Source organism: Bacillus sp. TH17 (assembly GCF_016651125.1).
In the GTDB taxonomy this organism is placed as follows: Bacteria; Bacillota; Bacilli; order Bacillales; family Bacillaceae_G; genus Bacillus_A; species Bacillus_A mycoides.
Map to the genome: position 1 here is coordinate 461,371 of NZ_JAEKEN010000001.1, position 57,671 is coordinate 519,041.

Genomic DNA, 57,671 nt, shown 5'->3' on the forward strand with positions numbered 1-57,671 from the left:
AGAAATATAATTGCCCCTAGGAAGAAAATCCAAAAGTAATTTTGATTAAATAAAAGAAACCCACCTACAATAGGCCCTGTACCCATACCAAGATAGCGAATGAAGTTGTACATACCGATGGCAGTTGCGCGTTCTTGTACGAATTCTTCCGTTAATAAAGTAGTGTGAGTCGGCATAGAAAGTCCCATACTAAAACCGTATAAAGAGGTAACGATAATTACGGATGGGGTATTGATGCTATATGTGAAAGAGAATAAAGTGACACATATAATGTTGAAGAAACTAGTGATGAATAAAGCCTGCTTTGTTGTGAAATGTTTTTGCAAAAATTTGTAGCAATAGCTTCCTAACATAAGAGAAAGGGACATCGGTACAAACATAAGACCAATTTCGCTTGCGCTTAGATGAAATATATTTGTTAATATGCTAGGTAAAAAAACGAGGAAACAGAAATATATACAAAATTGAATAAAGCCAATAAGTGTAATGGAAAATCCAGTTTTATTTTTTAAGATAAGCCAGTAATTCTTTTTTGCTTTAGGTTTCTCAATTACATTTGGTTTTGTTTCTGGAAGTAGTGAAATGTTTATAATTAATAAGATGATGCCAATTGTAGATAAAAAAAGAAATACAGATAAGTGGCCATTTATACTGCCGAGATAGCCACCTATGAGAGGACCGATTGCAGGTGCGAGAGCAAGTAACATTTGATAAAGGCTCATCGCTTCTCCGCGTTCTTTTCCTTCAAATAAATCACCGATAATCGTTGCTGCAACTACAGGTATAGCCGCTATTCCTATAGCTTGAACAGCTCTAAAAAATAGAAATAAGTAAATGTTTGGTGAGAAAGCACAACCAATTGAGCCGATTGTACTAATGATTAAACTAGGGATAAGGACAGATTTTCTTCCCTTTGTATCAATTAAAGGTCCGTATATGAGCTGCATAACCGCAAGAACGAATGTGAAAAGTGAAACGGTTAAATTTACAAGATAAAGAGAAGTATGAAACGAATTTTGAATCATCGGCAAGATAGGTGTATAAATATTTTGAGCGAAGGAACCGAGTAAGGCACTCATACAGACAACATATAAAATGAAATTCAGTTTGGTTTTTTCCATAATGTTAACCTCCTTGTCATTTGGTTTCCTTGGAAACTAAATTAATTTTAACATGATTTTCTCACTTGTAAAGATGAAAAAATGATTTTAAAATGGTATATAGTTAAATTGTTTCTTTGGAAACTTAGGAGGCGAATGGATTGGAACGTACAGCGAAACAAATGGAAATACTTTCGGATATTCGTACACTTTTTCATAAAAAAGAAGAGCATTTGAAAGAAAATAATGAGAAGTTTCTTCGTGAGACAGGTGTAAGTGGTATGTCTTTATCTGAGTTACATGTTATCGAGTGTATCGGAAAAAATGGTCTGATGAATGTAACTGCTATTGCAACAGAAATGGGAATGACGAAAGGCGCAATCTCTAAAATTTGTACAAAGTTGTTTCAAAAGCAATTCGTTGAGAAAATGCAAATGTTAGATAATCAAAAAGAAATTTTCTTCCGCTTAACGGAAAGAGGAAATGAAATATATAAAGCTCATGAAAAATTGCATAAACAAGCTGAAGAAAAGTGGCTGTTACTTTTAGATGGATATACGAAAGAAGAGCAAGATTTTATTCAAAGGTTTATAAAGGATGTCTCTGGTCATTTGGAAATATAATTGGAAGAAAAACCCCTCCATTTCAAGCCTTTTCAATATAATTTCTGAAAGAACTCATATATAATAGAAAAAGATACTTAACATAGTGAATAATTAAAGAGTCAATATATATAAAGAGGAGAGAATAACATGCTTGAAAATACGGGGTTAGTATTAGAAGGCGGCGGTATGCGTGGTGTATATACGGGCGGGATATTAGAATATTTTATGGAACAAGATTTATATTTTCCATATGTAATTGGTGTATCAGCTGGTGCTTGTCATGCAGCGTCGTATCTTTCCAGACAAAGAAATAGAAATAAAACAGTAAATATTGATTATGCATCACATCCGCAGTATTTATCGTATAAAAACTTGTGGAAAAAACGTCAGCTATTTGATATGGAATTCATTTTTCATGAAATTCCAGAAAAGCATGTACCGTTTGATTTTGAAACATACTTTAATAGTCCAGAGCGTTTCCTTGTAGGAACAACTGATTGTGAAACAGGACAGTCTGTTTATTTTGAAAAAGAGGGAACGAATGATGATGCACTAAATTTATTGCAAGCATCTAGTTCATTACCTTTCATTGCACCGGCAGTAAACTACCGAGGTAAGCAATTGTTAGATGGCGGGATTTCAGATCCGATTCCAGTTCGTAAAGCACAGGAAGATGGATTTAAAAAATCAGTCGTTATTTTGACGAGAAATCATGGTTACGCGAAGAAAAAATCAAAATTTGGTTGGATTGCAGCAAAGGCTTATAAGAAGTATCCAAACCTTGTAAATACGATGCTGAATCGTTATGAAGTGTATAATGAAACACTTCACTACATTGAAAAAGAAGAGCAAGCTGGTAATTTATTTGTTATTCGCCCAGAAGTGCCGCTTCAAGTAGATCGTATGGAAAAGGATACGGCTAAATTACAAAGTTTATATGAGCAAGGCTATGAAGATGCAAAGAGACAATTTGCAGATTTACAGGCGTTTTTGCAAAAATAATAATTAGGCTGTGGAGAAGGAGTTCTCTGCAGCCTTTTTTATTTATGAAAAAATCCCTCTTTATGAGGGATTTTAATGTGGTAAGAAAACTAATTGATAAGCGAACAAGATCCCGAATAAATATACAAGTGGGTGAACAGCACGGAATTGTCCTTTTGCCACTTTCATAAGTGGGTATGAAATAAATCCAAGTGCAATACCTGTTGAGATACTTGATGTAAGTGGCATGCTTAAGATTACTAAAAATGCTGGGAATGCTTCATCGAATGTATCCCAATCGATGTGGCGAACTGAGCCCATCATAAGACTACCAACGATAATTAGTGATGGTGCTGTAATAGCTGAAACGCCAGAAACAGCGCTCACTAACGGTCCGAAGAATGCTGCTAATGCAAATAGAACAGCTACTGTAACAGTTGTTAAACCAGTACGACCACCAGCTGCAACACCAGCAGATGATTCAATGTAAGCTGTTGATGGTGTTGTTCCGAACATAGCTCCAATTGTTGCTGAGAATGAGTCAGATAGAAGAGCTCGTCCTGCTTTTGGAAGCTTTCCATCTTTCATAAATCCACCTTGTTGTGCAACGCCAAGTAGTGTTCCAGTTGTATCAAATAGTGTAACAAGGAAGAATGAGAACACAACGCCGTATAATCCGTAGTTAATTACATCAGATACAGCAGTAATTGGATTTGAAACGATAATTCCTTCTGGTAATCCAGGCATTGATGTAACGCCGCTTGAGAATGTTAATTGACCTGTGAAGTAAGCAATAATACCAGTTAATAACATTCCGATAAATAGTGCCCCGTTTATATTTAAAGACATAAGGATAATTGTAATTCCAAGGCCAGCTAATGCTAGTAGAACTGGAGCAGAGTGAAGGTCGCCAAGCCCAACTAAGTTTGCATCATTTTTTGTAACAATTCCCGTTAAGCGCAAACCGATAAAAGCAATAAAAAGACCGATACCAGCAGTAAGTGCATGTTTTAAGTTCTCAGGAATTACTTCCATTAATTTCGTACGGAAAGATGTGAATGATAACAAAATTAAAATCATACCTGCTACGAATACAGCAGAGAATGCAATTGCGAAAGTCATGCCTTCATGGGCTTTTACAACAGAATAAGAGAAGTAAGCATTTAATCCCATACCTGGTGCAATTGCGATTGGTAAATTAGTAAAGATCGCCATAAATAATGTTCCGACAACAGCAGCGATAATTGTAGCTGTAAATGCTTGTTCAAACGGAACACCTGCATCCCCAAGGATGACAGGGTTTACGACAATGATATATGCCATTGTTAAAAAGGTAATAATACCTGCCATAATTTCAGTTTTAATAGAAGTTTTATGTTTTGAAAGGTTAAACATATAAACATCCTTTCTTTTTACGAATAATTTTCACAACAGTTATATATAATATTCGTTTTTTAACTATTTTGCAATAGTTTTGCATAAAAACTTTAGAACAACTCATATTTTATGTCGTAAATTCGAATATTAATCGTAAAACTGTGTGTGCATTGCGGTTCTTTAATGTGTAAGTAGTTTTTTTTATTGTGCGCATTATAAGGGGAAAGGAGTTGAAGGAAGTTATGCCGCAGCAAAAAAACTTTTTAACAATGCCAGCACAACATCAAAATAAACAACCTGGTATTGAATCGTTAATGAATCCTCTTCCAAAGTTTGAAGATCCAAATTATAAAGGAAGTGAAAAGTTAAAAGGAAAGAATGTATTAATTACAGGAGGAGATAGCGGGATTGGAAGAGCTGTTTCTATCGCTTTTGCAAAAGAGGGAGCAAATATTGCGATTGCTTATTTAGATGAGGACGAAGATGCAACTGAGACGAAACAACTTGTGGAAAAAGAAGGCGTGAATTGTGTATTATTGCCGGGAGATTTGAGTAATGAACAACATTGTAAAGAGATTGTAGAAGAGACCGCCCAGCAGCTAGGGGGGCTAAATGTTCTTGTGAATAACGTCGCACAGCAATATCCGCAGCAAGGACTAGAGTATATTACAGCGGAACAGCTAGAAAAAACGTTCCGTATTAATATTTTTTCTTATTTTCATGTTACAAAAGCAGCCCTCTCTCATTTAAAGCAAGGGGATGTAATTATAAACACGGCATCTATCGTTGCGTATGAAGGAAATGAAACGTTGATTGATTATTCTGCAACGAAAGGAGCGATTGTCGCTTTTACAAGATCGCTATCTCAGTCGTTAGTACAAAAGGGAATTCGTGTAAATGGTGTTGCACCAGGCCCAATTTGGACACCGCTTATTCCATCCAGTTTTGATGAGAAAAAAGTATCACAGTTTGGGAGTAATGTTCCTATGCAAAGGCCTGGTCAGCCGTATGAATTAGCGCCTGCATATGTATATTTAGCGTCTAGTGATTCGGCATATGTAACGGGACAGATGATGCATGTAAATGGTGGAGTAATTGTGAATGGATAGTTTTCATTTATAAGAGCAAAGTAAAGTTAATTGTATTTATCCCGCATTAACGGGCAGTAAAATTCCACCTCAAAATTCAGGTGGGAGATTAACTGCCCGTAAATGCCCGATTGGTGAAGGCTAATAATCAGTGGGGGATGAACAAAACCCCACCCACTGATTAAAGTTTCACTTTATCCCGCTATTTGCGGGCAGTAAGACTCCTACCTAACAATTCGGTGAATACAAGGAAGTTAGGTGGGAGATAAATGTCCGTAAATGCTCGATTGGTGAAGGCTAATCCTCAGTGGGGATGGACAAAATCCCCCAACGAGTAAAGTTTCACTTTATTATGATGTTAGTGCTAGGGAGGATTTAGATGAAGAAAGTATGGTTTATCGTAATCCTATTTTTCTGCCTGCCAGCTAGCGTTTTTGCTAATACAGATCATTTAATATTAGTTAACCTTACGACGAATCAGCTGTCTTTTTTTGAAGATGGAAACTATACTAAGACATTTCCGATAACGACAGGAAAAGACAGGACCCCGACGCCTGAGGGTAATTTTTGTATTATAACTAAATATAAAAATAAAGAATACCATCGTAAAAAAATAGCTGGGGGTGCTCCGAATAACCCTCTCGGTACGAGGTGGTTAGGTCTAGATAAAAAGGAATATGCAATTCATGGAACAAATCGGGAATGGACGATTGGAAGCAGGGAGTCGAATGGTTGTATTCGCATGCACGATCGGGACATACAATGGTTATACGACCGGGTACAATTACAGACGAAAGTAATTATTTCTCGTTTTCATACGAGTCCCGAATATGAAGCGTATAAGCTTGGTTATCGGGTTGTGAGTTGGAATGGTCGTAAAGTAGAAGAAGAACAAATTGGAATGCTTACGTTAGTAGATCGTGTAAATATATATTGGCAAGAACCAAATGGACAATTGACGAAAGTAAAAACGGTATTGCCAAATGAAAAATATACAGTGTATTCCAAACGAAAAGATGGAACCTATTATATAGGAAACAATTTGTATATTGTAGATGTAACGGGAGAAAAAATTCGTTATGAGCAATTACCTTATTCGATTTTAAGTAACATATATAAAAGGAAATATAATGTTCCATAATAGCTACCGTGTATAGGCGGTAGCTTATTTGTGATGAAGTTTAGTTGGTTTTGATGATTTCATACCAATCGAGCGCCTGTAAATAGTGAGATAAAAAAATTGAAACAGCAACTATTATGTTTTGCTGAATATAATACAGTACAGACTGGGGGGCGGTCACATTATGAAAAGTGAATTTGCATTTAAAATTTTCTTAATCACGACTTGTTTATTTATCGTGTATTTATATGCGTTACTCGTCTTCTCCTTTTATGTTCCATATATTGATTTAATATTGTTCGTTGGATTTATTTGGGCATTTGTTAAAGCGAGGGAAGGGGAGAAGAGTGTATATCGGCGCATTACTTTATGCGGGACGGTCCTTCTCGTTATTTTGTACTTTTTTATGATGCATGATGTTTGGAGAGGAATGTAAAAAAGCATACGACTAATCGTATGCTTTTACGTTTAATATTTCGGTTTAAATGTATGACAACACGTTTCTACACTCGTTGTTACAGAACTTTCAAGCGTCTCGTTTGTTAAAGTAGCGTTTGTATATGAACTGTTTTCAATTTGACCTGCCTCTTGTGCATCAGGTTGAACAACGATTGCACTTGCTTGACAAAGGTTACCTTGTCCCCAAAATGAGCAATTGGAAACAGAGCATTTCACTTCTGGCATAAAACCCCCTCCTCATACATTAGTGTGGGATTTTACGCCCATTTCATGTATAGAAGGAGTTTCCTTTTCTTATTATTTTTTCGTTTGCTCAAGCCACTCTTTTAATTTGTCCTCCGGTTGTTCGCCGCTAATACGGCTCACTTCTTTACCATCTTTAAAATGAATGATTGTTGGAGTTCCTTTAATTTTATATTCATCCCAAGGAGCATCTAATTTTTCAATATCCATAACTTTCATATCAACATTCAAGTCTTTAGCCATTGGTACTACGATAGGAGATAATTTTTGGCAATGAACGCAAGATGTTTGATAAAAGTATACTGTTTCTTCTTTTTTCTCTTTTAAATTCTTTTGGAGATCTGAAAGAGAGATTTTATTTGTGTAGTAGTCAGAACCATCTGTTTGACTAGTAGCATTATCAATTTTTTGGCTTGTTGAAGCATTTTTTTCTTCCATTTGTGTTACAGCGAAAATTGCTGCAAACAAGGCGATAATAATACCACCAAATATAAGCATTTTTTTCATTCTTTCATCTCCTTATTTGTTTTTAATTACAATAAAGCTGCAAATAGCGATTGTGATAAAGCCGATAAGTGCTAAAAACGGGATTGTCACAAAGCCGAACCAGTTTATGTATTCTCCCGTACAAGGTACGCGGCCGCAAGCTGCCCCAGCAGCTGAAAATGCTGCGATTTTTTGAATTGCATAGTGATATAAAGAAATACAAGCACCAATACTTGCGATTGGTAAAGAATAACTTGCAATGCGATAGTCTTTCTTTACTACAGCGATACCGAGCCATAAAACAAATGGATACATAAAAATACGTTGATACCAACAAAGGACACAAGGCTCAAATTTCATAATTTCGGAAAAGTATAGACTTCCTAATGTAGCAATAAACGAAGCTCCCCATGCAGTAAGTAAAGCATATTCTTGCTTTTTTTCTCGTCCCATATTTTATACCTCACTTATAATAGTTACATACTAAATTATAGTATGAAGTGGTAGGGAAAAGAAAGAAAAAATATGTTTATCAATAAAAGTTTTATAAGGAGAAACTTTTATTGATATAAACATTTTAAAAAAGCGCTATTCTCATAAAGAGAATAGCGCTATATTTTACATTTGAATTTGCTCTACTTCTTCTACATGTGACTTTTGGGATGCGTGGTCAATATATTGAAATAGGAGCTGCAATTGTTTATCAACTTCTGGTAGTTCTTTACTGTATTGATAAGCGTGTAAAAAATGCTCAATACGCTTAGAAAATAATTGATCGTTCGTTTGAACCATGAGAACGAGTAATTTATCCCAATTACAGCAATACGTGTAATAGAGAGCTTTATCATAGTCGTTATATGTTTGCACTGTGTACCCTCCTTACCGAGGAGTTATATATAGTGTGTGACAAGTAAGGAGAAATACACTTGAAAGAATTTGTTAAGAAAAAAGGTGAATGAAAAGAGAAAAACGAGGGATTTCCTCGTTTTTATGCTTTTGGCATTGGCGTAGGTGTTGGCTTGCCATACCCTTCTTTGTATTTATTGTCGATATAGTTACGAATTTCGAGCGTTGATTTTCCTTTTTGTTTCATGGAAGCCGATTCAACCGCGATTTCTAGGCAGTTGACACAAGTTGTTGCGTGGGAATCCCAAACAACTTCACCATTCTTTTTAATTTCACGAATAAAGCAGTTTTTATTGTTTTTATGTCCTACACTCTCACCGCAACCGCAGTAACATGGAATCCAATCTAATAGCTCTGCATTTTGTCCAGCGACAGTGTAGATATCTTTCATTTGCGGATCAAGCTTGTCTAGGAAGGTAGGGAGTGTGTCGACTCCTTTTGTCTTTTCTTGAATATCAGCTTGCTGAGTGTGCGTGGCATGGTCATGCTCTTCTTTTGATTCAGAAGATTTTTTGTCATTTGTACTAGTACTCCCGCATCCAACAAGAATTAGGCTCAGTACTGCAAGTAAAGAAAATACATACTTTTTCATTCGCTTGTCCCCTTTACAAATGTATTAACCAAATTGTATCAAATATCATGGTGTGTCGGGTGAAGATTTTTTCGACTGATTTTTGAAGCGCCATCGTAGTGAATGGAATAGAAATAAAATTGGTACATAAGCGTAGACAATATACAGACCAGCTTGAGATAGTATTGTATTTAATGTATTGATACTCTCACGGTTTGTGAAAAATAAGGATGAAATAAATATAGCTGCAATAAAAAATGGAAGTGTAATTTTAAATGGTACGTGAAAAGACCTTTTACTAATGCAACAAGAAGACCAAATTGTTAAACAAAGATTAGGTAAAATAATAAGATACCACATGAAAATAATGATGTACTCAAACCTTTGGATAAAAGGAATCTTTATGATTTTTAGCATTGTTAATGTTGGCCAAATTGTATGATGTAGTTGTCCTTGGCTATAGTACATAAGGGAAATGATGGCTAGTATTACGTATAGAATTGTTGTAAAAGCAATACCACCGTGCGCCCATTTATTTAATGATTTGTCTTTTTTTATAAATGGATAAAAAACAAGAATTGCTTCAAATCCAAGAAATTCTAATGCAGATGATTTCGCTGCAGTTAGAATTTCTAAAGGTGAATGAGTTAGAATTGGGAGAATGTTACGGACATGCGCGTATTTCATTGGGAAAACTAAGAAAAATAGGACGAAAATCGGTATTACGACGCCCCAAAAACACATTCCTGTTACAGAGCGAAAACCACCTTTAATTACGTAGTAAGTCACAAGTAAAAATAATAAAGTTAATTTCCACGGTTTAATTGTAGGGAAGACCCAAACTTGAATGACTTCAATATATGTACGAAGGACAGTAAGGCAAAATAATAGAAGGTATGCAGCAAAGCATACGGACAAAAATGTTCCAAGCCACTTTCCGAAACATGTCGTATGAATATTCATTAAATCATTATCTTTTTCTAACATTTTAAGCATGCAAAATAGCACGATATGAGTTGCAATGCCCGCAACAATAAGAGAAATCCAAGAATCATAACCGGCATATTGCGCAATAATCCTTTGGTATCCTAACACACCTACTCCAATTTGAAGGGAGTGTAATAGAAGAAATGTGAAATAAGGGGAAACAGTATGTGTTTTATCTTGACCAGCCATTACAGCACCTCACTATTCTCCGATACCAGATTGTACGACATTAATTTTCACATTAACTGCAACGTCTACGCTAGGATACATTTCTTGAATTTGTTTCATGCTCCATTTTCTTGAGTGACTACGAATTTCTTCACGTATACCGATTGGATCGATTTCTTTTTCTTGGAATTGTTTTATTAATTCGTTTAAATGTTTTTCAAGTGTCTTTTCTACATGTTTTTTTACGTAAGTTACATTTTCGCTCTTTGATAAATCAAGCCAGTCAGGGGAATTTTTTATAAGTCCATTTAATTTCAGTCGAATGTGAACTTTCGGAATGTCACCGGCGTCGGAAAGGGAACAAACACTATTTCCAGATAAGTTTTGGGTTGCGATTAAGCCTTTATGTTTACCTTGACGTATCGGAACTTCGTAACGTCCATTGTTAGTTGGATTAATGAGTAATTTAAATAAAAAAGATCCTGTTTTATCTGTATACATAGCTACTTTATCCTTTTTTAAAAAAGCGAGTCCTTTAATGGAAGCAGACTTGTCTTCTGCAACTTGAATGTAAGGAAGAAATGGATCACAGCCAGATGAATAAAAATTATATAGAAAAATATTTAAAGCCATCCGAGGGATTGTCTCCGTTTCTATATTTTGCTCCAATAAATCAGATAGATATAGCGATCCATTTGTTTTGACATGTTTAAGTAATTCTTCTGTTGAACCGTCTACAAGCGCTAGCTGCACATCTCGGCCAATGTTAGGGTCACGTTGTAAGTTGTTAATAATGTCTCCGATTCCACGTTCACCGAATGATTTTCCAAATAGGACAACGCGCATTTGACCTACAGCAATCGTATGTGGTGATTTTGCGTTTAGAAGTGAAGAGATTGTTTCAATGGTACCAGCGGTAGTGGATTGAGTTTCTGGTTTTGATTGCACTCCTTTTGTGTAATCTGGATAGAGAATCGTCCCACGAAATTTCTTCTCTTTCGTTATATCGAATCCACCCACATGAATAATCCGCTGTGTATCTACTATGTTAGATTGTGTACAGCCGGATAGAAAAATTAAAATGATAATGGAAGAGCGTAATAAAATATCTTTCATTTTTCCTCACCGTCGCGTTTTTCTTTCGCTTGGTTTGGATCATAGCGCCATTTCTTCTTTGGTCTTAGAAAAGAAGCCCGTCCTGCAGTTTGACTAAATGGAAGACGAAGGAGCCCCTCAGCTGTACCTAACCCGCGAAATGGATATAAAGGTAATAAATAAGGTGATCCAAGTGATTTTAAGCGAATTAAATGAGCTAATATGAATACAAATCCGACGATTAGCCCTACACCTCCAAATGCTCCAGCTAAAATGATGAGAGGAAATCGTAATATCCGGATAGTGGAAGACATTTTTACTGTTGGTGTTGTAAAAGAAGCAAGTGCAGATAACGCAACCGCAATTAATAAAATAGTACTCGTTAAAGCAGCCTCAACAGATGCCTGGCCAATGACAATCCCTCCAACAATACCAATCGTTTGACCAACTTTAGTCGGTAAACGAGCTCCAGCCTCGCGCAGTAATTCGATTGTAATTTCTAAAAAAAGTGCCTCCAAAACAGGTGGAAATGGTACATTGGCTCGGGAATAAATAATTGGTCCAAGTAAATCTGCGGGAATCATTTGATAGTGATACGTTAATACAGCTGTATAAATAGCTGATGAAAATAGAGAGAATGCTGCTCCGAAAAAACGAACCAATCTAAGAAATGAGCCTGCTATCCATGGTAAATAATAATCTTCTGGAGATACGAAGAAATCGAGTAATGTCGCCGGTCCAGCTAATGCGTATGGTGAACCATCTGTTAAAATGACAACACCACCATTAATGAGTGCATAAACAGAACGATCTAAGCGCTCTGTAGGTAGTAAAACAGGGAAGGGCGAGTTACTATTATCGCTAATAAATTGTTCGATCATAGTCGCATCGAAAGGAACATCAAAGTCAATGCCTTGTAGGCGCTGCATCGCAGTATTAACGTGTTGCTCATTTGTAATGCCTTCGATGTAAGCAACTACGACCTTTGTTTTTGATATAGAACCAACTATAACTTCTTTGAAAACTAATTGTTCTGTTACGATATTTCGCCGAAGTAAGTGTATATTTGTATCGATATTCTCAACGAAGCCGACTTTTGGACCGATGACACTATATTCATTCTCTGTATCGTTATATAACCGTGTACCTAAAACCGAACTTTCAGCACGAATAAGTGCATATTCTGCTGAGTGAGAATCATTTTTTAGCTGAATAAGTACATACCCACTTAATAATTTTTCACGAATATCATCAATAGAAGGGTTGGTGATGATGTCCTCGAGTGTGACGATATTTGCTATATCACTTATATTTTCAATGTGATCTAATTCTCTTTTAATAGGTGTTAAAATGAATCGATTAATGAGGAGTGATTCAGCTGTAGATTTATAATAAAACAAACACAATGTTCCATCGTCTACTACGTTATAAGACACGAAATCACTGGATTCTTTCATAGTGTGGATAAACTCCGGAATAGAACAGAGTGCTTTTTTCTTCTTTTTAGATGATACACGGAACATTTCCTCACCCCTTACACACATCATTTACTTGTGTTAGTTTTTGGGAAAGACGGGAATTTATACTTGAAAATTGAAAGTTCATAAAGTGAAGGCTAATAATCTGGATTTTACGGGCAGCACGACTCCCACCTAACTTCTTTGCTCCAGCCGAATTTTGAGGTGGGAGTTTTACTACCCAGAAATAGCGGGATAAAGAAAAGGAAGAGTATTGAATATCTCTTCCTTTTTGACAGGCTAATTTGTTTTCTTTTCTTTAATAGACTTCACTAATTTAATCATTTCTGCCCGTATATCTTCTTTTTTAACATTTAATTTTTCCGCAATTTGTTTAATATCCATCCCATCTTTTTTCATTTTTAGTACATCGTCAAGAGGGGTATTACTTTTTTGAGAGATGATTGTTAACACGGTAAGTTGGCGTAAGCCGATATTATATTCTTTCATTTTTTGTTTCAGTCCATCTGGTGTGGACTTTTGCATATTTGCTAATTTTTGCAGTAGTGCTTTTTTCGTTTCTTTATTCATATGATGCTTTTTCAATTTACTTGGGTCTACACCGAAATGCTCGGCTGTTTTCTCCCAAGATTTATTTTGCTTATAGTAAGCTAAAACGTCCTTAATTTCTTTTTTACTTATTCTTGCAATGTGGGCAGCTTTCCAAATTTCATGTTTATTATAGCCGAGTTTTTCGAGCGACTGCATTTCTTCTTCTGAAATAGGCTTATGATGGTGCATTGTTACTTCTTTTGGCGTGGCAGCGGAAGCAGGAAAGACAGATATCCCGCACAATAATGCTGCCATAGTCATACTTACTGCGATTTTCTTGTACATATAAACTCCTCCTAGATGGGTAATGTGGAAAACTTACACATATCATTTCCATAAAATGTGAAAAACTTGTGAACAAGTTAAGTTTTTTTATTCACAGTATAAAAAGAAGTTTTTCATGGTTTTCCAACATAAAACATTGATTAATAGTGAAAAACTAGGTTATAATCGAAATTGAAAATCAATATCAATGACGGATTTATACATATAGATAAAAATAAGGGAGAGAAAAATATGACTACATATACTTCCATCGCAAACGTTATTAAAGAAAGACGTTCTGTTCGTACATTTACAAATAAAGCAGTAGAAAAAGAGCTATTAATTGAACTATTAAACGACGCAACATGGGCACCGAATCATAAACACCGTGAACCATGGAATTGTAAATTATACATTGGAGAAGGCCGTCAGAAATTAGTGGACGCAGTACTAAACTCTTTCACAGAAGAAGAAAGAGCAAAACGCGGCAAAATTTTATCTGATCGTTTCTTAAGCACACCTGCACAAATCGTTGTTTACATTAATGAAGATCCGCGTCAAATTCAACGTGACGAAGATTACGCTGCAACATGTGCATTTATGCAAAACTTCCAATTACTTGCTTGGGAACGCGGATTAGGCTGTGTTTGGAAATCAGGTGGATTAAACTACAATCCACTATTTATAGAAGGAATCGGTTTAACAAGAGGTCAACGCATCATTGGAATTCTTCATATCGGCTATTTCGATAAAGCACCAGAAGGAAAAGCGCGTACACCGATTACGGAGAAGATGGAGATCATAGAAGGTTAATTAGAAAGAGGCATTCTCGTTTTTTAAGAGGGTGTCTTTTTATTATGCAATCAATCCTCATGAAAGCTTGTTCCTTATCATACACTTTCTTAAGGGAAAGTGTAAGGAGGGAAAATAATGAGAGCAAGTGATGATAAAGCACTACAATATGCGATTGCTGAAATTACGGAAATTGCGACTGGATTTGGTCTTGATTTTTATCCGATGCGCTATGAAGTATGTCCAGCGGAAATTATCTATACATTTGGTGCATATGGGATGCCGACGAGGTTTTCGCATTGGAGTTTTGGAAAGCAATTTTTCAGAATGAAATTACAATACGATTTAGGACTTAGTAAAATTTATGAACTCGTTATTAACTCTAATCCATGTTACGCCTTTTTATTAGATACGAATTCTTTAATTCAAAATAAATTAATCGTGGCGCACGTTTTAGCACATTGTGATTTCTTCAAAAATAATATTCGTTTTTCTAATACGAAGCGCGATATGGTGGAGAGTATGGCAGCGACAGCAGATCGTGTGAAGGCGTATGAACATAAGTATGGAAGAGAAGAGGTAGAAACATTTTTAGATGCCGTACTTGCCATTCAAGAACATATTGATCCATCGCTTATGCGTCCGAAACTTGCATGGAGTATTGAAGATTTAGAAGAGGATGTAGAAAAGAAAAAGATATCACAGTACGATGATTTATGGAATTTAGATGATCGAAACAAAAAGAGAGAACGACCTAATATGCATAAAAAGAAGAAAATCCCACCGCAGCCAGAAAAAGATTTACTCCTCTTTATTGAAGAATATAGCCGTGAGCTAGAAGAGTGGCAGCGCGACATATTAACGATGATGCGTGAAGAAATGTTATACTTCTGGCCACAGCTTGAAACGAAGATTATGAATGAAGGTTGGGCTTCCTTCTGGCATCAACGCATACTTCGTGAAATGGACTTAACATCTGGTGAAGCAATTGAATTTGCGAAATTAAATGCAGGTGTCGTACAGCCATCAAAAACAAGTATTAATCCATACTACCTCGGTATTAAAATGTTCGAAGATATTGAAGAGCGCTATAACAACCCGACAGAAGAAATGAAACGACGCGGTGTGAAACCTGGTTCTGGTCGTGACAAAATCTTTGAAGTACGGGAAATTGAATGGGATGTATCGTTCCTAAGAAACTATTTAAATAAAAAACTTGTAATGAGAGAAGATATGTACTTATTCCAGCGCCAAGGAAAAGAATATAAAGTAATTGATAAAGAATGGGAGCATGTACGCGATCAACTCGTAAATATGCGCACAAATGGAGGTTTCCCGTACTTAGTAGTAGAAGATGGAGACTACTTAAAGAATGGGGAATTGTACATTAAACATAGCTATGAAGGAATTGAGTTAGATTTAAAATACTTAGAAAAAGTATTACCGTATCTTCATCAGCTATGGGGAAGAACAGTGCATATGGAGTCGATGGTGGAGAGTAAGGGTGTTGTATTTTCTTATGATGGGAAGATGGTGCATCGGAAGTATGTGTGATGAAAAGAACGGACATAGAATTTCTTGTCCGTTCTTTTTATTTTGAAAATGGTAAATATGCTATTCTTGAAGAAAGGGAGTTACATATAGAAATGGAGCGATTCAAGTGAGCAAAGTAGGGGTATGTCAGGTGGATATTACGCCGCCTTTAGGTATTGATTTTATTGGATACCATAGAGATACAGGAATTAATAATATTGAAGAGCACATTTACGGGACAATCTTTGTATTTGAAAAAGATGAAGTGAAGACTGTATTTATAAGTATTGATAACATTGGAATGTTAGTAGAAGATACGAATATTATTCGTGAACGAGTAGCGAGTAGGCTTCATGTACCATTTGAGCAAATAACTGTCGTTTATACACATACTCATTCTGGTCCGGAAACAGTCGGTGATCATCCTTTAATAAAGTCGTATAAAACGATTTTACTAAATAATGTAGTGCAGGGTGTTATTACTGCGAATAATAATATGCGGTCATGTGAAGTTGGGTGGGATGTTACGACAGGTGATATTGGAGTAAACCGAAGAGAGAGGACACCTGATGGAAAAGCAAAGATGGGCATAAATATAGAGGGTATTGTAGATAAAAGAATTGGTGTTTTAGCAATGAGAAATGCTGAGTCAAAGGAGTTAGCTGGGGTCATTGTATTTTGTACTGCTCATCCGAATGTTTTAAAAGGGGATAGCGATGTATTATCAGCAGATTATCCTGGAATGACGCGAGAGATTCTGGAGAAAATAGTAAACTGTCCTGTTATTATCGTTCAAGGTGCCACTGGAAATGTGAATGCGAAGTATCGTGGTTCACAGGAAGCATTAAAACAAATGGCTTACGTACTTAGTGGACATGTGTTAACGATATTACCAACAGTTACATATAGACCAATTGTAAAGCTAAGAACTATTTCGAGTACGATGCAAATGAGATTGAAGGATCTGCCCGAAATTGATGAGATACGAAGAATGGCTCGCTCAGCTGAGAGGCAGTGGGGTGTGAATACGGATGAATGGCTTACTATCGTTTTAGAGAAATATAAGCAAGGTATTCGGCAGTTAAGTATCGATTTAGAAATTCACATGTTTCAAATTAATGAGGGGATGTTTTCTGGTATACCGATGGAACCTTTTTCAGAAACTGCTGTGGAAATGAAAGAGAGTCTTCAAAATGAACTAGCTTTCTTTGGTGGCTATACGAATGGATATATTGGTTACTTACCGACAAAAGAGGAGTATGCATATGGTGGGTATGAAGTGGAATTAAATCCTGTTGTGTATGGGCCGGTTACAAATTTGTTGATGCCGCCAGCGGAGAATACGGCAGAGTTGATCGTGCAGAGAGTTACGGAATTATATAATGTATAAAATATGGGTATCCCATATATTTAAAACAAAATTTAAAGGAATCAATGATTTTAATAAAGCTGTAAAAAACGAATCCATTTTGAAAAAGAATAATCAAAATGGATTCGTTTTTTATATGGAGTTTTTGTTTACCAAACAGGTCGTATGCTCGATGATAATTTTCCTGTATTTTCTTTAGTAACGAATGTTGTTAAATCCTCTTTAAGCATTTGCATTCGTTCTGCACCTATGTTTGCAATCCATCGTTGTTCTATTTCAGCTACTATTTCTTCTTTTGCTTTCATTACTGCTAAACCACGCTCGGTTAAAACAATAATTTTACCTCTTTTATCAGTAGGATGCGTTTGGCGCGTGACATAACCACTGTTCTCAAGAGAATCTACCATTTTACTTATGGCTTGTTTTGAAACCCCTAAATATTCAGCTAGTTCTATACCGGTTGCTCCATTAGGAAGGATACGTTTGAACATAAAACCGTGTGCGGGCCTAATATCTTCAAATCCCAATTCACTTAATTTGTCGTGTAGTTCAGTAATTAATGTACTGAAGGATAGTGATAAAAGTGAAGTAAGATCTAGTTCGTTAAGTGTTTGATGAGTCATGTATATAACCTCCTTACTTATAGTCAATTGAATTGACTATAAGTAGAATCTATTGTACTATACAGGATATAGTCAATCAAATTGACTATATAATAGTAATAGAACAAATAATGATTTATCTAAATAAAATCAATGAATTATGGAGGTTTCACATGGTTAATATCGTTAAAATTAGAGGGAGTGTATTTGCACCGTATGCTTTGCTGAAACCTATTCAGGATCCTGCGACGGGAAGAGTGTTTGAATATGCCGGAGATGCACGTGAATTTACACCATACGCTGTGAACACAAAGCGTTCAAGATTAGAACAAGAAGTGGTTGTTGATTTTTATAAAAGAGAAATTTTCACATATGCAGATGCTTGTATCGTTACTGTGAAAATTACAAATCCAGATGGCTCAATTGAGTATCAAAAAGGAGAAACAAGTACAGAAAACATTGCATGTACAAATATTGTATGGAGTGAAGATGAAGTTTCATTTGAAATGAGAGCAAGTGCAAGTAATCCGTTAAACGCGGCAGCACCTGCAGCTGATTATTTTTTGACTATACGAGTTAATGAAAGTGGTACTGTGCATGTTGAAGGTTTACATGATGGTTTTCCTTGCTATGAATTTTATAAACAAATCGACTTTGGTTCATTTGAATTAATATATACACATGATTTCAGGAAAACGGATGATACCCCAGCAGCACTAGCTGGAGAAATGGAATATAGCTTTAAAACGAAAATCTAGATATAAATATAGCGCTATTTTTTAGAAGGAAGTAGCAAACGTAAAAGAGAAAGCTATTGGTTCTAGGATTGAAATTGTGGTCTATTTTATTCAATAGCATGCAGTATATAAAATTAGAATTATAGGGGTGTTTCTTATGACGAATATCGTTAAAATAAGAGCCAGTGTATTTATTCCAATGTCTTGGACAGAACCGCGGAAGGATGCACAAACAGGGAAAGTAATCCAGTTTGAAGGTGATTCACGTGAATTTACACCACATGCGGTAAATACTATGCGCTCTAGAGTTGAGCAAGAGGTAGTAGTGGACTTTTATAAAGAAGAAGTGTTTTCATATGCAAACACGGGTATTACGACAGAGAAGGTCACAAATCCAGATGGTTCTGTGAATAAAAGAACAGGAAAAGCGAGTACTGAAAATATTGTTTGTACGGATATTTCATGGAATTCTGATGGTGTGCAATTCAAAATGAGTGCAAGCGCTAGTAATCCGTTAAATGTGTATGCCCCTCCTGTGGACTATTTATTAACTGTATGTGTGAACAAGGATGGTAGTATCGATATTCAAGGGGAACATGATGGATTCCCTTGTTTCGAATTTTATAAGCAAGTAGATTTCGGTTCATTTGAACAAATTTATACACATGATTTTAGAGAAACTGGTGATACACCTGAAGCGTTAGGTGGAGAAATGGATTATAGTTTTACAAAGAGGTTATAGGAAGTATGACAATGGAACGATAGATTCCTTCATTCGTAAATGAAATGAATTAGTTGGACTACAATGCAGTGTAGTTAAGAAATGCAAAAGCCAATAAAATCAGTGGCTTTTGCATTTTTACTATACTCTAGGAGATTTCAAAAAAATAAACCACTTTACAATATACCCTTAAGGGTATATGATATTATACAAAGTTACAAAGTAATGTATAATATAGTTATAATTACGGAGGTGATCTACAGTGGAATATAATCAAGATATGAAAAATAGATTGAAACGTATTGAAGGTCAAGTTCGTGGTGTGCTTCGCATGATGGAAGAGGGAAAAGATTGCCGAGATGTTATTACACAGTTAACTGCATCCCGTTCTGCACTTGATCGTACAATTGGACTCGTTGTTGGAACAAATTTAGAGCAATGTTTGCGCGAGCAGTTTGAAACAGGTAATGGTTCAAATGAAGAGTTAATTAAAGAAGCCGTTCAATTACTTGTAAAAAGCCGATAATCTGTCAAACGTATGTGTTGACAGATTTTCAAAAACATTTTATTATACCCCTACAGGTATATGTATGCTGATTAGGGAGGAAATGATTATGAGTATAAAAGTTGATATGAATTTAGACTGTAAAGGCTTGGCTTGCCCGATGCCAATTGTGAAGACAAAAAAGGCGATGGAAGGGTTGGCATCAGGGCAAGTTATTGAAATAGAGGCGACAGATAAAGGTTCTATGCTAGATATTCAAAGTTGGTCAAGTAAAGTAGGGCATCAATATATCGGAACGAAACAAGAGGGAGATATATTAAAGCATTATGTACGAAAATCCCATGAACATGAAGTAAATGAAGTTGTGAAGTATCCTCATACAATTACGAATGGGGAATTGCAAGATCTATTATTAAGTGGTGAAGAGTGTATTGTAGTAGATGTTCGTGAAGCGGCGGAATTTGCCTTTGGTCATATTCCATCTGCCATTTCGGTTCCATTAGGTGAAATAGATAGTGCTATGTTAGACAGTGCGAAACCAATTTATGTTGTTTGCCGAACTGGTAACCGTAGTGATGTAGCTTGCCAAGTGTTGAAAGAGAGAGGTTTTTCAAACGTGAAAAATGTCATTCCAGGTATGTTAGAGTGGCAAGGAAATATAGAAAAATAAAATTTTTTAAATATAAATATACCTCAAGGGGTAATTGAATGAGTGTTAAACTGTTACAAGCAAAAGGTGTCGCAGAGAAAGTTTTATTCGGAGAATTGTTTATTTTAGATGTTCGTAATGAAACGGACTATGAAGATTGGAAAATTGAAGGGAAACAAGTTTCTTCTATAAATAAACCGTATTTTGACTTATTAGATGGTGTAGATCATATTGTAGATGAATTGCCGAGGGAGAAAGAAATTTTAGTCGTATGTGCGAAAGAAGGTTCTTCGCAGTTTGTCGCAGAGCAATTGTTACATGCCGGATTCAATGATGTTTATTATTTAGCTGGTGGTATGAAAGCTTGGAGTGAATATGTAAAGCCGTTAAAAGTAGGAGATGTACAGGGCGGAGGAAGTGTATATCAATTTAACCGTCTTGGAAAAGGCTGTTTATCTTATATGATCGTCTCAAACGGTGAAGCAGCAGTTATTGATGCAGTCAGAACGGTTGAAGCATATGAAGATTTTGCGGAAGAGCATGGTGTTACTATTACGAATGTCATGGATACACATTTACATGCAGACCATATTTCTGGAGGACGTAAGTTAGCTGAAAAAGTAGGTGGTACGTATTGGTTACCTCCAAAAGATGCGGAGGAAGTCGTTTTCTCATATAAACCGCTTGTTGAAGGATCTGTTATTACGGTGGGGGGTACCAAAATTGGAATTGACGCATTACACTCACCGGGGCATACGATTGGAAGTACATCATTTATTGTAGATGATTCCTATTTATTATCAGGCGATATTTTATTTGTAGATTCAATCGGGCGTCCAGATCTTGCTGGGAAGGCGGAAGACTGGGTAGGGGATTTACGAAATACTTTATATAAACGTTATAAGGAATTATCTCAAGATTTAATTGTTTTACCAGCTCATTATTCAAAAATAAGTGAAATGGACGACAGAGGCATTGTGAGTGCGCATTTACAAGATTTATTTAAGGAGAATGTAGGGTTAAATATTGCCGATGAGGTAGAGTTTCGTAAAACTGTGACAGAGAATTTACCGCCTCAGCCAAATGCATATGAAGAAATTCGTCAAACGAATATGGGGAAAATTCATCCGAGTGTGGAAGAAGAACGTGAAATGGAGATTGGCCCAAATCGTTGTGCAGTTCATGATTCATTATAAAATAACAAACTGGAGGAATAGATGATGAATGTAAAACAAGTATTAGATGCGAAAGGTTTAGCATGTCCAATGCCGATTGTAAGAACGAAGAAAGCGATGGATACTTTACAAACTGGAGAAGTGTTAGAAGTACATGTAACGGATAAAGGATCAGTAAAAGATATTCCAGCATGGTCAAAAACAGGCGGTCATGAAATAGTAAAGCATAATATAGAGGACGATGTGCTGAAGTTTTGGATTAAGAAGGCGTAGTGAAGAACTAGTTTTGTAAAGGCGGAGAGGTTGGTTATATGAATACAATATTAAGTACGCTTTTCATTGTAATTGCTGTATGGTTTGTTATTTCACGTTTTTTACCGGTGAAAGGTGTTCAAAATATAAATGGAAAAGAATTAAAGAGTATAGTGGGAAAACAGGGAAAGCAGTTTATCGATGTTCGTACAGTAGGTGAATATAGAGGAAATCATATGAAGGGATTTCAGAATATCCCGCTAAATGAGTTAGCTAGTAGAGCAAATCAATTAGATAAAAATAAGGAAATAATCGTTATTTGTCAGAGCGGGATGAGGAGTAAGCAAGCAGCAAAAGTATTAAAAAAATTAGGGTTTCAGCGCGTTATCAATGTTTCAGGTGGCATGAACGTTTTGTAAGGAGAAAGTAGGATCAGGTGTAGCTAGATAATTTGAGCCTTTTTACAATTTTTAAAATACCCCTACAGGTAATTAGGAGGAGAACAACATGGAACAACAGAAGAAAACAACAATTGTTTTATTTAGCGGAGATTATGATAAAGCGATGGCTGCTTATATTATTGCAAATGGTTCAGCGGCGTACGATCATGAAGTGACTATTTTTCATACTTTCTGGGGTTTAAATGCTCTTAGGAAAGAGGAGCATGTGAAAGTAAAGAAAACATTTATAGAGAAAGTGTTTGGAAAAATGATGCCGCGCGGCGCTGATAAGATGGGATTATCAAAAATGAATTTTGCTGGTATGGGGCCAAAGATGATTAAAGGTATTATGAAAAAACATAATGCGATGCCTTTACCAGATTTAATCGATTTGGCGAAAGAACAGGGAATTAAACTTGTAGCTTGTCAAATGACAGTAGATTTATTAGGGTTAAAAGAGGAAGAGATTATGGATGGGGTAGAGTTTGCAGGAGTAGGAGCTTATTTAGCAGATGCTTCGGATGGGAATGTAAACTTATTCATTTAATTCACCTTCTTTTTAGAAGGGAGGGGATGTAAGATGAGCTTAGTCGTATTACTTTTTATAATTGGGTTTATAGGATCGTTTATATCAGGAATGGTTGGAATTGGCGGTGCAATTATTAATTATCCGATGATCTTATACATTCCGGTATTGCTAGGAGTTGCTGGATATACATCACATGAAGTGAGTGGTATTACAGCGATTCAAGTATTCTTTGCAACTTTTGCAGGCGCGTGGGCGTACAGGAAAAGTAACGATATGGATAAAACTTTAGTTGTGTATATGGGAGCTAGTATATTAATAGGAAGCTTTGTAGGTAGCTTTAGTGCGAATCTATTAAATGAGCATGCTGTAAACGTTGTTTACACATTACTAGCTACTATTGCGGCTATTATGATGTTTATACCGAAGCGAAGCAATCGTAAGGGGACAGAAGGAATTACGTACAATAAGTGGCTCGCTAGTTTGCTAGCGTTTATTGTAGGAAGTGTTTCCGGCATTATTGGGGCTGGTGGTGCATTTCTTTTAGTACCGATTATGCTAGTTGTTTTAAAACTACCGATACGTACAACAATAGCAACATCTATCGCTATTACTTTTATTTCCTCGATAGGAATTACTACTGGGAAAGTGATTACTGGACAAATAGTTGTTATTCCGGCTCTTATCGTTGCGATAGCAAGTTTATTTGCCGCTCCTCTTGGAGTGAGAGTAGGGAAGAGAGTGAATCAAAAAGTTTTGCAATACGTATTGTCTACTTTAATTGTAGGAACCGCGATAAAGATGTGGGTTGATATGATATCGAAATAAAAAGATGGTGCTCTTGTAGCACCATCTTTTTATTTACGCCCAAATAACTTTCATTAAGTTCTTATATTCATCGTTTGCCAGTTTATATAGCATTCTCGTATGTTCAAAGACAAGTGCGGGATTAAAGTTTGGTTCTGAGAATGCAAGAGATGTTGAAATATCAATTGCATTTTGTTTGTTTAGCGTGAATTTTGCAAATCGATAAGATGTGTTTAATTCATTGATGACATGTAAAATATCATTTGTTGATGTTGAATCAGGTACAAGAGCAACATTGAAGCAGTATATATCCACAGCAGGATGTTCGCTTTGGAAAGCAGCGATAAGTTGAATTTTTGCGCCAGCTTCTGTTTCTAATCCTACTGAAAAATGTACCGAACCATCATTTTCATCTATATTTTCTTCCATGTATATATCGTTTGATTTTAAGTACTCTTTAAAATCTGAAATGTTATGTTTTACTGCAGCTTTCATATGCGTGGGCCCCCTGATAATTGGAATAGATTACTACTATTTATTATAATTTAAAAATATTAAAAAAGATAGTTGGAAAGTTCTGATTTTTTATTTTGAAAGCATTAAAAAGAAGCAGTGCTCTACCTCCATAGAGCACTGCTTCACTTTATTCATTGTCATTAGACGATGTTTCTGTATCTTCACTGTTATTCTTCTTATTTTGAGTTTCATCGTTACTTGATTCGCGTTCACTCGTATTTTCAGACGTAGATTCTTTTGTTTTCTCTGAGTTTGTTTTTTTCGAATCAGAATCAGATTTTGTATAGGCAGGTAGTCCAAGGTGACTACGAAGTTCGTTTGTAACATTAGCTAATTCTTTTTTATCTGGATTGTAGTAGTAAGTTCGACCACCACCAGCTGACTTACTACATGTATCATCACCTTTTGCCATGTAACAATCTTCACCTTGAAGTTGTAATTTCTCAATTTCCGAATCCGATCCATATTTATAGAATGAAAGCATGTCATCGAATGTTAAGTTTGTAACGAATTGTCCGTTAATATCATCAATGATGTTACCAACTTTTGTTACGGATCCAACGCTTGTTAGTTTCTTTAAAATGGCTTCGATAACGAGTTGCTGACGTTGACCACGCATCGCATCACTATCAATGTGCCTTGTTCTAGCAAGAGCAAGAGCTTCTTCACTATTTAACTTTTGAACACCTTTTTTCAGGTGAATTGCTTCGGCGTTATCATTACTATCTTGTTCAGTAAACTCAACTGGTACGTCAACTTCAATGCCGCCTAAATCATCAACGATTTTCATGAATGATTTAAAGTTGAATTTTACAAAGTAATCGACGGGAACATTCATTAATTTTTCAACTGCATCAATACTAGCTTGTGGTCCACCATCTTTTCCGTTTTTAGTAGAACCAAATGCATGAGCGTGTGTAATTTTATCTTTTTTCTTTTCTACTGGAATATAAGTATACGTGTCACGTGGAATACTTAATAGCTTTACAGTTTTGCTATCTTTATTAAACGTTGCAAGTAATAGTGCATCCGTTCTTATAGCTTCACCATATTCTTTCCCACGGACATCGCTTTCATCAACACCCATTATTAAGACAGAGACGTTATTTGTAATAGGTTTTACAGCTTTAGCACGTAAATCAGACTTATCACCGCGTGCTAAATCGTGAGCGGCGTTTCGAACAGCAGAGGATGCTTTATTTACTAAAAACCATGTATAACCGCCACCTATTATTAAAACTAATAGAATAACGCTTATAATAATTTTTGTTTTTTTCTTACCTTTTTTCGGTTTATTGCGTGTATTTTCTTGCAAAGATGGGTTTTGCTCCATTTCTTGTACTCCTTCATTTGAATTGAAATACGACACTCATATCCACTTATTATAATGAAATTTAGCGAAAAAAAACATTACAAATCATTTACATTTCGTAAAAATTCAATTTATTTATAAAAAGTCAGATTTTCTATATTTTATTTTTAAGATGTAGAACAAGTATAATGTGTTTTAGTAGAAATGAAAATATGTAATGTGAGAAAGTGATAGAGAAGTAAGATTTGTTGAAATATAGCCAAGAAGATGTGATTAGCTGTATACGTACTTCTTATATAATAAAGAAAGATTTTACGGATGAAGGAGAGAGCATAATGAATCATACATCATTCCGAGCAATTGTCGTGAACGAAAAAGAAAATAATCAATTTGAAAGAAAGCTTGTTGAGAGAGAAGTCAATAGTTTACCTGAAGGAGACGTATTAATACGTGTTTATTATTCTTCATTAAATTATAAAGATGCCCTTTCAGCTACTGGTAATAAAGGTGTAACGAGAACATATCCTCATACACCAGGCATCGATGCAGCGGGAGAGGTTGTTAGTAGTGGGAATACCGCCTTTCAGGAAGGCGATCAAGTTATTGTAACTGGATATGATTTAGGTATGAATACTTCTGGTGGTTTCGGAGAATATATTCGCGTGCCATCATCTTGGGTTGTTCCTTTACCAAAAGAAATGACTTTGAAGGAAAGTATGATGTACGGGACAGCCGGTTTTACAGCTGCCTTATCGGTATATAAGCTCATTAGAGCAGGAATTACGCCTAGTATAGGAGATGTTTTAGTAACGGGTGCTACGGGCGGAGTAGGCAGTGTAGCAGTTAGTATTTTAGGGAAGCTAGGATATAGCGTAGTAGGGGCAACAGGGAAAATGGAAGAGGAACAGATGCTGCTACGTTTAGGTGCAAAAAAGATGATTCATCGCGCGGAGTTGAGTGATGAATCAGGAAGACCGATGCTTAAAGGAATATACGCTGGGGTTGTCGATACCGTAGGCGGAAGCATGTTAGAAAGTTCTTTAAAGGTAGTTAAGTATGGAGGCTGTGTAACAACGTGTGGTAACGTAGCAGGGCATGAATTAAATACAACTGTATACCCATTCATATTACGAGGGATTAGCCTTTTAGGAATAGATTCAGTTCAATGTCCGGTAGATGTGAGAAGAGACGTGTGGGCATTGCTAGCAGGTGAGTGGAAAAATTCAGAGCTATTATCTTATACAGAAGAATGTACATTAAAAGAATTAGATGAGAAGTTTACACTTATACTGCAAGGAAAGTTAAAAGGAAGAACGGTTGTAAAGATGAAATGAAAAAAGAGACGCTTAAATTAGCGTCTCTTTCCTATTATAATGATTGTTTTAAATTTACTTTTCCTTGTTCACCTAAAACACCATCAGCAATATTTACAGCGTGATCACCGATACGCTCTAAGTTACTTACCATATCAACGAAGATGATACTTGCATCACCTGAACAGCTACGTTCGTTCAGACGTAATACGTGACGTTTACGTAGAACACGTTCCATTTGGTCAATTTTACGTTCTTTTGCAATAACCGTTTGTGCTAGTTCAGTATCGAAGTTTGTTAAAGCATTGATTGCATCTTGTAATGTTGAAATTGTTAATTCAAGCATTTCATTTAATTCAGCTAGTGCTTCATCTGATAGTGAAACGCGGTTTGAAATTTGGAAATCTACAAGTTCTACAAGGTTTTCTACATGATCACCGACACGTTCAATATCTCCAACAACACCTGCTAAAACTGAATGTTTTTCAGAGTCTGTAGGTGAAAGTGGTTTTTCTGATAGTAAAACTAAATACTCGATAATTTTTTTATCTAAATTGTTAATAGCTCCTTCTAATTGAGTAGCCATGTTAGCGTGTTTTTTGTCTTGTGTATTTAAAAATTGATTAGCTTCTTTTAGTCCATCTAATGAAAACTCAGCCATACGAATAATTTCTTTTTGAGCTTCTGTTAAAGCAATCGCTGGAGATTGCTCAATAAAGATTGGATTTAAATGCTGTGGTTTGAAGTTAATAGATGCATCTTCACCACGAATAAGTTTTGTTACAATCCATGCTAATACTGCAATGAATGGGAACTGAATGATTGTATTCGTTACGTTAAACGTCCCGTGTGCAAATGCAATTGTCATTTCTGGATTTAAGTTTAATGACGTTTGGAAATATTGAATTAAACTTGTAAATGGTATTAATATAATCGTAAAGATAATGGTACCGATAATATTAAAGATAACGTGAACTAATGCTGCACGTCTTGCTGCAATTGAAGTACCGATTGCTGCTAATACGGCTGTAATTGTCGTACCGATGTTATCACCGAACAATACAGGAAGAGCAGCTTGTAAATCAATAGCACCCTGGCCGAATAGTTCTTGTAAAATACCGATTGTCGCACTTGAACTTTGTACAATTAAAGTGAAGACTGTACCAACAACAATTCCTAAAATTGGATTATCACTCATGCTAACCATTAATTCTTGGAATGACTCTAAAGAACGAAGAGGCTTCATACCTGCGCTCATTAATTCTAAACCGAAGAATAACATACCAAACCCAAATACGACTTGACCTAAAGACTGTACTTTTTTATTTTTAAAGAAGAATAGTAAGATTGCTCCAACTGCCATAACTGGGAGAGCGTATTCTCCGATTTTAATCCCGATAATAAATGCAGTAACTGTCGTTCCGATGTTCGCACCCATAATAACACCGATTGCTTGTCTTAATGTCATAAATCCAGCACTTACAAGTCCGACTGTTAAAGCGGTTGTTCCTGAACTTGATTGAATTAATACTGTAACTAACATACCTGCTAGTACACCCATAAGAGGGTTTGTTGTAAAACGATCTAGAATATCGCGAAGACGATCTCCAGCTGCTTGTTGCAGTCCATCGCCCATGTATTTAATCCCGAATAAGAAAATACCTAATCCACCAATGAACTGGAAGATCATATCTTGAATATTGTATTCCACGCATTCCACTCCTTAAATTTCATGTACGATGTAATTATTAACTAAACCTTGAGGCACTGTAAACGGTTTATCAGTAAAATTTACACTAAATTTACAAAGGGATAAAAAGTTTACAAATCTTTAAAGAAACACCTGGTTTTAATTGGTTTTCAACTTTTGTAAATGGTATTTTTGTAAAGGAGTCACACTTTTTAGAATAATATTTTTCGATTACATATGAAAAAAAGCGTCTGCGAGTTCATCGTATATTTTTTGATGAAAGTTTAAAAAATATGTAGGGAAATGCCTGTAGTTTTATACCATCGAAAAATGGGGAATGTTTAACGTGTATTGATTAGTATGAGGTTATTGTGGGATGAAAAAAGCCACTGAATTATCCAGCAGCTTTTTCTGTATTTTTATCTCTATGCTTTTGTTTTCTTATACTTGTAATATAAATGAACAAGAAAGCAATAAGTAATAAAGAGGAATATCGATATACAGTTGCATAATTGGTAAAGTGTGCAATGAATCCAAAAATAATCGCTCCAGCACCAATTCCAAGATCAAATGCTGAGAAGAATGTTGCTGTTGCTACTCCTCTCCGGTGCGGTGCTACTCGGTCAATCATCCATGCTTGTAGTGCCGGTTGAATTGCTCCGAAACCACTGCCGTAGCACGCTGCGGCAATAATTAAACTCGGAATTGTAGTTGTATACGACAGCAAGATAATACCTGTAAACGTAATAATAACTCCTGGAATGATGACGAATGTATGGCCTTTCGTATCATATAATCTTCCAGAAAACGGGCGAGTTACAGCGATTGCAAGTGCGTTAAATAAAAAGAAGAGACTGATATCAGCAATCCCGACTTCCGTAGCAAATAATGTGATAAAGCTCCCAATTCCCCCGTACATTAATGTAATACATAATATTAATAATGAAGGAAGTAAAGCTTTACGCTCAATAAATCCATCGAGAAAGGTACCAGATGTTTGCTGTGGTGGTTGCGGCGATTTTTTGATTTGAAGTAGTTTCGTTAATATTAATGAAACTATTGTGCATGAAAGTGCACATAAAAAAAGAATCGTGAAGTTATATGCTTGCATAAGCCAAAGTCCGATAAGCGGACCGAGCGCCATGGCGATAGTTCCAGAAAGACCGAAATATCCCATGCCTTCACCGCGGCGAGCTTGCGGAATTAAATCTGAAACGACAGTTCCGTATGTAGTCGTTGTAATACCAAAACCAGCTCCGTGTAAAATTCGAACGGCAAGCAATAGGAAAACGGTTGAAGCGAAAAGATAACTGCCCATAGCGAGTAAACAAATAGCGGTACCGATCATTAAAATGATTTTTTTGTTGAATTTCTGCAAGGCATTTCCAGTTAGCGGCCTAATAAAAAGTGCTGCAACGGTAAACATGCCGACAACGAATCCGATATTTGAACTTGTGCCCCCAATTTCTTTCACATAAACAGGTAAAGTTGGAATTAACATTTGAAATCCTAAAAACATACATAAGTTTGCTAGAATTAGCGCAATAAACTCTTTCGTCCATAACGGTTCTCGTTTTACGAGTACTGCCTCTCCCATATATTCATCCCCTATATAAAAGTTTTCTCTATTCTTTCGAGTATATGTATTGGTCAACGTAACAGTCAAGGAAGGTGCCTTGAAAACGTATAACAATTTTCGAGGCGAAAAAACTGACAAATTTGTGTAAAAGCTACACAACTATGAAAAAAAGATGTAAAGTATAGATGTATAGACTAGTAGTTGTTATGAATGATAGAAATTATTTTTTCTTTAAAGAAAGCGGATTCAAATTGTAGTGGAAGAAAAGGGGATACATACTTTTTCGCTACATATATTTGAAAAGGTTTACAATATGATGAAGAAAGAGGCGTGTACATATGAGACGATTAGGTATTTCTATTTATCCAGAACATTCGACAGTAGAGAAAGATAAAGAGTATGTAACATTAGCGAGTAAATACGGATTTACACGTGTATTCACATGTTTACTATCTGTAGATGGCGAAAAAGAGAAAATTATCGAAGAGTTTAAAGAAACGATCTCTCATGCAAATGCATTAGGGTTCCAAGTATTAGTTGATATTAGTCCGTCTGTTTTTGAGCAACTAGGTATTTCTTATAATGATTTATCGTTTTTCCATGAACTAGGTGCTTATGGTATTCGTTTAGATGTTGGTTTCTCAGGATTAGAAGAATCGATTATGACGTACAATCCATACGGTTTAAAAATTGAGATTAATATGAGTAACGGTACGAAGTATGTAGATAACATTATGAGTCATAGACCAAATCGTGAAAATTTAATTGGCTGTCATAATTTCTATCCGCATCGTTATTCAGGATTATCATACGATCATTTCATTAAATGCTCGAAACAATTTAAAGATTACGGTATGAGAACGGCTGCTTTTATTTCATCATTTGATGCAACATACGGACCTTGGCCAGTAACAGAAGGGTTATGTACGTTAGAGCAGCATCGCGAATTACCGATGACAACACAGGCGAAGCATTTGTTTGCAACAGAATTAATTGATGATGTTATTATTGCGAATGCTTATGCTTCAGAAGAAGAATTACAAGCACTAGGTGCGTTAAATAAAGAGAAACAAACATTTGATATAGAACTATATGATACAACAACAGATTTAGAAAGAATTATCGTATTAGAAGAACCTCATTTTTATCGCGGGGATGTATCTGAATATATGATTCGTTCTACACAAAGTCGTGTGAAATATAAAAAAGAAGAGTTTAAACCGCATAATACGCGTGAAATTAAGCGTGGCGATCTTTTAATTGATAATGAGCAATACGGCCAATATAAAGGTGAATTGCAAATTGCTTTAAAAGATATGGTGAATACAGGAAAAACAAATGTAGTTGGCCGAATTATAGAGGAAGAAATCTTCTTATTAGATTATTTACAAGCTTGGGATAAGTTTGGATTTACGCTAAAGAAATAATGAACGCGGGATAAAAGGGAAAAAACTACTGATTTCAGTGGCTTTTTCCCTTTTATATAAAGAGCGAGAGGAAGAGCTATGACAAAAGTGCATCAGCGATTAATTTCCATTTTAGAGGAGTTTTTAGAAGAGAAATCGATGTTAAATCGAGCTTTTTTAGCGAGCCGTTTACACGTATCAACGAAGACGATTCAAAAGGATATAAAATTATTAAATGATATATTGGAAGAACACGGAGCGAAAATTGAATCACAAAGAGGGAATGGGTACGAGCTAGAAATTATACAAACTAAGAAGTTTGAAGATTTTTGTGTAAATGTATTTCAAAAACAGACAGAAAAGATTCCAACTTCTTATGAAGAAAGAGTAGCGTATATTTTACACCGTATTTTAACGACAGATGGGTATGTGAAACTTTCACAGCTAGCGGAAGAGATTTATGTGAGTAAATCTACTGTAAACTTAATTATGAAAGATGTTACGGATATTTGTAGTCGCTATGAGTTACAAATTGAAAAAAGACCATATTATGGTATACGTATTGTAGGAGAAGAATTTAATATTCGTTCTTGTTTATCACAATATGGTTTGCCACGTTATGACCATACTCCGTTTCATGAGAACTATGAGCAGACGGACACATATTTATCGTTACCCCATATTTCTCTCATCCGCTCAGTTATATTAAAGTATATCGAGGGAGGAACGATATATTTATCAGATATAGAAATTGATAATTTATCAATTCATATTGCGATTGCTTTAAAGAGATGCAGGGATGATCATTACATTCAAGCACTGCATGTAGAGGAATCTGAACTTATAATAAAGAAAGAATATAAAATTGCGAAACAGATTTTAGGGAATTTAGGGGAAGAGCTAAAACTTCAATTTCCAGAAGAAGAAATTTTATATGTGACGATGCATTTATTAAGTACTGCTGTTACAGCGAGAGATCGCTATGAAAATGTAGAAGAGCTATTAGGGAAAGACGTATATGCATTCATGCAGCATATTCTTTTCAAAGTAGCGGAAGAACGGAATCTTACTTTTTATTACGATGAAGAATTATTATTTGGTTTTGGTGTTCATTTAAAAACGTTATTAAATCGTTTGAGATATAAGTTAAATACGAGAAATCCTCTTTTGGCAGAAGTGAAAAAAAATTATCCATATGCTTTTGAAATTGCAGTTCTCGTTGGAGATATAATTGGTGAATATACGGGTGAATCCATTCCAGAGAGTGAGATTGGTTATATTGCCATTCACTTTGGTGGGGCGATGAGCCGCTTGCAGGAAAATAATCAAAAGAAAAGATGTTTATTAGTTTGTGCAACTGGTCAAGGGAGTGCACAACTACTGAAATATAAAATTCTATCACATTTCCGAGATAAACTAGAGATTGTAGGTATTACAGGGTACTATCAATTGAAAGTGGAAGATCTTTATAAAGATAAAATAGATTGTATTATTAGTACGATTCATATACCGAGTGGTTTGCCTGTTCCGGTTATAAAGGTAAACTCAATATTTGATGATAAAGAGATTAAATCAATTGGTAAGCAGTTATTTACACATGTGAATGATAGTATGCAGCAATATATTAAGGAAGATTTGATCTTCTTAAATCGTAGTGCTTCTACGAAAGAAGAGGTTATTCAGTTTTTATGTGAGAAAGCTGCTGAGAAAAACTATGTACCCGCAAACTTTTATGCTTCTGTTATGGAGAGAGAGAACACATCTCCTACAGCGGTTGGAAACTTAGTGGCAATTCCGCATCCGATGCAATTATTAAGCGATACGACATTTTTGATGTTTTGTACACTCGATAAGGCGATTGACTGGGGAGATAAAAAAGTACAAGTTATTATTTTATTTAGTGTGAAGCGCAATAATAATGAAGATTTACAAAAGCTTTATGATTTTTTATATGATATTATGTCTAATCAAACTATAATAGAAAAATTGCATCAGGCTCAAGCTGTTGATGATTTTCAAGAAATCTTACTATCATTATGAAAAAGTATATTAAAACTTCCGTTACATAACGGAAGTTTTTTATGTTTAATTGTATGCGTTTTCATAATAAGATGAAAATATAGAAAAAACATAGCTTGGAGGAATTTAAAATGACTGATATGCAAACTCCATTTGCGTTAATTTTACATGGCGGCAACGCGAGAAGCGCGGCACTTGAAGCAATCGCTTTTGCAAGACAAGGAGATTTTGAGAATGCGAGTGAAAAGATGACACTTGCTAGTGAAGAAATATCATCCGCTCATCGCATTCAAACAGACTTAATTCAAGAAGAAGCAAGAGGCAATCATGCAGAAATAAGTTTATTATTAGTGCATGCACAAGATCATTTAATGAATGCCATTACAGTGAAAGAACTTGCTGAGGAATTTATTACTCTTCATAAACGAGTGGAAGAGAAAGTGACAGTATAATATGTACATTTTATTATGTTGTGCAGCAGGCATGTCAACGAGTATGGTTGTAAGAAAAATGCAAGAAGAGGCAAAGAAACAAGGGAAGGATTATAAAATTAAAGCAGTTGATTCGGAACTTGTGAAACTGGAAATGAAAAATGCTGATGTTGTTTTAATTGGACCACAGGTGAAGTATTTGTTTCCAGCGGTAGAGTTTCTTGCAAAGTCATACGATATACCAGTTGCAATTATAGAGCAGCGAGATTATGGTATGTGTGATGGTTTGAAAGTACTTAAGCAAGCTGAACAATTAGTTTTAGCGTAATTATATTTTTTTAAATATAAACATTATAATGTTATAACTTTTGCTTTTGTCAGATTGAACATAGGGAGGGTTATCGATGAATGGTTTTATGAGTTTTATGGAACAGAAGATTATGCCAACAACGCAAAAGATTGCGGGGCAACGACATTTATTAGCAATTCGAAATGGAGTTATTTCTACATTACCGTTAACGATTGTCGGGTCATTTTTCGTTATCTTTTTAAACTTACCAATTGATGCATATATGGAGTGGATTGCACCGTTTCGCCATATTTTAGATATTCCATTCCGATTTACAGTAGGCTTAATGGCGTTATACGCAGCATTCGGGGTAGGGGCTTCACTCGCGAACTTTTATCAGCTCAATCAATTAAGTGCAGGATTATTATCTGTACTCGCCTTTTTACTAGCATCAGTTGAACCAATTCAAATAACAAAAGCTGTACCAGGTGTTATTGATGCAGGTAGATATATTTCAGTAGGAACATTAAGTGCAACTTCTTTATTCGGAGCTATTGTGACAGCATTAATTGCAGTAGAAATTTATCACTTTATGATTAAGCATAATATTTCGATTAAATTACCAGATAGTGTACCACCAGCAGTTGCAAACTCGTTTGCAGCATTAATTCCAACTTTAGTAGTTATTCTTTTATTCTGGGGTATTCGTTACGGTTTGAAATTTGATGTAAATACAACGATCACATATTTAATTGCACCATTAAAGTCAGTGTTAGTAGGTAATAATTTATTCGGTGGTTTATTAACAGTATTCCTAATCGTATTCTTCTGGTCGTTCGGTATACATGGTCCAGCGATTTTAGGACCAATCATTCGTCCAATGTGGGATTCAGCAATTCTTGAAAATATGGAAGTATTCACGGCTACAGGAAATGCACATCAATTACCAAACTTATTTACAGAGCAATTTATTCAATGGTTCGTATGGATTGGTGGATCAGGCTCAACGTTAGCTTTAGTAATCATGTTTATGTTCTCTAAATCTAAGTTCTTAAAAGAGTTAGGTAGATTATCATTCGTACCAGGTTTATTCAATATTAACGAGCCAATTATTTTTGGGGCACCAATTGTAATGAATCCGATTTTAATTATTCCGTTCGTTATTACACCGTTAGTTACAACGACAGTATCATATTTCGCAGTTGTTTCAGGTGTGATTCCGCTCATGATGGCGAAGCTGCCATTTACGATGTTAGCGCCAATTGCAGCGATTATTAGTACGGACTGGACAATTATGGCTGGTGTACTTGTACTTGTTAACTTTGTTATCTCATTCGTTATTTACTATCCATTCTTCAAAATGTATGAGAAGCAACAATTAGCAGGAGAGGAGAAAACAGAATGCTCGGAGCAATTATCATCTTAATTACATTCGTGGCGGGGCAGTGTATTGCACATTATTCAAAGTGGGTACAAAGTAAATCGCTATTAGTTTTACTACTTGTGTCGATATTATTTATTGGATGTTCAATGGGAGCTTATGTGGTATTTAGTTTAGAATCACCGTACTTTATCATCGTACCAACGATTTTATGTGCAACATGTTTATCTGCAAAATATAGATTTACGAGCATGGCATTAATACAACGTGTGAAGGAGATGCAAAAGCATGGAGCGTAAATTAGGAATTTCACTTTATCCAGAGCATTCAACGAAAGAACAAGATATGGCATACATTTCGGCAGCGGCACGCCACGGTTTTTCAAGAATATTCACTTGTTTACTGTCTGTTAATCGTCCGAAAGAAGAAATTGTAGCTGAATTTAAAGAAATTATTAATCATGCAAAAGATAACAATATGGAAGTTATTTTAGATGTAGCTCCAGCTGTATTCGATCAACTTGGTGTTAGTTATAGTGATCTATCGTTCTTTGCAGAGTTAGGCGCGGATGGAATTCGTTTAGATGTAGGGTTTGACGGGTTAACAGAAGCGAAAATGACGAACAATCCATATGGCTTAAAAATTGAGCTGAATGTAAGTAATGATATTGCCTATTTAGAAAATATCCTTTCGCATCAAGCGAATAAATCAGCTTTAATTGGTTGTCACAATTTTTATCCGCAAAAATTCACTGGTCTTCCGTATGATTATTTCATTCGCTGTAGTGAACGTTTCAAAAAGCATGGTATTCGCAGTGCAGCCTTTATTACATCGCATGCAGCTGACATCGGTCCATGGGATATTAATGACGGATTATGTACGTTAGAACAACATCGTAACTTACCAATTGAAGTACAAGCGAAACATTTATGGGCAACAGGGCTTATTGATGATGTTATTATCGGAAATGCTTATGCGAGTGAAGAAGAGTTAGAGAAACTAGGAAACTTAAATCGTTACATGTTACAGCTAAAGGTACAATTTGTAGACGAAGCGACTGAAGTAGAGAAGAGAGCGACACTGCAAGAATTACACGTAAGACGCGGTGACATAACAGAGTATATGGTACGTTCTACAGAAGTACGTAAAAAGTACAAAGACTATGACTTCCCAGTGCGCGAAAGTGTACGACAGGAAAGAGGGCAAGTTGTAATTGGTAATAACCTATTCGGAAAGTATAAAGGTGAACTACAAATCATTCTGAAAGAAATGCCAATAGATGAACGGAAAAATATTGTCGGTACAATTGCAGAAGAAGAGTTATTCTTACTAGATTATGTAGGAGCTTGGACACAGTTTACTTGTGTGGAATAGGGAAGGTAAGAGAGGATGCTATAGCATCCTCTCTTTTCTGTTGAAATAGTAGTCTATCGTATATAGAATTCAAAGAGATAGATTTAACCTGGATGGGGGAGAAGGAGAAAGAGAAAGAATATAAGAATCATAAAAAAAGAGTCAGTCTCAACGTTGAGACTGACTCTTTTTTATATAGTAATTAGTTTAAAACTTTCACTGTAACTGTTTTACGTCCCCAGTTACTTGATGTACCTTTATCTGGCATTAAAACGTCAATTTTATTTCCTTTAATAGCTCCACCAGTATCACCAGCGATTGCTACTCCGTAACCTTCAACCCATACTTTTGAACCTAATGGAATGACACTTGGATCAACTGCAATTAGTTTCATGTTTGGATTAGCTGTTAAGTTATGACCCATAGCTGATTTTACTTGGTCTCCTGCTTTGTAACCATTTTCAAGTGGATCCGCTGTGTAAGCTGTTGCTTGAACTCTTAATTCACGAGAAGAAGATGGTGCACTTGTTTCAGTTTCTTTTGCAACAGGTTGTTGTGTAGCTGGTTTTTGAGTTTTAGCCGCTTCACGAGCTTTAGCTGCTTCTTGAGCTTTAGCCGCTTCACGAGCTTCAGCTGCTTCTTGAGCTTTAGCTGCTTCTTGAGCTTTAGCCGCTTCACGAGCTTTAGCTGCCTCTTGAGCCTTAGCTTCTGCTTGAGCTTCAGCTGCTTCTTGAGCTTTAGCTGCTTCACGAGCTTTAGCTGCTTCTTGAGCCTTAGCTTCTGCTTGAGCTTCAGCTGCTTCACGAGCTTTAGTTGCTTCTTGAGCTTTAGCTGCTTCACGAGCTTTAGCCGCTTCTTGAGCCTTAGCTTCTGCTTGAGCTTCAGCTGCTTCACGAGCTTTAGTTGCTTCTTGAGCCTTAGCTTTTGCTTGAGTTTCAGCTACTTCCCCGGCTTTAACTGCTTCACGAACTTTAGCTGTATCTTGAACGTTAGTTACTTTTTCAGCTTTAACTACTGGCTGAACTTTAACTGGTGCTTTTCCTGTTAAGTAAGGAATGTGTACATAAGCTGTTTGGCCGTTATATTCAAATTGGATCCAATCATTTTGTACTTGGTGTGTTGTTTCGATTACATCATCTTTTTTCAATTTACCAAGAATCGCTGAATCTGTATTTGCTCCAGCACGTACGTTTAATACGTTTGCTGTTACGTAGTAAGTATCTTTTGTGTAGTCAGCGCTTATGAAAGCCTCTTTACCACTATTTAATTTAACTTTTGACCATCCGTTTTCTGTATGTAAAACGTTAACTTTATATCCATCTAATAACTTTCCGACAACTTGTGATTCAGTAGTTGGGTTTTCTCGTACATTTAGTACATCAGTCGTTACGATTGTTTCTGCTTTAGCAGATGTTGTGAAAATCCCAAGACCAAAAACCGCTGCTGTTGCTATACCCATAAATTTTTTCATAATAGCCTCCATTGCATTTGTTTTCGTTGACCTCATTATAGCAACCATTATTTTCTTATTTGCGGAAAACACAAAACTACAAAGCATTCGTAACGAGGCATTAATATTCTGTAATAATTCCATTAATATCCTGATAGCGTTTTCTTTGCGTTTTTGAGGGGATTAGAACATACGATTCATAAAATCAACACTTTTTTAATTACTAATAGATTAATAATGTATCAGTGGCATTACTCAAATGTTTCTGTAACGTTACAAAAAAGGGGTATTTAACTATTTGAATCGCAATGTAGTTATGAAAATATAATCTTCTTGTGTGTGAAGTCGTATATATAGGGGGGATTTTAATGAAATAAAGATATAATTGTTACAAAATAAGTTGTAGTATGGAAAAAATTACGCCTTGAATTTGTTCTTTTACATATTATTTTTGCAATAATAGGATTGCTTGATAGCTTTCGTGAGAAATGAAAGTTTAAATGATAAAAAGATAATCGCAACATGAAACATATATAATAGAAGAAACATGATTTAAAGGGATGATATCGTTATGAATTGGTTCGCGAGTTGCATTAGAATTATCCCACTATTTGTGGGCAGTAAAACCCTCACCTCAAAATTCGGCTGAAGCAAAGAAGTTAGGTGGGAGATTAACTGCCCGTAAAAGACCGATTGGTGAAGGCTAATAATCAGTGGGGGATGAACAAAACCCCCACTGATTATAGTTTCACTTTATATAATAAAAGTTAGAGGTTCTTATTTTTGTCAAAACGTCGATGAAATTACATTTGCCTTCAACAAAATAAAAAACGTAGGAGTGTAAACTCCTACGTTTTTTATTTACTCATATCGTAAACATTCAATTGGATCAAGTTTAGCAGCTTTGTTTGCTGGTAGTAAACCGAATGCAATACCGATTAGCATTGAGATACCTACTGAAAGAAGTCCAAGTTCTTTTGAGATAACGAGTGGCCATCCGGCAAAGATTGAGACGATCCAAGCGAAGAAAATACCGAGCATGAATCCGATGAAACCACCGAGTCCTGTTAAAATACAAGATTCAATTAAGAATTGTGTTAATACTTTACCGCGCGTTGCACCAAGTGCTTTACGAATACCAATCTCACGTGTACGTTCTGTTACAGATACAAGCATGATGTTCATTACACCGATACCACCAACAAGTAAGGAGATAGCAGCAATGCCACCGAATACCATTTTCATCATACCGATGGATTCGTCTAATTGCTTCGTAAATTCACCTAAGTCCTGTGCTTCGAATTTGTGCTCGAATTTAGGAGCTTTCATGTCGTTTAAAACAGAAACAGCTTGTTTTTCTACACTTTTACGTTCTGCTGGCGAAGTTAATATTAATCTTACAGAGTCATACTCAGTTACTCCTGAAATGACAGGCGCGTTTTCAAGAGATGTATAACCTTCAGGCATAGCCATTCCAAATTCGTTTTTCGTTTCGTATACACCGACTATTTTATACGGCTTTCCTTTTACATCTGTGTATAAATTTGATTCCCAACCACTAAATAATTTGTTGAAAGCTTCTTCATTTAATATAACAGCAGGAATTGCTTGGTTTAATTCGCTGTCGTTTAATTCACGACCGTGAACTAATTTTATTTTCGAATCTGTCATAAAAGCGCCTGTTCCACCTTTTAAATCAAGAGAGACATCTTTTGAACCAGAAGATGCTTTTACTTTCATACTTACATCTGGATAAACATCTTTAACGCCTGGTACAGTTTGAAGACGTTTTAGCATATCAGGTGTGATTTTGGCACTATCAGTTCCATAATCAGGGTTGTTGTAGTAAATCGTTACTTCAGTATCTTTTCCTTGGCCTAACTCTTTTTTAAACTTTGCATTTGTACCATCACCCATTGAAATGATAGTAATAATGGCGCTAATACCGATAATAATACCTAGCATTGTTAATATAGAACGCATTTTATGAGCAAAGATAGAGGAAAGGGCCATGCGTATATTTTCACTCGTGTTCAAAATTAACCTCTCCAATCTTGGACGATATTTCCGTCACGAATTACAATTTGACGTGCTGCCGCTTCCCCAATTTCACGATCGTGGGTAATCATAATGATTGTTGAGCCTTGTTTGTTTAATTCGTAAAAGAGATCCATAATTTGTGTACTTGTTTTCGTATCAAGTGCACCCGTCGGTTCATCTGCTAAGAGAAATTTCGGGTTATTTACGATTGCACGTGCGACTGCGACACGCTGCTTTTGTCCACCTGACAATTCATTTGGTAAGTGAGTAGCACGATCAGCTAAACTGACTTTTGTTAAAGCTGCTAATGAGCGCTCACGTCTTTCTTTTTTATCGACTCCAGCGTAAATAAGAGGTAGTTCTACATTTTGAAGTGCTGTAAGTCTCGGTAATAACATAAAGTTTTGGAATATGAATCCGATTTCTTTATTACGAACATGTGCAAGTTCTGTTTCAGACATGTCTGAAATGTTTTGACCAGCTAGTTCGTACGCACCTGTCGTTGGCTTATCTAAGCAACCGATAATGTTCATTAATGTTGATTTACCAGAACCAGATGGTCCCATAATAGAAGTGAATTCTCCTTGGTTTAGTGTTACATCAATTCCGTGTAATATTTGAACGGACTCTGCACCATTTTGGAAAGATTTCGTGATGCCTTTTAAGTTAATCATTGAGTGACAACCTCCATACCGTCTTTTAAGTCTTTTTCAGGTTTAGAGATAATTTCCTCTCCTTTTTTCACTCCAGAAACTTTTGCTTCGCTATCTGTCTCGAATTCAACAGTAACTGCTTGTTCTTTCGCTTTACCGTCTTTTACAACGAAGACAACATTTTTGTCACCTTTTTTCACAATGCTGCTTTTCGGAACAATCGTACCAGTTGCTTCGCCAGATTTACTTGTTACGTAAACATGGAAGCCGTTTTGTAATTCTTCACTATTATCTAATGTGACAGTGAATTGATAATTAGAAACAGTTTTATTTTCGTCCATGCTCTTTAATGGTGTAGAACCGATTTCTGTTACTTTTCCTGTCCAAGTCTTACCAGCGACAGTTTTTGATGAAACAGTTACTTCTTGCCCAACTTTCATACTAGCAAGTTCATATTCAGAAAGTTGACCTTTTACTTTAAATTGACCAGCGTGACGAAGTGTAATGCCACTCATACCTGTTTTTTCATCAGCAGTTTTTACGATATCATCAATTACACCGTCGGTTGGACTCGTTACAGAAAGTGTGTTTACTTTCTCTTTTGCTACTTTAATCATTTCATCAGCTTTTTCTACTTCAAACTTCTTCATTTCAAGTTGTGATTCTAATTGTTGCACTTCGACTTCCGATGCCTTTAATGCTTCCTGAGGAAGGCCTGCATTTTTATCTTTTTGTAATTTTTGTTTCGCTGCATCAATTTGTTTTTGGAACAATGTTACTTCTTTTTGTGCGATTTTCTTTTGCATTTCTGCCTCTGTTACACCTTGTTTAGCAGTAGGGTCATTATATTTAAATAGAAGCTGACCTTTTTTCACTTCGTCACCTTTTTTAACAGCTAATTCATACGTACCTTTTGTTGGATCGAATGAAATTGTTTCAATACCATTTGGAATAACTTCGCCGCCAAATTTTTGTGCATTTTCAATTTGTTTTTCCGTAATTTTATAACCGCTATATGCCATTGCTACTTCTGAACTACTGCCAGCAAATGCAAAATATGATCCAGCTGCAATTCCGATCGCTACTACACTAGTAATTAACACTTTATTTTTCTTCTTCATCTATTTATCACCTTTTCGTTCGTTTTAGTATCTACATTAAGTATAAAAGAGGTGAAGAATCTGACAAATCGTTTTAGCTTACAATAACCTTACAGTTTTGTAAGGTATCAATATCTAAATGTAAGGTAGAGGTTGTCCTAGATTAAGCAAATGAATTGACTCGTTGTTTCTTTCTAACAATAATATTGTATGAAGGAGAGGAGGAAGGAAGATGGAAGCTTATTTTAGTGCGCATCCATTAAAACCATTTATTCCGTACTCGAGGCAACATGTCATTATATTATTTATTATGTTGGTGGGGATATTTTTTCTGTATCAATACCAAGATTTATTGCGTCAAAGTGAGTGGAATATAACGGTTCGATATGCGATTGCATTTCTATTTATAGGAAGTGAGATTGGACTTCATATGTGGGAATGGAAAGCCGGTATTTTTGAGCTAGGCACTTCATTACCATTTGAGTTATGTACGATTAGTTTATTGTTAGCATCGATTATGATTGTAACGAAAAGCTATCGAATATATGAGATTGTGTTTTTTACAGGAATTATCGGTGCATCGCAAGCCATTTTAACGCCGAACGTGCAATACGCTTTTCCGCATTTTCGCTTTATAGAATTCTTCATTGCACATGTATTACTCATTTGGGCACCGCTCTTTATGACGTGGGTAGAAGGATATAGACCTACCTTGCAATCGATTAAGCGTACGATGATATTTTTAAACATAGTAATTCCAATCGTTTCATTTGTTAATTATAAAACGGGTGGCAATTATATGTTTTTAGCTCATAAGCCAGAAACTGCTTCATTACTCGATATGTTAGGGCCACACCCTTACTATATTATTTCATTAGAAATAGCTGCACTTATTGGATGTTTTATTTTGTATATGCCGTTTGCGAAAAGAGAAGGGCATGCGCATAAAGAATCACTAGAATCATAACCTAGTGATTTTTTTCACGTATAAACATTTACAATTCAGAAAATTAAGAATAAAATTAGAGGGTAAATTATATATAGAGAGAAGGGAAAACGTGGTCAAAAAAGTTTTTCTGAATGGGATGGAAGTGACAATTCAATTTATTATTTCGATTTTGGGCATTATTTGTATAGGAGCACTGCCGAAATTATTTTATGGATTTGAGCTGCATACATCACAGTACATACAGAGTTTAAAAGAAGTGTTTGTGAACTTAATGGATATCTCCAATTTTCAATATGTGAGAGGTAAATTTTTATTTCCGCAGTTGTTCGTCCATTATAAAGAAACGATTGTGATTTTTTTGGCGGCTTTTTTCATTTCATTATTTGTAGCGTTTTGTATTGTTTATGTCATTATGAATAGTTCACCGCGTATACAGCATCGCATTAAATCATTTCTCATCTTCCTAGAATCTATTCCAGATATTCTACTTATTTTAGTATCACAAATTTTAGTTATATGGTTTTTTAAAAGAACAGGCTTTTTACCTTTTCAAATTGCGTCAATTGGAGGCGAGTCGATTAGAGGATTGCCGATATTTTGTTTGAGTATACCGACTACGATTCTGTTCGTAAAAATGTTAGTGCTTCGTTTTGAAAATGAGCTAGAAAAAGATTATGTACTATTTGCTAAGGCGAAAGGGCTGAATCGTTTTCATATTTTAAATCATCATGTTTTACGAAATGTGTTGCTTAGTACACTTTACTTTGCGAAAACGAATATCTTTTTTATGTTATCTAATTTATATATTATAGAATGGATTTTTAATACGGGTGGTATTTTTATGTTTTTGAAATCGTATGAGAGTATTAGGGTTGAGGTTTTCATCGTTAGTGTGCTGCTTATTTATATTCCGATTTTTATTTTGTTTAAATTGTTTCATTATCTCATTCCAGCTGCGATGAAGGAGAGACTATAATATGTGGACGTATATAAAACGCGATAAAAGATTTTGGATAAGCATTGGGTTTCTTCTCATATTAGTTCTTTTGAGCATCGGAAATACGATATGGAATGATGGACATATTAGACAAGTTACATTGCAATATGATGCGGATGAAAATCCACAAGTGCCACCGTTTTCACCTTCATTACAATTTTTACTTGGGACAGACCGGAAAGGATACGACCTGTTACATTTAGTCATTGAAGGTGCGAAGTGGACGATTGGTATATCTATTTTAATTGCGGCACTTAGAATGGTGATAGGTGTGTTTTTTGGTGTTGTGCTTGGAACATATGTAAAAAGAGGGTTTTCAAAAATCGAGGCTTTTTTTGATAGTTTTACAGTTATTCCAACAGTTATGATTGCGTATTTTTTTCTTCACCTTGCAAATGCATTTGGGAGTGGGGAGGAAACAACAACCTTTTTTGAAAGAGCTTCGTTTCAAGTGGTATTACTCGTAATGCTTGTGATGCCAGTTATTGCACTGTATGTTGCGAAGGAAGTTCGTAAATTACAAACGGAAGAATTTATTGATGCCGCGCGCATATTAGGCGGATCGAGAAGACGTATTGTTATAAAACATCTTTTTCCGCATCTTTATATGACGTTTATACTCGTATTTCTTCAACAGTTTACGCAGACTCTTACTATTTTACTGCACTTAGGGTTACTGGAAGTATTCTTTGGTGGAACAGTTAACTTTATGGGGCCGGTGGAAGAAGTGGAATCTTATACGCATGAATGGTCAGGTTTAATTGGAGTATACTTTAGGTCATTAACAGTGCATCCATGGATTCCTCTCGTCCCAATTACATTTTTCGGGCTTACTATTTTTTCAGGAAATATGATTGTGAAAAGTATAGAAGAGGCGATGTTAAAAGTAAGATTAGGAGGAGAGAGAAAGAGGAAAGATGTAGAAGAGGAGCAGCCTGCTGTGCAGTCAAAAGAAGAGTTATTTACTTTTAAACATACGATGTGAAGAGCCTAGGAAACTAGGTTCTTTTATTTTGTTATATTACAATATCGTAAGAGAGGTGTAATGAAAATCGATAGGGAGGAAGTTTTTTTTCGTATACACTGCATGTATAGAGACATGCGAGAGCGGATGGAGGTATACGATGGATTTTTTAGAAGTATCAAAGCGTAGTATAAAACGAAATATGAAAGATTATTTTCTATACTTTATTTCTTTAGTGGGCAGCATTATTATTTATTTTACATTCGTATCGATTAAACGAAATGAAAGTGTAGTAGCGCTTTTAAAAGAATCGGATAAAGTAGAAACGACATTTACGTTTGCACAAATTCTGTTGATTATCTTTTTAACGATTTTTATTTTTTATTGTAATAGCTTCTTTTTGCGAAAGAAGAAAAAAGAAATTGCGTTATACAGTTTATTAGGCATTCGTAAAGAGGAAATTGCTAAGTTACTCTTTTATGAAACATTACTAGTTGGTGCTGCTGCAAGTGTATTAGGTATTATTTCTGGTTTATTTATAGCGAATATATGTGCAGGGCTTCTTGTGAAGTTAATGGGAAGTGCGTTTACTTTTACATTTACGATTTCATTTTTATCTATAGTAGAAGTTCTTATAACGATAGGTGCGATTTTCTTTATTGCATCATGGAAAAGTAAAAAGTTAATTTATGAGCATCGTTTAGTTGAATTACTATATGGTGAAAATCAGAAAGAAGAGGTACCTACGTATTCAAGTAAGAAGGCAAAACGAGCAATTATTTTATTAATTACAGGTTATATAATTGCGTTACTCACACAAGTTTTTGGGTTTGGAGCAATTTTTATTACAGGTCTACTTATTTTTGGTTGTATTGTAAAAGGTACGTTTTTACTATTTGAACAATATACAGTGAAATCACTCCATAAAATAAAGGGAGATAAAACGAAATATTGGAATGGAACGAACATTTTATCGATTTCTTCACTGTTCTTTAGAATAAAAGGGAACGTAAAGATGCTTGCGTTATTATCTTTATTAAGTGCAGTGACGCTATGTACAATTGGAATTAGTTCTAGTATGTATTATGGGGTTCAGAAAACGGCGACATTAATGAATCCAGTTAGTTATGAGTATGTAACAACTGGAAAGGAATTAGATAAGAAAGTTAGAAAAGAAATTCAAAAACATGAGTTAGGAATAAAAAATGAAACGTCCGTAGCTTTACTTTCTACGCAAGGGAAGATAGATGGAGAACAAATATTAACTGGGTATTTAATAGGTAATGGTAATGTACAAGTTATAAAAGAGTCGGATTTTAATAAATCAGCTTCTATGTTAGGGAATAAAAAAGCTGTGCTTCATTCGGAAAAGGAAGCAATTTTATTAGATCCGTATAAATCATATAACATTGAAAAGAATTCGCTTGAAGGAAACAACGTGTCCTTTGAAGGGATGAAGAATGGTATAACAATTGTTGAGCATCGTGAGGAAACAATTGTTAGTGCGAAACTTGCGCCAGTTGGACTTGTTGTTCAAGACTCGTTATTTAATAAGTTGCAGCAAGGAAAAGCTGTTTCAAAGGTAAGCGGATTTATCGTTGAAGGAAACGGTAGTAGAGAGCTAACGAAAGAGCTAGAGACTATCCTATCTAAGGAAGAAAAATTCCAATCATTTGAACAGGCGAGTCAAGCTGAGTTGCAAGATGGTGCAGTGTTGTTATTTGCAAGTGTATTTTTAGGGATTGTTTTTATTCTTGCTACTGGCTGTATTTTATACTTTAAACAAATAACAGAAGCGCTGGCAGAGCGACCAGCATACGGAATGTTAAAGAAAATCGGACTAACGAAAAGAGAAGCAACAGAGTCTGTAAAAAAACAAGTAGGAGCGATTTTCGTAGTACCATTACTGCTTGCGATTTGTCATACGTTCTTTGCATTTTTGAGTTTGATGGGCTTTACAGGAATGTTTGAATATAGTCTTCCTTTACTAGGTAGTATAGGAGTGTATATCATGATTTACTTAGGCTACTATATGTTAACTGTTCGCTCATATACAAATACTGTATTCAGCGATAGAAAATAAAAAGAAGCAAGCATGGATTTCATGCTTGCTTCTTTTCTTTATTTTGTAGAAACTTCACCTGCAGCTTCTGTTTGTGGAATACAGTATCCGATTATACCACCGATTATTGCTGGAACAATCCAGCCGATTCCTAAGTTATAAAAAGGAATTGTGTGTACGATATTAGCGATAAAACTTGGTATCATTCCCACATTATCAAGTGCATGAATACAGCTAATAATGAATGCTGCAATCATCGCTCCGATATAGACAGAAGGTTTACGTTTCGTATATTTATCAATAAAGGATACGAAAATTAAAATGATTGTAATTGGATATAAAATAATTAATACAGGTAATGTAATTTTGATTAATAAACTTAATCCTAAGTTTGAAATAACGAAGCTAAAAATACAAACGTATAGTACAAGCTTCTTATATGAAACATTTGTTAATACTGTTGTGAAATAGTTGGCGAATGCACTTACAACACCGATTGCAGTCGTTAAACAAGCAAAGATAATTGCGATACTTAATAAAACATTACCGCTTGTCCCAAAAAATTGATACATAATAGTTGCTAATAGTTGACCGCCATTTTCAAATTGTCCTAAGTTTCCGTTTGAAGCGCCGATATAACCTAGTAAGAAGTAAACAATTGTTAAGAAAAGAGCCGCAATGCTTCCGCAAATAATTGTATATTTCGCAATGGATTTCTTATCTTGTATCCCGTTTTGACGAATTGCATTTACAACAATCGTTGATAATACGAGTGCTCCGATTGCATCTAATGTTAAAAAGCCTTCAAGAAATCCTTTGAAAAATGGAATTTCTTTATAGTCACCAACAGGTTCTGCAAATGATCCTGGTGAAAGAATCGCTTTTGTTGCCATAATTGCAATAATTCCAAGCAAAATTGGCGTTAATATTTTTCCGATATGATCTACTAATTTGGATGGATTTAACGATAAGAAGTAGACGACTATAAAGAAAATCGCACTAAAAACTAACATAGAGTACCATTGATCTGGGAAAAGTGGTGCAATCCCAATTTCATAAGATACAGTTCCAGTTCGTGGAATAACAAATAGTGGGCCGATGGAAAGATAAATAATGATAGCGAATACTGCTGCGAATTTTGGGTGAACACGGCTCGCTAAAGTATTAAAACTACCACCAGCAAGGGCAACAGCGACGATAGCTAGTAAAGATAAACCGACATCTGTAATAATAAATCCTGTAATGGAAACCCACATATTTTCTCCGGAAGAAAGACCGAGAAGAGGCGGAAAAATCATATTACCAGCACCGAAGAAAACTGCGAATAGTAATAAACTAATCGAAAGTATTTGCGCTGGTTTTAAAGTTGTACGCATATAAAGAAAAGCCTCCTAATGAGCGTTTTTTTGTCGAAAATTCAAATAATTTGTCGATTGACTGTTATTATTTTAAAGGTCTGATGACTAGAAAGCAAGAGGGAATTTTAAAAATATTTTAAAATAATGCGTAAAATTGAATAAATATACTATTTATATGTTAATGCAGGAAGAATTTCACTTTTAACGTAAAAAAACACATATCGCTAGGATATGTGTATTAAAAATAAATTTGCCTATCACGTTCTTCTTTTAAAATTTCTACAGCTTCTCGGAAACGTTGAGAATGGACAATTTCTCGTTCGCGTAAAAAGCGTAAGCTATCATTTATATCGGGATCGTCTGATAAATCAATTAGCCATTGATAAGTCGCTCGTGCTTTTTCTTCAGCTGCAATATCCTCGTATAAATCTGCGATAGGATCTCCTTTCGCTTGAATGTAAGTGGCAGTAAAAGGAACACCACCTGCATTATGGTAAAACAAGGCGCTATCATGATTCGCATAATGCGCGTCTAATCCGGCAGCTTTCATTTGTTCAGGTGTTGCATCTTTTGTTAATTTATAAATCATTGTAGCAATCATTTCTAAATGTGCGAACTCTTCTGTACCAATATCGGTTAGTAAGCCAACGACTTTATCAGGAATTGTATAACGTTGATTTAAGTAGCGAAGAGCAGCAGCCAGTTCGCCGTCCGCACCGCCATATTGTTCAACTAATAATTTGGCGAGTGCTGGATTACAAGTACTCACTTTAACTGGATATTGTAATTTTTTTTCATAAATCCACATAGTTTCTCTCCTTTATCCCGCTATTTGCTGCCCGTAAACTCCACTTGATTAAAGTTTCATTTTATATTTGCCATGGCCACGGTCCTTGGCTCCATTGCCATGGAGCGTTAGAATAACTATTTCCAAACTGCTGAAGTGGCCCGTATTTTTCTTCAATTTTTTGTTGTAATACTCTTCGTTTATAGGAGAAATCATTGAATTGATTTATAGCTGCAGTATCGTCGGGGTGCGTATCTAAATAGAGGGTAAGTTCAACTAATACAAAGTCTAGTTCTTGTAGTTCTTCAATCCATTTGTAATATTCATCAGGCAATGTTTGTGTCACGTTTTTATTCACCGTCCTTTTTTGTGAGGATTTTCATAAAAATCATAAAAAGCAGGCCATAAAGTCCCTTTTCTTAAAGCTTCGTTTGGTGGGAATTGGGGTAAGTTAGGTGGTTGAAAGCCCATAAATAGGTGTGGGGGAGTTGAGTAATATTTCTTTCCAATTGGAGGACAAGGATCGTTTGGACCGTGATAAGGTATGTAGGATTTCATGAATTTATCCATGTCACAACCCTCCTTTATAAATGAAATATCCATTACTATGTATTGTATTCGTACATAATTGTCATTTATGACTCATATAAAAAACTAATAGAGACAGGGGGAGTTGAGGATGGAAGGCATTACAACATGCATCGTATTAGAATCAAAAAATTTAAAGGAAACATTGTATTTTTATGAAGGGATTTTAGGCTTTAAACCAAGCAAGGAGAGACCTCAACTACATGTAACAGGTGTTTGGTATGACGTTGGTTTAACGAGAATTTGTTTTGTGGTAAATCGGAATTTACGAGGGCGAGAGAAGGTTGCTAATTCTTCGTGTGAATTAATAACCTTTTCAATTTCTGATATGGAAAAAGTAAAGAGAAAATTACAGTTTTACAAAATATCTTTTGCGGAAGAACAGCATGCGGATGGGGTGGTAATTACTCTGTATGATCCAGATTGCTATAAGCTTCAAATTTCATCAGAGGCATGAGTAACCATAGGGGGGATAGTGTGGATAGAATGTATGAAGAAAGCGCACTGTTTGAACATAAATTTTGGCTCAAAGTTCTTGGGGATCATGCTCAGTTTTTACTAGATGCTTTAGCTCCACAGGAGAAAGAAGATATACAGAAAGCCACCTATTTTGTAGAAAAATTTACGAACTTTTTAAATGAAATTCATACTGTAAATTTTATTGCATTTTCAAAAGATGCAGAACAAGCTGCAGAGGAGATTCGAGCATTTAAATTAAATATTATACAAAAGCAATTGGAAGGTAAAATTGTGATTCATTTTACTCCGACTTTTATTAATCATATGGTAAATGAAGTGGAGGAATATATAACAGTATTAGAATACTTAGGGAGGGGAGAAGTCCCGCCCGTTTTTCATGAACTACACTATCATCTCGCGTGGTTAACGGATGCAGCAGGGCATGCTGGTTCTATTTCAGGCGGATTAGATGTTGTGGAAAAAAGATTGAAGGAGAAAAGTGATTTGTTTGCTAAACATTTTGAACAATTTTATTTAAAGGCAGTTGAAATGACAGGTTATTTACGGGCAGAACTGAAACATTTTCCAGCTTTGAAGAAGTTTACAAAAGACGTTTCACTAGAGCTAAAGTTATTCTCGCATTTCCTTCGAGAAGTAGAAGAATTAGAGTTGTCTGAGCAAATATTAAGTTCATTATCAGCCAGGATGGCGGATCATATGGCGAGGGAGGAGTGTTACTATTTATTGAAGTTAGCACAATCCTCAGGGTTAGAGATACCGAAATGTAATCCGCTTTAAAAATAGATTGTAGGGAAGATTAAGCAGACAAATTGTAACAGTGATAGAAGTATGTGAACAGGTTTCATTATGAAAAAAATATTGACAAGCCCCTCCAAATATCTTAATGTGATTGTATAAAATTGTGTATCTAAAGGGGAGTAACTTATTACAGTAAAGTCGTCATTACAGGGAGAAACCCTCGGCTTTATTGGCAACGTTTTGTTGTTAGTGAGACCTTTACCAGCAATGGTAAAGGCCCCTTATTGTCTTTTTAGGACCCTTACCATATTTGGTAGGGTCCTTTTTGTATACAAAGAGAGGAGCTAGAAAATGAAAAAACTTATTAGTAGATTAAGAGTTGTATTTCATGTCCGCCGTTTTGTTCCATTTCTATTTGACTTTTTTACTTCAAAAGAGGTTTCCATAAAGAAGAAAATTTTATCTATTGCTTTTTTAGTTGGTTATGTAGCGATGCCGCTCGATTTAATTCCAGACTTCCTACCGTTCATTGGTATTTTAGATGATATTGGAATTGTGTTATTTATTTTAAATCGAATTGTAAAAATGGCGCCAGTGCAATTGCAAGAAAAGCATAACGTAAACGTAGGATAGGAGTTGAAAATATGGAGCAAATTATTTTAGATATAATCGAGTTTTTAAAGCAGTTTTCTTATTTTGGAGTTGTGTTAGCTTTAACTTTTGAGTTTATTCCAGCAGAGGTAGTTTTGCCTATGGTTGGATATTGGGTATACGAGGGTGATATGAATTTTTGGCTAGCTGTATTAGCTGGAACACTAGGGGGAACGACAGGACCATTAACGTTATACGCACTAGGTTATTACGGTGGTCGTCCTCTATTAATAAAATACGGGAAATACTTCTTCATTAAAGAAGAACAAATTCAAAAAGCAGATGATTTCTTTGAGAAATATGGGCCGGTTGTAGCATTTTTAGGACGCTTCATCCCGGGAGTTCGAACGCTTATTTCCGTTCCATGTGGTATGGCGAAAATGAACATATGGAAATTTAGCATATATACATTTGTAGCAATGTTCCCATTAACGACTTTGTATATTTATTTTGGAATGAAATTAGGTCCGCATTGGGAAAAAGCAGCGGGTGTTGTTGGACAATATATGCTACCGATATTAGCCGTCGTTCTTATTATTGTAGGTGGTATTTTAATCTATAAATTTATGAAAAAACGAAACAGATCGGAATCTATCTAGTCATTGGTAATGGAATTTGCATATTTTTTGAAAATAGATGAATAGTACAGGCAAAAGACTCTGAGGGACATACACATATAGGGAATATAAAAGAGAGAGGGGAAACAACTATGTCTTGTGAGTGCTCAGGGTCAGCATTAACTTGCTGTCCAGATAAAAATTATGTGCAAGATAAAGTGTGTAGTCCGTGGTCTGCTACTGTAGTTGCAACAGCAATTGATAATGTTCTTTATACAAATAATATTAACCAAAATGTAGTTGGTACTGGTTTTGTTAAATATGATGTTGGTCCAGGTCCAATTACTGTAGAAGCGCTTGATTCTGCTGGGGCTACAATTGATACACAAACATTAAACCCAGGAACGAGTATCGCTTTTACGTATCGCCGCTTTGCTAGTATACAAGTTGTGCTACCTGCAACACCTGGTGGAACGTATCAGGGAGAATTTTGTATTACAACACGTTATCCACTTTCATAGTAGAATAGGAGAGGATCGAAATGGGAATGAGAAGTTCCGGTTTGTCTTGTTGTTCTAATAAAACACTTGTGCAAGATCAAGTATGTACAGACTGGTCTATTACAGGTGCTGGTACTCAAATTGTATATACGAATAATATTACACAAGAAGTATATGGTTCAGGTTATGTGAAATATGATGTAGGCGCGAATCCCATTACAGTTGATTTTTTAGTCGGTGCTACAGTAGTTGATACAATTACTGTACAACCACAAAGTAGTGGTACTTTCACTGTACGATATTTTACTACTGTCCGAATTACTACGACAGGAACAACTGTTAATCAAGGCGAGTTTTGTATTACAGTACGTTATCCAATTTCATAAAAAAAGCATACCGTAAATGGTATGCTTTTTTAAAATTGAGGAAGTAATAAAATTGGTATTCTATAAGCAACATGTAAATTGGCAACAGTACTTGCCTTCTAAATATAGTGAAGGATTATTTTGTATATTAATAATACTAACGGATTTTAAATCTTTACCTGTGTAAGATATTGTATTGCCAGGAAACACAGTGAAAATATTGGTTACTGCTCCAATGATTTGAATTGTAATTGCTTCAGTGCTGCTAGTACTATTGTAAACCGAGACAGTACCTGATATAAGCAGTATCCCATCACTTTGCCACAGTATCATTGATTGTAGTGCATCTTTGGTAGAGGGAATGGTGTTGTTAGTTATGAGGAAATTCCCTGCAAATTCATTTGTTACTCGCTCACAACTTGGATTTGGAGGAGGGGGCGGTGGACAAGGGTCTGGACAAATGATAGATAAAGGAGCGAAACAGCCAATATTTTTTTTGTTCTTCAATACAACCCCTCCTTTTTAAGTTGTCTTTTACTACTATTAAATGTAGAAGCATGGCCGATGTGTTAAGAAAAGAAGAAAATTTTAAAAATTAAGATTGTCTAATAGGCTTACAGCTTAACTTATCATTAATGTTATAGAAAAGATTATATGTGAATAGACATGGGAAAAGAATGATCAGACTCTTTTAGACAAAAGGTGGTTGTATACAATAGTACGAGTAATGTTGGACTTAACGCTTAATTAACTGTATATTTACAAAAAACTAATAAAATTCATTTGTTATTTAAACGATATTAATATGTTTAAGATAAAATAGCCCTTGTAATGAATCAATTATTATGAGGAGGATTCACGTGGAAAGAACTGCTTTACGAAAAGTAAAAGGTCTTATTGGATTATTAATGGTGTTTGTATTGGCATTTGTATCATTACCGTGGAGTACGTCGGTTAAAGCGGAAGAGAAAAAGCAAGAAAAGGCACCAAGTGAGAAGAAAATCGTTTTCCCAGTTGTAAGTGATGTGCATATTAAAGATAGTGGAACAGATGATACGTTCCGCTGGAAAAGAGCGATTGAGCAATTTAATACGCTTGCACCAAAGCAAGATGCGTTTGTCATTGTAGGTGATTTTACTGATTCGGGTTCAGTAAAGCAATATGATCGTTTCATGCAAGTGTATAACGAAAATGCAAATAAAGATGCGGTACGAATGAATTCTCTAGGTAATCATGATTATTGGAACGGCTTATCTGTAGAGGGAGCACAGAAGCGTTTCTTAGAAAAGACAGGAATGGAATCGGTTTATTATCATAAGGTGGTAAAAGGGTATCATTTCCTTGTTATGTCTCCAGAGGATGGGACAACACATGGCTATTATTCGGACAAGCAAATTAATTGGTTAAAAGAAGAAATGGCAAAGGCACAAAAAGATGATCCAGAAAAACCGATTTTTGTGTTTTTACATCAACATATTAAAGATACAGTGTACGGTAGCCAAGAATGGGGAACGAAAGATAGTGCGAAAATTAATGCGGTATTAAAAGAATATCCACAAGTCATTACGTTTTCAGGTCATTCGCATTATCCGTTAGATGATCCAAGATCGATTCATCAAAAAGACTTTACGTCTGTTGGAACATCTTCTGTAAGTTATATGGAAGTTGAAGGTGGTAAAGTACAAGGAAATATCCCGTCAGGAGCTAGCACGTTAAGCCAAGGTCTATTAGTAGAAGTGGATGATAAAGAAGTAACGATTAATCGCCGCGACTTCCATACGAATTCTTGGACAGGTGAACCTTGGAAAATTAAATTACCATCAAAGAAAGAAACATTTACTCATGTAGAAGATCGTGATAAAGAAAAACCATACTTTGCAAAAGATGCAAAGCTTGCTGTATCAAATGTAACGGAAAATGCGGCAACAGTAACGTTCCCGCAAGCATTGGACAACCTTCTTGTTCATTCTTATCGCTTGCAAGCAAAGGATAAACAAACAGGTGAGATTAAAAATAAGCTATTAGCGTTCTCTGAGTTTTATCGTGATCCAGTTCCAAAAGAACTTACATTTACACTGGCAGGATTAGATGGCGGGAAATCATATACACTTGAAGTAGTTGCAATTGATTCGTTTGGCAATGAAAGTGAGCAACCATTAACTGCAGAAATCATAACGAAAAAAGAGAATATTGATCCGAATGTGAAAGTACCAAAGGCAGACGTTTTTGATGTGAATTTCTTAGATGGTACATTTAAAGATAACTCACCGTTTGGAACAAAAGGTGATGTGAAAGGAAATGTATCTATTGAATATGATAAAGCGTTGAAAACAAATGTAATGAAATTAAATGGAAAAGCAAATACATTTGGGTACCTTCCATTTTCAGCAACACAAAAAGAAAAAGTAGCAAATTCATTTACGTTAGAAACTGTATTTTCAATGAATGAAATTCGCGGACAAGGTATTTTGCAAAATACAGAGAGCGGTGGAATTGGTTTTGAGTCTACAGGAAGTGGATATGTAGAATTATGGGCTCATATTGGCGGAAGTTATAAACGTGTAGGTGTTCAATTAGAAGCAAACAAAACGTATCATTTAACAGGAACGTATAATGGAAGTGAAGTAGCAATTTATGTAGATGGTAAAAAAGTAAATAGTCAGCCAGCTCAAGGGAAAGTATATCACCCGAACGTACCATTTGCACTTGGTGCAGATCCAGATAGCAATGGAAATGGTGGTATTCCGTTAAATGGACAAATTGCGTTAGCAAAATTATATAGTAAAGCATTAAGTTCTTCAGAAGTATTAGCAGCATATAACGAATTTTCTAATCGTACAAAATTAGAGCAAGTAAATGCGTTATATGAAGAGAGTGGAAAAGTGAAAGAAGTGTTAGCTGGTACTTATGAATTTGGTGAAAAACCAGGTCAGTATTCCCAAGCAGCTTTTAACGAATTAAAAAGAAGTTATGACAATGCAAAGAAAGTGTTTGAGAATATAGCAAGTACAGGAGAACAAATTGTTCAAACGTATAATGAATTAAAAACAGCAAACCAAACATTTGTACAATCAAAGGTAGCAGAAGAACAGCCAAAAACACCGAAAGAAAAATTACAAGTGAATATTGAATCTGCAAAAGCAGTAGTGAAAAAAGCACAAGCTGCAAATGTAACGGACGGTTCAGTGAGATCATTGAGTCAAAAAATTACAGTTGCAGAAGCTGTAGTAAAAGATAAAAATGTAAAAGATGAGTATGTGGAATCAATGAATCGTACGCTAGAGCACGCTATTTCACTTGTTGAAAAAAGCATCAACAAATAAGGTATAAGAAAAAGAAGCTTATCATGATAGGCTTTTTTTTTGTTATACTAAAAGTAGTATAGAAAAAGGGAGCGAATAATTTGGAAGAGAAAAAGCTAAAAAGAATTCTTGAATATGTATGGATCGCCGTTGTGCTCCTTGTAGGATATTATTTATTAAAAGATAAAAGTATATGGATTCTATTTTTAATGACATTTTTATTAGCGGGATTAGGAACGCTATTTATTAACTTTTTCTTTGATAGTGTAAACGCGTGGAGAAAGAAAAAGAAAGAGACGAAGTAAGGGAGAATAAAGTGAAACTTTAATCAGTGGGAGTCTTACTGCCCGGCAAATAGCGGGATAAGTATACAAAAGTTGATCGGTGTATTTTTCGTTTTACAATCGTTAATGAAAATAGCTCGCCTTTATTATAGGCGAGCTATTTTTTTATACTTCTTTTTTCTCATCATTTGTTTTTTTAGTAGCTAAATGACTATGTTTTCTAGAGTAGAAGAAGTATACGCATAAACCGACTATAAGCCAAAATGAAAAGCTGATCCATGTCGTTTTGGACAAATTAGTCATTAAATATAAACAACAAAGAATAGCGACAACCGGTAGTGCAGGTACGAGTGGTGTGCGGAAGCCTCGTTTTAAATCAGGATGAGTTTTCCGTAAAATAAGTACAGCAAAGCAAACGAATGTGAAGGCTGTTAACGTACCGATGTTTACTAAATTCGCTAGTAAATGTAGGTCTAAAAGTCCTGCTAATAAAGCTGCAAATACTCCAGTAATCCATGTGTTTAATAAAGGGATTTTTACTTTTTTATTTACGCGTGATAAAGCTTTTGGGAGTAAGCCGTCTCGGCTCATTGCATAAGAAACACGAACTTGTCCATACATAACGACTAAAAGAACGGTTGTCATTCCTGTCATCGCACCAACTGCAAGTAGCCCCGCAATAGTATCTTCACCAACGAAATGTAGTGCAAATGCAACTGGATCAGAAACGTCTAATTGCGTATAAGGAACCATGCCTGTTAAAACGAAAGATACGATCATGTATAAAACTGTACAAATAAGAAGGGAACCGATAATGCCAATTGGTAAATCACGCTGCGGTTTTTTCGTTTCTTCTGCCGCGGTTGCGATTGCATCAAAACCTAAAAAGGCGAAGAAGACAGTCGCAGCTCCGGTAATAATACCGTCGTA

The 57,671-nt window shown here is 35.5% G+C and carries 63 protein-coding genes (2 of these 63 only partly in view); 37 read left to right on the plus strand and 26 right to left on the minus strand.

The features are described from left to right. A protein-coding gene (locus JFT95_RS02215; protein ID WP_201051265.1) for an MFS transporter crosses the window boundary here: on the minus strand, positions 1-1,121 show its 5' portion. 58 nt of this gene lie to the left of the window's left edge; the window shows 1,121 of its 1,179 coding nt (coding positions 1-1,121); its start codon is at positions 1,119-1,121; the stop codon falls past the left edge of the window. Between the two features lie 140 nt (positions 1,122-1,261). Between JFT95_RS02215 and JFT95_RS02220 the strand changes: the two genes are divergently transcribed. Both JFT95_RS02220 and JFT95_RS02225 read left to right on the plus strand, forming a co-directional pair. After that, the gene (locus JFT95_RS02220) at positions 1,262-1,723 is read left to right on the plus strand and encodes a MarR family transcriptional regulator (protein ID WP_002125351.1); all 462 of its coding nucleotides are present in this window, start codon (positions 1,262-1,264) and stop codon (positions 1,721-1,723) included. A gap of 129 nt (positions 1,724-1,852) precedes the next feature. Then, positions 1,853-2,707: a patatin-like phospholipase family protein gene (locus JFT95_RS02225; RefSeq protein WP_002140445.1), complete on the plus strand. Its 855-nt coding sequence runs from the start codon at positions 1,853-1,855 to the stop codon at positions 2,705-2,707. A 72-nt stretch (positions 2,708-2,779) separates the two neighbouring features. On the opposite strand, the gene JFT95_RS02230 is transcribed toward JFT95_RS02225, so the two are convergent. Continuing rightward, positions 2,780-4,081, minus strand: coding sequence for an NCS2 family permease (locus JFT95_RS02230; RefSeq protein ID WP_002029878.1), 1,302 nt, complete (start codon positions 4,079-4,081; stop codon positions 2,780-2,782). Positions 4,082-4,305: 224 nt separating this feature from the next. Between JFT95_RS02230 and JFT95_RS02235 the strand changes: the two genes are divergently transcribed. From JFT95_RS02235 to JFT95_RS02245, 3 genes are all read left to right on the plus strand, one after another. Then, positions 4,306-5,172 (plus strand): SDR family oxidoreductase, encoded by an 867-nt coding sequence (locus tag JFT95_RS02235; RefSeq protein WP_002087502.1) that lies wholly within the window; start codon positions 4,306-4,308, stop codon positions 5,170-5,172. Between the two features lie 358 nt (positions 5,173-5,530). Next, positions 5,531-6,292: a L,D-transpeptidase gene (locus JFT95_RS02240; RefSeq protein ID WP_002029880.1), complete on the plus strand. Its 762-nt coding sequence runs from the start codon at positions 5,531-5,533 to the stop codon at positions 6,290-6,292. 163 nt (positions 6,293-6,455) lie between these two features. After that, positions 6,456-6,707, plus strand: coding sequence for a hypothetical protein (locus tag JFT95_RS02245; protein WP_002029881.1), 252 nt, complete (start codon positions 6,456-6,458; stop codon positions 6,705-6,707). A 32-nt stretch (positions 6,708-6,739) separates the two neighbouring features. Here JFT95_RS02245 and JFT95_RS02250 read toward each other — a convergent pair whose 3' ends face one another. From JFT95_RS02250 to JFT95_RS02290, 9 genes are all read right to left on the minus strand, one after another. Next, positions 6,740-6,955 carry a DUF1540 domain-containing protein gene (locus tag JFT95_RS02250; RefSeq protein ID WP_002029883.1) on the minus strand — a complete coding sequence of 72 codons (216 nt, stop codon included), beginning with the start codon at positions 6,953-6,955 and terminating at the stop codon, positions 6,740-6,742. Positions 6,956-7,027: 72 nt separating this feature from the next. Beyond that, on the minus strand, positions 7,028-7,480 hold the full coding sequence (locus tag JFT95_RS02255; RefSeq protein WP_002029885.1) for a thioredoxin family protein: 453 nt from the start codon (positions 7,478-7,480) through the stop codon (positions 7,028-7,030). A 12-nt stretch (positions 7,481-7,492) separates the two neighbouring features. After that, on the minus strand, positions 7,493-7,912 hold the full coding sequence (locus JFT95_RS02260) for a disulfide formation protein C (RefSeq protein WP_002140448.1): 420 nt from the start codon (positions 7,910-7,912) through the stop codon (positions 7,493-7,495). Between the two features lie 165 nt (positions 7,913-8,077). Continuing rightward, positions 8,078-8,326, minus strand: a complete 249-nt coding sequence (locus JFT95_RS02265) for a YhdB family protein (RefSeq protein WP_001195459.1) — start codon at positions 8,324-8,326, stop codon at positions 8,078-8,080. Positions 8,327-8,447: 121 nt separating this feature from the next. Continuing rightward, positions 8,448-8,957 carry a PCYCGC domain-containing protein gene (locus JFT95_RS02270; RefSeq protein ID WP_002140449.1) on the minus strand — a complete coding sequence of 170 codons (510 nt, stop codon included), beginning with the start codon at positions 8,955-8,957 and terminating at the stop codon, positions 8,448-8,450. 45 nt (positions 8,958-9,002) lie between these two features. Beyond that, positions 9,003-10,112 carry a GerAB/ArcD/ProY family transporter gene (locus JFT95_RS02275; protein ID WP_201051267.1) on the minus strand — a complete coding sequence of 370 codons (1,110 nt, stop codon included), beginning with the start codon at positions 10,110-10,112 and terminating at the stop codon, positions 9,003-9,005. Positions 10,113-10,124: 12 nt separating this feature from the next. Then, positions 10,125-11,207, minus strand: coding sequence for a spore germination protein GerYC (gerYC, locus tag JFT95_RS02280; protein ID WP_201051268.1), 1,083 nt, complete (start codon positions 11,205-11,207; stop codon positions 10,125-10,127). Further along, positions 11,204-12,709: a spore germination protein gene (locus JFT95_RS02285; RefSeq protein ID WP_088038947.1), complete on the minus strand. Its 1,506-nt coding sequence runs from the start codon at positions 12,707-12,709 to the stop codon at positions 11,204-11,206. Before JFT95_RS02285 ends, gerYC begins: the two co-directional genes overlap by 4 nt. Positions 12,710-12,943: 234 nt before the next feature. After that, complete coding sequence (locus JFT95_RS02290) at positions 12,944-13,540, minus strand: hypothetical protein (protein WP_002087481.1); 597 nt, start codon at positions 13,538-13,540, stop codon at positions 12,944-12,946. Positions 13,541-13,771: 231 nt separating this feature from the next. On the opposite strand from JFT95_RS02290, the gene JFT95_RS02295 reads away from it, so the two are divergent. From JFT95_RS02295 to JFT95_RS02305, 3 genes are all read left to right on the plus strand, one after another. Continuing rightward, complete coding sequence (locus tag JFT95_RS02295; protein WP_044444615.1) at positions 13,772-14,332, plus strand: nitroreductase family protein; 561 nt, start codon at positions 13,772-13,774, stop codon at positions 14,330-14,332. A gap of 117 nt (positions 14,333-14,449) precedes the next feature. Further along, entirely contained in the window at positions 14,450-15,865 is a 1,416-nt protein-coding gene (gene spoVR, locus JFT95_RS02300) for a stage V sporulation protein SpoVR (protein ID WP_012260354.1), read from the plus strand. A 106-nt stretch (positions 15,866-15,971) separates the two neighbouring features. After that, the gene (locus tag JFT95_RS02305; protein ID WP_201051269.1) at positions 15,972-17,234 is read left to right on the plus strand and encodes a neutral/alkaline non-lysosomal ceramidase N-terminal domain-containing protein; all 1,263 of its coding nucleotides are present in this window, start codon (positions 15,972-15,974) and stop codon (positions 17,232-17,234) included. Between the two features lie 128 nt (positions 17,235-17,362). Here the strand turns inward: JFT95_RS02305 and JFT95_RS02310 are convergent, their stop codons facing one another. Next, positions 17,363-17,836, minus strand: a complete 474-nt coding sequence (locus tag JFT95_RS02310) for a MarR family winged helix-turn-helix transcriptional regulator (RefSeq protein WP_002087475.1) — start codon at positions 17,834-17,836, stop codon at positions 17,363-17,365. A 152-nt stretch (positions 17,837-17,988) separates the two neighbouring features. Here JFT95_RS02310 and JFT95_RS02315 point away from each other — a divergent pair, with 152 nt between their 5' ends. From JFT95_RS02315 to JFT95_RS02355, 9 genes are all read left to right on the plus strand, one after another. Next, complete coding sequence (locus JFT95_RS02315; protein ID WP_002140455.1) at positions 17,989-18,573, plus strand: DUF3238 domain-containing protein; 585 nt, start codon at positions 17,989-17,991, stop codon at positions 18,571-18,573. A 136-nt stretch (positions 18,574-18,709) separates the two neighbouring features. Beyond that, on the plus strand, positions 18,710-19,294 hold the full coding sequence (locus tag JFT95_RS02320) for a DUF3238 domain-containing protein (RefSeq protein ID WP_002140456.1): 585 nt from the start codon (positions 18,710-18,712) through the stop codon (positions 19,292-19,294). Between the two features lie 241 nt (positions 19,295-19,535). Further along, on the plus strand, positions 19,536-19,799 hold the full coding sequence (locus JFT95_RS02325; protein WP_000456201.1) for a metal-sensitive transcriptional regulator: 264 nt from the start codon (positions 19,536-19,538) through the stop codon (positions 19,797-19,799). Between the two features lie 88 nt (positions 19,800-19,887). Continuing rightward, positions 19,888-20,448 carry a sulfurtransferase TusA family protein gene (locus JFT95_RS02330; protein WP_002140458.1) on the plus strand — a complete coding sequence of 187 codons (561 nt, stop codon included), beginning with the start codon at positions 19,888-19,890 and terminating at the stop codon, positions 20,446-20,448. 38 nt (positions 20,449-20,486) lie between these two features. Next, positions 20,487-21,623: an MBL fold metallo-hydrolase gene (locus JFT95_RS02335; RefSeq protein WP_201051270.1), complete on the plus strand. Its 1,137-nt coding sequence runs from the start codon at positions 20,487-20,489 to the stop codon at positions 21,621-21,623. 21 nt (positions 21,624-21,644) lie between these two features. Continuing rightward, positions 21,645-21,875, plus strand: coding sequence for a sulfurtransferase TusA family protein (locus tag JFT95_RS02340; RefSeq protein WP_002010727.1), 231 nt, complete (start codon positions 21,645-21,647; stop codon positions 21,873-21,875). A gap of 38 nt (positions 21,876-21,913) precedes the next feature. After that, positions 21,914-22,273, plus strand: coding sequence for a rhodanese-like domain-containing protein (locus JFT95_RS02345; protein ID WP_002010729.1), 360 nt, complete (start codon positions 21,914-21,916; stop codon positions 22,271-22,273). An 88-nt stretch (positions 22,274-22,361) separates the two neighbouring features. Beyond that, the gene (locus tag JFT95_RS02350; RefSeq protein WP_201051271.1) at positions 22,362-22,841 is read left to right on the plus strand and encodes a DsrE/DsrF/DrsH-like family protein; all 480 of its coding nucleotides are present in this window, start codon (positions 22,362-22,364) and stop codon (positions 22,839-22,841) included. Positions 22,842-22,874: 33 nt separating this feature from the next. Then, on the plus strand, positions 22,875-23,648 hold the full coding sequence (locus JFT95_RS02355; protein WP_201051274.1) for a sulfite exporter TauE/SafE family protein: 774 nt from the start codon (positions 22,875-22,877) through the stop codon (positions 23,646-23,648). A gap of 33 nt (positions 23,649-23,681) precedes the next feature. Here the strand turns inward: JFT95_RS02355 and JFT95_RS02360 are convergent, their stop codons facing one another. After that, entirely contained in the window at positions 23,682-24,122 is a 441-nt protein-coding gene (locus JFT95_RS02360; protein WP_002029912.1) for a hypothetical protein, read from the minus strand. A 148-nt stretch (positions 24,123-24,270) separates the two neighbouring features. Beyond that, a complete protein-coding gene (locus JFT95_RS02365; RefSeq protein WP_002140463.1) occupies positions 24,271-25,476 on the minus strand; it encodes an LCP family protein in 1,206 nt (401 codons plus the stop codon). A gap of 314 nt (positions 25,477-25,790) precedes the next feature. Here JFT95_RS02365 and JFT95_RS02370 point away from each other — a divergent pair, with 314 nt between their 5' ends. Then, the gene (locus JFT95_RS02370; protein WP_201051275.1) at positions 25,791-26,789 is read left to right on the plus strand and encodes a YhdH/YhfP family quinone oxidoreductase; all 999 of its coding nucleotides are present in this window, start codon (positions 25,791-25,793) and stop codon (positions 26,787-26,789) included. A gap of 34 nt (positions 26,790-26,823) precedes the next feature. Here JFT95_RS02370 and JFT95_RS02375 read toward each other — a convergent pair whose 3' ends face one another. Both JFT95_RS02375 and JFT95_RS02380 read right to left on the minus strand, forming a co-directional pair. Beyond that, positions 26,824-28,479, minus strand: a complete 1,656-nt coding sequence (locus tag JFT95_RS02375) for a Na/Pi cotransporter family protein (protein WP_061675593.1) — start codon at positions 28,477-28,479, stop codon at positions 26,824-26,826. Between the two features lie 373 nt (positions 28,480-28,852). Further along, positions 28,853-30,055 carry an MFS transporter gene (locus JFT95_RS02380; protein WP_201051277.1) on the minus strand — a complete coding sequence of 401 codons (1,203 nt, stop codon included), beginning with the start codon at positions 30,053-30,055 and terminating at the stop codon, positions 28,853-28,855. A 320-nt stretch (positions 30,056-30,375) separates the two neighbouring features. Here JFT95_RS02380 and JFT95_RS02385 point away from each other — a divergent pair, with 320 nt between their 5' ends. The 7 genes from JFT95_RS02385 to JFT95_RS02415 all read left to right on the plus strand — a co-directional run bounded on the left by JFT95_RS02385 (position 30,376) and on the right by JFT95_RS02415 (position 36,937). Next, positions 30,376-31,464, plus strand: coding sequence for a DUF871 domain-containing protein (locus JFT95_RS02385; protein ID WP_201032515.1), 1,089 nt, complete (start codon positions 30,376-30,378; stop codon positions 31,462-31,464). A 78-nt stretch (positions 31,465-31,542) separates the two neighbouring features. Further along, positions 31,543-33,483 (plus strand): BglG family transcription antiterminator, encoded by a 1,941-nt coding sequence (locus JFT95_RS02390; protein WP_088035188.1) that lies wholly within the window; start codon positions 31,543-31,545, stop codon positions 33,481-33,483. 110 nt (positions 33,484-33,593) lie between these two features. Then, positions 33,594-33,914: a PTS lactose/cellobiose transporter subunit IIA gene (locus JFT95_RS02395; protein ID WP_002087442.1), complete on the plus strand. Its 321-nt coding sequence runs from the start codon at positions 33,594-33,596 to the stop codon at positions 33,912-33,914. Position 33,915: 1 nt separating this feature from the next. Next, complete coding sequence (locus JFT95_RS02400; RefSeq protein ID WP_002134545.1) at positions 33,916-34,221, plus strand: PTS sugar transporter subunit IIB; 306 nt, start codon at positions 33,916-33,918, stop codon at positions 34,219-34,221. A 76-nt stretch (positions 34,222-34,297) separates the two neighbouring features. Continuing rightward, positions 34,298-35,608: a PTS sugar transporter subunit IIC gene (locus JFT95_RS02405; RefSeq protein WP_002140468.1), complete on the plus strand. Its 1,311-nt coding sequence runs from the start codon at positions 34,298-34,300 to the stop codon at positions 35,606-35,608. Beyond that, positions 35,584-35,862, plus strand: coding sequence for a hypothetical protein (locus tag JFT95_RS02410; protein WP_061675597.1), 279 nt, complete (start codon positions 35,584-35,586; stop codon positions 35,860-35,862). The genes JFT95_RS02405 and JFT95_RS02410 overlap by 25 nt, the downstream gene beginning before the upstream one ends. Then, positions 35,852-36,937, plus strand: coding sequence for a DUF871 domain-containing protein (locus JFT95_RS02415; RefSeq protein WP_060750007.1), 1,086 nt, complete (start codon positions 35,852-35,854; stop codon positions 36,935-36,937). The genes JFT95_RS02410 and JFT95_RS02415 overlap by 11 nt, the downstream gene beginning before the upstream one ends. A 181-nt stretch (positions 36,938-37,118) precedes the next feature. Here JFT95_RS02415 and entC read toward each other — a convergent pair whose 3' ends face one another. From entC to JFT95_RS02435, 4 genes are all read right to left on the minus strand, one after another. Then, positions 37,119-38,510 (minus strand): cell wall-binding protein EntC, encoded by a 1,392-nt coding sequence (gene entC / locus JFT95_RS02420; RefSeq protein ID WP_201051279.1) that lies wholly within the window; start codon positions 38,508-38,510, stop codon positions 37,119-37,121. A 717-nt stretch (positions 38,511-39,227) separates the two neighbouring features. Continuing rightward, entirely contained in the window at positions 39,228-40,379 is a 1,152-nt protein-coding gene (locus tag JFT95_RS02425; protein WP_483862091.1) for an ABC transporter permease, read from the minus strand. A gap of 26 nt (positions 40,380-40,405) precedes the next feature. Continuing rightward, positions 40,406-41,080, minus strand: a complete 675-nt coding sequence (locus JFT95_RS02430; protein ID WP_016101751.1) for an ABC transporter ATP-binding protein — start codon at positions 41,078-41,080, stop codon at positions 40,406-40,408. Continuing rightward, positions 41,077-42,180 (minus strand): efflux RND transporter periplasmic adaptor subunit, encoded by a 1,104-nt coding sequence (locus JFT95_RS02435; protein ID WP_201051283.1) that lies wholly within the window; start codon positions 42,178-42,180, stop codon positions 41,077-41,079. Before JFT95_RS02435 ends, JFT95_RS02430 begins: the two co-directional genes overlap by 4 nt. A 211-nt stretch (positions 42,181-42,391) precedes the next feature. Between JFT95_RS02435 and JFT95_RS02440 the strand changes: the two genes are divergently transcribed. The 4 genes from JFT95_RS02440 to JFT95_RS02455 all read left to right on the plus strand — a co-directional run bounded on the left by JFT95_RS02440 (position 42,392) and on the right by JFT95_RS02455 (position 47,152). Then, the gene (locus tag JFT95_RS02440) at positions 42,392-43,126 is read left to right on the plus strand and encodes a YwaF family protein (protein ID WP_201051285.1); all 735 of its coding nucleotides are present in this window, start codon (positions 42,392-42,394) and stop codon (positions 43,124-43,126) included. Between the two features lie 91 nt (positions 43,127-43,217). Further along, positions 43,218-44,084, plus strand: coding sequence for an ABC transporter permease subunit (locus JFT95_RS02445; RefSeq protein ID WP_201051287.1), 867 nt, complete (start codon positions 43,218-43,220; stop codon positions 44,082-44,084). A gap of 1 nt (position 44,085) precedes the next feature. Next, positions 44,086-45,090: an ABC transporter permease gene (locus tag JFT95_RS02450; protein ID WP_002140475.1), complete on the plus strand. Its 1,005-nt coding sequence runs from the start codon at positions 44,086-44,088 to the stop codon at positions 45,088-45,090. A 139-nt stretch (positions 45,091-45,229) separates the two neighbouring features. Beyond that, complete coding sequence (locus JFT95_RS02455; protein WP_201051289.1) at positions 45,230-47,152, plus strand: FtsX-like permease family protein; 1,923 nt, start codon at positions 45,230-45,232, stop codon at positions 47,150-47,152. Between the two features lie 38 nt (positions 47,153-47,190). On the opposite strand, the gene brnQ2 is transcribed toward JFT95_RS02455, so the two are convergent. The 4 genes from brnQ2 to JFT95_RS02475 form a co-directional block, all read right to left on the minus strand. Continuing rightward, the gene (brnQ2, locus tag JFT95_RS02460; protein WP_061675605.1) at positions 47,191-48,507 is read right to left on the minus strand and encodes a branched-chain amino acid transport system II carrier protein BrnQ2; all 1,317 of its coding nucleotides are present in this window, start codon (positions 48,505-48,507) and stop codon (positions 47,191-47,193) included. A 220-nt stretch (positions 48,508-48,727) separates the two neighbouring features. Continuing rightward, complete coding sequence (cotJC, locus tag JFT95_RS02465; protein ID WP_002010774.1) at positions 48,728-49,297, minus strand: spore coat protein CotJC; 570 nt, start codon at positions 49,295-49,297, stop codon at positions 48,728-48,730. Positions 49,298-49,358: 61 nt separating this feature from the next. After that, positions 49,359-49,622, minus strand: a complete 264-nt coding sequence (locus tag JFT95_RS02470; protein ID WP_000194953.1) for a spore coat protein CotJB — start codon at positions 49,620-49,622, stop codon at positions 49,359-49,361. An 8-nt stretch (positions 49,623-49,630) separates the two neighbouring features. Continuing rightward, positions 49,631-49,846, minus strand: coding sequence for a spore coat associated protein CotJA (locus JFT95_RS02475; RefSeq protein WP_002193326.1), 216 nt, complete (start codon positions 49,844-49,846; stop codon positions 49,631-49,633). Between the two features lie 109 nt (positions 49,847-49,955). Between JFT95_RS02475 and JFT95_RS02480 the strand changes: the two genes are divergently transcribed. The 6 genes from JFT95_RS02480 to JFT95_RS02505 all read left to right on the plus strand — a co-directional run bounded on the left by JFT95_RS02480 (position 49,956) and on the right by JFT95_RS02505 (position 53,176). Beyond that, on the plus strand, positions 49,956-50,321 hold the full coding sequence (locus JFT95_RS02480; RefSeq protein ID WP_000398543.1) for a VOC family protein: 366 nt from the start codon (positions 49,956-49,958) through the stop codon (positions 50,319-50,321). Between the two features lie 20 nt (positions 50,322-50,341). Then, positions 50,342-51,121, plus strand: coding sequence for a DUF2935 domain-containing protein (locus tag JFT95_RS02485; protein WP_060750015.1), 780 nt, complete (start codon positions 50,342-50,344; stop codon positions 51,119-51,121). Between the two features lie 312 nt (positions 51,122-51,433). Further along, complete coding sequence (locus JFT95_RS02490; RefSeq protein WP_000733844.1) at positions 51,434-51,715, plus strand: YkvA family protein; 282 nt, start codon at positions 51,434-51,436, stop codon at positions 51,713-51,715. A gap of 11 nt (positions 51,716-51,726) precedes the next feature. Next, complete coding sequence (locus JFT95_RS02495) at positions 51,727-52,332, plus strand: DedA family protein (RefSeq protein ID WP_002134575.1); 606 nt, start codon at positions 51,727-51,729, stop codon at positions 52,330-52,332. A gap of 110 nt (positions 52,333-52,442) precedes the next feature. Next, the gene (locus JFT95_RS02500) at positions 52,443-52,811 is read left to right on the plus strand and encodes a DUF3992 domain-containing protein (RefSeq protein WP_002087413.1); all 369 of its coding nucleotides are present in this window, start codon (positions 52,443-52,445) and stop codon (positions 52,809-52,811) included. 20 nt (positions 52,812-52,831) lie between these two features. Further along, a complete protein-coding gene (locus JFT95_RS02505; RefSeq protein WP_000525803.1) occupies positions 52,832-53,176 on the plus strand; it encodes a DUF3992 domain-containing protein in 345 nt (114 codons plus the stop codon). Between the two features lie 60 nt (positions 53,177-53,236). Here JFT95_RS02505 and JFT95_RS02510 read toward each other — a convergent pair whose 3' ends face one another. Beyond that, the gene (locus tag JFT95_RS02510) at positions 53,237-53,662 is read right to left on the minus strand and encodes an S-Ena type endospore appendage (protein ID WP_002087412.1); all 426 of its coding nucleotides are present in this window, start codon (positions 53,660-53,662) and stop codon (positions 53,237-53,239) included. A gap of 353 nt (positions 53,663-54,015) precedes the next feature. Between JFT95_RS02510 and JFT95_RS02515 the strand changes: the two genes are divergently transcribed. Both JFT95_RS02515 and JFT95_RS02520 read left to right on the plus strand, forming a co-directional pair. Next, the gene (locus JFT95_RS02515; RefSeq protein WP_201051290.1) at positions 54,016-56,478 is read left to right on the plus strand and encodes a LamG-like jellyroll fold domain-containing protein; all 2,463 of its coding nucleotides are present in this window, start codon (positions 54,016-54,018) and stop codon (positions 56,476-56,478) included. Between the two features lie 80 nt (positions 56,479-56,558). Next, the gene (locus JFT95_RS02520) at positions 56,559-56,762 is read left to right on the plus strand and encodes a hypothetical protein (RefSeq protein ID WP_000391506.1); all 204 of its coding nucleotides are present in this window, start codon (positions 56,559-56,561) and stop codon (positions 56,760-56,762) included. Positions 56,763-56,906: 144 nt separating this feature from the next. Here JFT95_RS02520 and bcaP read toward each other — a convergent pair whose 3' ends face one another. Continuing rightward, positions 56,907-57,671, minus strand: partial view of a branched-chain amino acid transporter BcaP gene (bcaP, locus tag JFT95_RS02525; protein WP_002029953.1) — the 3' portion only. It continues 639 nt past the right edge of the window; the window shows 765 of its 1,404 coding nt (coding positions 640-1,404); the start codon falls outside the window, past its right edge; it ends in the stop codon at positions 56,907-56,909.

Bases quoted from the DNA above. Each gene is read 5' to 3' on its own strand.
- JFT95_RS02225 (WP_002140445.1), top strand. From the start codon at position 1,853: ATGCTTGAAAATACGGGGTTAGTATTAGAAGGCGGCGGTATGCGTGGT.
- JFT95_RS02335 (WP_201051270.1), top strand. From the start codon at position 20,487: ATGAGTGTTAAACTGTTACAAGCAAAAGGTGTCGCAGAGAAAGTTTTA.
- JFT95_RS02235 (WP_002087502.1), top strand. From the start codon at position 4,306: ATGCCGCAGCAAAAAAACTTTTTAACAATGCCAGCACAACATCAAAAT.
- JFT95_RS02490 (WP_000733844.1), top strand. From the start codon at position 51,434: ATGAAAAAACTTATTAGTAGATTAAGAGTTGTATTTCATGTCCGCCGT.
- spoVR (WP_012260354.1), top strand. From the start codon at position 14,450: ATGAGAGCAAGTGATGATAAAGCACTACAATATGCGATTGCTGAAATT.
- JFT95_RS02385 (WP_201032515.1), top strand. From the start codon at position 30,376: ATGAGACGATTAGGTATTTCTATTTATCCAGAACATTCGACAGTAGAG.
- JFT95_RS02415 (WP_060750007.1), top strand. From the start codon at position 35,852: ATGGAGCGTAAATTAGGAATTTCACTTTATCCAGAGCATTCAACGAAA.
- JFT95_RS02435 (WP_201051283.1), bottom strand. From the start codon at position 42,180: ATGAAGAAGAAAAATAAAGTGTTAATTACTAGTGTAGTAGCGATCGGA.
- JFT95_RS02260 (WP_002140448.1), bottom strand. From the start codon at position 7,912: ATGGGACGAGAAAAAAAGCAAGAATATGCTTTACTTACTGCATGGGGA.
- JFT95_RS02475 (WP_002193326.1), bottom strand. From the start codon at position 49,846: ATGGATAAATTCATGAAATCCTACATACCTTATCACGGTCCAAACGAT.
- JFT95_RS02495 (WP_002134575.1), top strand. From the start codon at position 51,727: ATGGAGCAAATTATTTTAGATATAATCGAGTTTTTAAAGCAGTTTTCT.
- JFT95_RS02360 (WP_002029912.1), bottom strand. From the start codon at position 24,122: ATGAAAGCTGCAGTAAAACATAACATTTCAGATTTTAAAGAGTACTTA.
- JFT95_RS02310 (WP_002087475.1), bottom strand. From the start codon at position 17,836: ATGACTCATCAAACACTTAACGAACTAGATCTTACTTCACTTTTATCA.
- JFT95_RS02275 (WP_201051267.1), bottom strand. From the start codon at position 10,112: ATGGCTGGTCAAGATAAAACACATACTGTTTCCCCTTATTTCACATTT.
- JFT95_RS02315 (WP_002140455.1), top strand. From the start codon at position 17,989: ATGGTTAATATCGTTAAAATTAGAGGGAGTGTATTTGCACCGTATGCT.
- JFT95_RS02500 (WP_002087413.1), top strand. From the start codon at position 52,443: ATGTCTTGTGAGTGCTCAGGGTCAGCATTAACTTGCTGTCCAGATAAA.
- JFT95_RS02440 (WP_201051285.1), top strand. From the start codon at position 42,392: ATGGAAGCTTATTTTAGTGCGCATCCATTAAAACCATTTATTCCGTAC.
- JFT95_RS02270 (WP_002140449.1), bottom strand. From the start codon at position 8,957: ATGAAAAAGTATGTATTTTCTTTACTTGCAGTACTGAGCCTAATTCTT.
- JFT95_RS02395 (WP_002087442.1), top strand. From the start codon at position 33,594: ATGACTGATATGCAAACTCCATTTGCGTTAATTTTACATGGCGGCAAC.
- entC (WP_201051279.1), bottom strand. From the start codon at position 38,510: ATGGAATTATTACAGAATATTAATGCCTCGTTACGAATGCTTTGTAGT.
- JFT95_RS02480 (WP_000398543.1), top strand. From the start codon at position 49,956: ATGGAAGGCATTACAACATGCATCGTATTAGAATCAAAAAATTTAAAG.
- gerYC (WP_201051268.1), bottom strand. From the start codon at position 11,207: ATGAAAGATATTTTATTACGCTCTTCCATTATCATTTTAATTTTTCTA.
- JFT95_RS02400 (WP_002134545.1), top strand. From the start codon at position 33,916: ATGTACATTTTATTATGTTGTGCAGCAGGCATGTCAACGAGTATGGTT.
- JFT95_RS02245 (WP_002029881.1), top strand. From the start codon at position 6,456: ATGAAAAGTGAATTTGCATTTAAAATTTTCTTAATCACGACTTGTTTA.
- JFT95_RS02340 (WP_002010727.1), top strand. From the start codon at position 21,645: ATGATGAATGTAAAACAAGTATTAGATGCGAAAGGTTTAGCATGTCCA.
- JFT95_RS02430 (WP_016101751.1), bottom strand. From the start codon at position 41,080: ATGATTAACTTAAAAGGCATCACGAAATCTTTCCAAAATGGTGCAGAG.
- JFT95_RS02285 (WP_088038947.1), bottom strand. From the start codon at position 12,709: ATGTTCCGTGTATCATCTAAAAAGAAGAAAAAAGCACTCTGTTCTATT.
- JFT95_RS02425 (WP_483862091.1), bottom strand. From the start codon at position 40,379: ATGGCCCTTTCCTCTATCTTTGCTCATAAAATGCGTTCTATATTAACA.
- JFT95_RS02290 (WP_002087481.1), bottom strand. From the start codon at position 13,540: ATGTACAAGAAAATCGCAGTAAGTATGACTATGGCAGCATTATTGTGC.
- JFT95_RS02250 (WP_002029883.1), bottom strand. From the start codon at position 6,955: ATGCCAGAAGTGAAATGCTCTGTTTCCAATTGCTCATTTTGGGGACAA.
- JFT95_RS02350 (WP_201051271.1), top strand. From the start codon at position 22,362: ATGGAACAACAGAAGAAAACAACAATTGTTTTATTTAGCGGAGATTAT.
- brnQ2 (WP_061675605.1), bottom strand. From the start codon at position 48,507: ATGCGTACAACTTTAAAACCAGCGCAAATACTTTCGATTAGTTTATTA.
- JFT95_RS02370 (WP_201051275.1), top strand. From the start codon at position 25,791: ATGAATCATACATCATTCCGAGCAATTGTCGTGAACGAAAAAGAAAAT.
- JFT95_RS02380 (WP_201051277.1), bottom strand. From the start codon at position 30,055: ATGGGAGAGGCAGTACTCGTAAAACGAGAACCGTTATGGACGAAAGAG.
- cotJC (WP_002010774.1), bottom strand. From the start codon at position 49,297: ATGTGGATTTATGAAAAAAAATTACAATATCCAGTTAAAGTGAGTACT.
- JFT95_RS02455 (WP_201051289.1), top strand. From the start codon at position 45,230: ATGGATTTTTTAGAAGTATCAAAGCGTAGTATAAAACGAAATATGAAA.
- JFT95_RS02390 (WP_088035188.1), top strand. From the start codon at position 31,543: ATGACAAAAGTGCATCAGCGATTAATTTCCATTTTAGAGGAGTTTTTA.
- JFT95_RS02255 (WP_002029885.1), bottom strand. From the start codon at position 7,480: ATGAAAAAAATGCTTATATTTGGTGGTATTATTATCGCCTTGTTTGCA.
- JFT95_RS02230 (WP_002029878.1), bottom strand. From the start codon at position 4,081: ATGTTTAACCTTTCAAAACATAAAACTTCTATTAAAACTGAAATTATG.
- JFT95_RS02410 (WP_061675597.1), top strand. From the start codon at position 35,584: ATGCTCGGAGCAATTATCATCTTAATTACATTCGTGGCGGGGCAGTGT.
- JFT95_RS02295 (WP_044444615.1), top strand. From the start codon at position 13,772: ATGACTACATATACTTCCATCGCAAACGTTATTAAAGAAAGACGTTCT.
- JFT95_RS02365 (WP_002140463.1), bottom strand. From the start codon at position 25,476: ATGGAGCAAAACCCATCTTTGCAAGAAAATACACGCAATAAACCGAAA.
- JFT95_RS02320 (WP_002140456.1), top strand. From the start codon at position 18,710: ATGACGAATATCGTTAAAATAAGAGCCAGTGTATTTATTCCAATGTCT.
- JFT95_RS02345 (WP_002010729.1), top strand. From the start codon at position 21,914: ATGAATACAATATTAAGTACGCTTTTCATTGTAATTGCTGTATGGTTT.
- JFT95_RS02450 (WP_002140475.1), top strand. From the start codon at position 44,086: ATGTGGACGTATATAAAACGCGATAAAAGATTTTGGATAAGCATTGGG.
- JFT95_RS02405 (WP_002140468.1), top strand. From the start codon at position 34,298: ATGAATGGTTTTATGAGTTTTATGGAACAGAAGATTATGCCAACAACG.
- JFT95_RS02355 (WP_201051274.1), top strand. From the start codon at position 22,875: ATGAGCTTAGTCGTATTACTTTTTATAATTGGGTTTATAGGATCGTTT.
- JFT95_RS02330 (WP_002140458.1), top strand. From the start codon at position 19,888: ATGAGTATAAAAGTTGATATGAATTTAGACTGTAAAGGCTTGGCTTGC.
- JFT95_RS02240 (WP_002029880.1), top strand. From the start codon at position 5,531: ATGAAGAAAGTATGGTTTATCGTAATCCTATTTTTCTGCCTGCCAGCT.
- JFT95_RS02505 (WP_000525803.1), top strand. From the start codon at position 52,832: ATGGGAATGAGAAGTTCCGGTTTGTCTTGTTGTTCTAATAAAACACTT.